General features: G+C 24.2%; 71 protein-coding genes, 6 tRNA genes, 2 rRNA genes, 1 other RNA gene and 1 pseudogene (2 of these 81 only partly in view). 23 read left to right on the forward strand and 58 right to left on the reverse strand.

Annotated elements, in window-relative coordinates:
- Positions 1–383, forward strand: the 3' portion of a protein-coding gene (locus RJI84_RS01585) for an ABC transporter transmembrane domain-containing protein (protein WP_343189007.1). It extends 1378 nt beyond the left edge of the window; 383 of the gene's 1761 nt are visible here — the last part of the coding sequence; the start codon falls outside the window, past its left edge; the stop codon is at positions 381–383.
- 9 nt (positions 384–392) lie between these two features.
- Here the strand turns inward: RJI84_RS01585 and ffs are convergent.
- Positions 393–492, reverse strand: an RNA gene (gene ffs, locus RJI84_RS01590) — signal recognition particle sRNA small type.
- A 122-nt stretch (positions 493–614) separates the two neighbouring features.
- Between ffs and dnaX the strand changes: the two genes are divergently transcribed.
- The 4 genes and pseudogenes from dnaX to RJI84_RS01610 all read left to right on the forward strand — a co-directional run bounded on the left by dnaX (position 615) and on the right by RJI84_RS01610 (position 4750).
- The gene (gene dnaX / locus RJI84_RS01595; RefSeq protein ID WP_343189008.1) at positions 615–1706 is read left to right on the forward strand and encodes a DNA polymerase III subunit gamma/tau; all 1092 of its coding nucleotides are present in this window, start codon (positions 615–617) and stop codon (positions 1704–1706) included.
- 42 nt (positions 1707–1748) lie between these two features.
- Entirely contained in the window at positions 1749–2078 is a 330-nt protein-coding gene (locus RJI84_RS01600) for a YbaB/EbfC family nucleoid-associated protein (protein ID WP_343189009.1), read from the forward strand.
- 120 nt (positions 2079–2198) lie between these two features.
- On the forward strand, positions 2199–4070 hold the full coding sequence (gene htpG, locus RJI84_RS01605) for a molecular chaperone HtpG (protein WP_343189010.1): 1872 nt from the start codon (positions 2199–2201) through the stop codon (positions 4068–4070).
- Between the two features lie 27 nt (positions 4071–4097).
- Positions 4098–4750: pseudogene (locus RJI84_RS01610) on the forward strand (adenylate kinase family protein).
- An 11-nt stretch (positions 4751–4761) separates the two neighbouring features.
- On the opposite strand, the gene RJI84_RS01615 reads toward RJI84_RS01610, so the two are convergent.
- Positions 4762–4835: transfer RNA gene (locus tag RJI84_RS01615), tRNA-Arg, on the reverse strand.
- A gap of 104 nt (positions 4836–4939) precedes the next feature.
- Between RJI84_RS01615 and folD the strand changes: the two genes are divergently transcribed.
- The gene (gene folD, locus RJI84_RS01620; protein ID WP_343189011.1) at positions 4940–5797 is read left to right on the forward strand and encodes a bifunctional methylenetetrahydrofolate dehydrogenase/methenyltetrahydrofolate cyclohydrolase FolD; all 858 of its coding nucleotides are present in this window, start codon (positions 4940–4942) and stop codon (positions 5795–5797) included.
- Positions 5798–5811: 14 nt separating this feature from the next.
- Here folD and cysS read toward each other — a convergent pair whose 3' ends face one another.
- The 6 genes from cysS to RJI84_RS01650 form a co-directional block, all read right to left on the reverse strand.
- Positions 5812–7233, reverse strand: coding sequence for a cysteine--tRNA ligase (gene cysS, locus RJI84_RS01625; protein WP_343189012.1), 1422 nt, complete (start codon positions 7231–7233; stop codon positions 5812–5814).
- Positions 7234–7280: 47 nt separating this feature from the next.
- Positions 7281–7395, reverse strand: a 5S ribosomal RNA gene (gene rrf, locus RJI84_RS01630).
- A gap of 90 nt (positions 7396–7485) precedes the next feature.
- Positions 7486–10460, reverse strand: a 23S ribosomal RNA gene (locus tag RJI84_RS01635).
- 164 nt (positions 10461–10624) lie between these two features.
- Positions 10625–10697 (reverse strand) — tRNA-Glu (locus tag RJI84_RS01640).
- 118 nt (positions 10698–10815) lie between these two features.
- Positions 10816–11655, reverse strand: coding sequence for a shikimate dehydrogenase (gene aroE / locus RJI84_RS01645; RefSeq protein WP_343189013.1), 840 nt, complete (start codon positions 11653–11655; stop codon positions 10816–10818).
- A complete protein-coding gene (locus tag RJI84_RS01650) occupies positions 11648–12217 on the reverse strand; it encodes an L-threonylcarbamoyladenylate synthase (RefSeq protein WP_343189014.1) in 570 nt (189 codons plus the stop codon). Before RJI84_RS01650 ends, aroE begins: the two co-directional genes overlap by 8 nt.
- 162 nt (positions 12218–12379) lie before the next feature.
- Here RJI84_RS01650 and def point away from each other — a divergent pair, with 162 nt between their 5' ends.
- Both def and fmt read left to right on the forward strand, forming a co-directional pair.
- A complete protein-coding gene (def, locus tag RJI84_RS01655) occupies positions 12380–12904 on the forward strand; it encodes a peptide deformylase (protein WP_343189015.1) in 525 nt (174 codons plus the stop codon).
- On the forward strand, positions 12877–13827 hold the full coding sequence (fmt, locus tag RJI84_RS01660) for a methionyl-tRNA formyltransferase (protein ID WP_343189016.1): 951 nt from the start codon (positions 12877–12879) through the stop codon (positions 13825–13827). Before def ends, fmt begins: the two co-directional genes overlap by 28 nt.
- A gap of 81 nt (positions 13828–13908) precedes the next feature.
- Here the strand turns inward: fmt and rplQ are convergent, their stop codons facing one another.
- From rplQ to aroK, 39 genes are all read right to left on the reverse strand, one after another.
- Positions 13909–14292 carry a 50S ribosomal protein L17 gene (rplQ, locus tag RJI84_RS01665; protein ID WP_343189017.1) on the reverse strand — a complete coding sequence of 128 codons (384 nt, stop codon included), beginning with the start codon at positions 14290–14292 and terminating at the stop codon, positions 13909–13911.
- A gap of 49 nt (positions 14293–14341) precedes the next feature.
- Positions 14342–15337, reverse strand: coding sequence for a DNA-directed RNA polymerase subunit alpha (locus tag RJI84_RS01670; RefSeq protein ID WP_343189018.1), 996 nt, complete (start codon positions 15335–15337; stop codon positions 14342–14344).
- Positions 15338–15364: 27 nt separating this feature from the next.
- On the reverse strand, positions 15365–15985 hold the full coding sequence (gene rpsD / locus RJI84_RS01675) for a 30S ribosomal protein S4 (protein WP_343189019.1): 621 nt from the start codon (positions 15983–15985) through the stop codon (positions 15365–15367).
- Positions 15986–16012: 27 nt separating this feature from the next.
- Positions 16013–16405, reverse strand: coding sequence for a 30S ribosomal protein S11 (gene rpsK, locus RJI84_RS01680; protein ID WP_343189020.1), 393 nt, complete (start codon positions 16403–16405; stop codon positions 16013–16015).
- A gap of 27 nt (positions 16406–16432) precedes the next feature.
- Entirely contained in the window at positions 16433–16789 is a 357-nt protein-coding gene (gene rpsM / locus RJI84_RS01685; protein WP_343189021.1) for a 30S ribosomal protein S13, read from the reverse strand.
- Positions 16790–16824: 35 nt separating this feature from the next.
- Positions 16825–16941, reverse strand: coding sequence for a 50S ribosomal protein L36 (rpmJ, locus tag RJI84_RS01690; RefSeq protein WP_343189022.1), 117 nt, complete (start codon positions 16939–16941; stop codon positions 16825–16827).
- A 34-nt stretch (positions 16942–16975) separates the two neighbouring features.
- Positions 16976–18310: a preprotein translocase subunit SecY gene (secY, locus tag RJI84_RS01695; protein WP_343189023.1), complete on the reverse strand. Its 1335-nt coding sequence runs from the start codon at positions 18308–18310 to the stop codon at positions 16976–16978.
- A gap of 12 nt (positions 18311–18322) precedes the next feature.
- Positions 18323–18763: a 50S ribosomal protein L15 gene (gene rplO, locus RJI84_RS01700; RefSeq protein WP_343189024.1), complete on the reverse strand. Its 441-nt coding sequence runs from the start codon at positions 18761–18763 to the stop codon at positions 18323–18325.
- Positions 18764–18769: 6 nt separating this feature from the next.
- Positions 18770–18955 carry a 50S ribosomal protein L30 gene (gene rpmD / locus RJI84_RS01705; RefSeq protein WP_343189025.1) on the reverse strand — a complete coding sequence of 62 codons (186 nt, stop codon included), beginning with the start codon at positions 18953–18955 and terminating at the stop codon, positions 18770–18772.
- Between the two features lie 14 nt (positions 18956–18969).
- Positions 18970–19470, reverse strand: coding sequence for a 30S ribosomal protein S5 (gene rpsE / locus RJI84_RS01710; RefSeq protein ID WP_343189026.1), 501 nt, complete (start codon positions 19468–19470; stop codon positions 18970–18972).
- Positions 19471–19486: 16 nt separating this feature from the next.
- On the reverse strand, positions 19487–19846 hold the full coding sequence (gene rplR, locus RJI84_RS01715; protein ID WP_343189027.1) for a 50S ribosomal protein L18: 360 nt from the start codon (positions 19844–19846) through the stop codon (positions 19487–19489).
- 1 nt (position 19847) lies between these two features.
- Entirely contained in the window at positions 19848–20381 is a 534-nt protein-coding gene (gene rplF, locus RJI84_RS01720) for a 50S ribosomal protein L6 (protein WP_343189028.1), read from the reverse strand.
- A 47-nt stretch (positions 20382–20428) separates the two neighbouring features.
- Positions 20429–20809, reverse strand: a complete 381-nt coding sequence (gene rpsH / locus RJI84_RS01725; RefSeq protein ID WP_343189271.1) for a 30S ribosomal protein S8 — start codon at positions 20807–20809, stop codon at positions 20429–20431.
- Positions 20810–20853: 44 nt separating this feature from the next.
- Positions 20854–21159, reverse strand: coding sequence for a 30S ribosomal protein S14 (rpsN, locus tag RJI84_RS01730; RefSeq protein ID WP_343189029.1), 306 nt, complete (start codon positions 21157–21159; stop codon positions 20854–20856).
- A 20-nt stretch (positions 21160–21179) separates the two neighbouring features.
- The gene (gene rplE / locus RJI84_RS01735; RefSeq protein ID WP_343189030.1) at positions 21180–21719 is read right to left on the reverse strand and encodes a 50S ribosomal protein L5; all 540 of its coding nucleotides are present in this window, start codon (positions 21717–21719) and stop codon (positions 21180–21182) included.
- 27 nt (positions 21720–21746) lie between these two features.
- Positions 21747–22076, reverse strand: a complete 330-nt coding sequence (gene rplX / locus RJI84_RS01740) for a 50S ribosomal protein L24 (protein WP_343189031.1) — start codon at positions 22074–22076, stop codon at positions 21747–21749.
- A 15-nt stretch (positions 22077–22091) separates the two neighbouring features.
- A complete protein-coding gene (gene rplN, locus RJI84_RS01745) occupies positions 22092–22463 on the reverse strand; it encodes a 50S ribosomal protein L14 (protein WP_343189032.1) in 372 nt (123 codons plus the stop codon).
- 38 nt (positions 22464–22501) lie between these two features.
- Positions 22502–22747, reverse strand: a complete 246-nt coding sequence (gene rpsQ / locus RJI84_RS01750; RefSeq protein WP_343189033.1) for a 30S ribosomal protein S17 — start codon at positions 22745–22747, stop codon at positions 22502–22504.
- The gene (gene rpmC / locus RJI84_RS01755) at positions 22740–22934 is read right to left on the reverse strand and encodes a 50S ribosomal protein L29 (RefSeq protein ID WP_343189034.1); all 195 of its coding nucleotides are present in this window, start codon (positions 22932–22934) and stop codon (positions 22740–22742) included. The genes rpsQ and rpmC overlap by 8 nt, the downstream gene beginning before the upstream one ends.
- A gap of 9 nt (positions 22935–22943) precedes the next feature.
- Positions 22944–23357 carry a 50S ribosomal protein L16 gene (gene rplP / locus RJI84_RS01760; protein WP_343189035.1) on the reverse strand — a complete coding sequence of 138 codons (414 nt, stop codon included), beginning with the start codon at positions 23355–23357 and terminating at the stop codon, positions 22944–22946.
- Between the two features lie 16 nt (positions 23358–23373).
- Positions 23374–24078, reverse strand: a complete 705-nt coding sequence (gene rpsC / locus RJI84_RS01765; RefSeq protein WP_343189036.1) for a 30S ribosomal protein S3 — start codon at positions 24076–24078, stop codon at positions 23374–23376.
- A 24-nt stretch (positions 24079–24102) separates the two neighbouring features.
- Entirely contained in the window at positions 24103–24432 is a 330-nt protein-coding gene (gene rplV / locus RJI84_RS01770; protein ID WP_343189037.1) for a 50S ribosomal protein L22, read from the reverse strand.
- 15 nt (positions 24433–24447) lie between these two features.
- The gene (gene rpsS, locus RJI84_RS01775) at positions 24448–24753 is read right to left on the reverse strand and encodes a 30S ribosomal protein S19 (protein WP_343189038.1); all 306 of its coding nucleotides are present in this window, start codon (positions 24751–24753) and stop codon (positions 24448–24450) included.
- A 19-nt stretch (positions 24754–24772) separates the two neighbouring features.
- Positions 24773–25591, reverse strand: coding sequence for a 50S ribosomal protein L2 (rplB, locus tag RJI84_RS01780; protein ID WP_343189039.1), 819 nt, complete (start codon positions 25589–25591; stop codon positions 24773–24775).
- A 27-nt stretch (positions 25592–25618) separates the two neighbouring features.
- Positions 25619–25918, reverse strand: coding sequence for a 50S ribosomal protein L23 (locus tag RJI84_RS01785; RefSeq protein WP_343189040.1), 300 nt, complete (start codon positions 25916–25918; stop codon positions 25619–25621).
- The gene (gene rplD, locus RJI84_RS01790; RefSeq protein WP_343189041.1) at positions 25908–26522 is read right to left on the reverse strand and encodes a 50S ribosomal protein L4; all 615 of its coding nucleotides are present in this window, start codon (positions 26520–26522) and stop codon (positions 25908–25910) included. The genes RJI84_RS01785 and rplD overlap by 11 nt, the downstream gene beginning before the upstream one ends.
- A 1-nt stretch (position 26523) precedes the next feature.
- The gene (gene rplC / locus RJI84_RS01795) at positions 26524–27168 is read right to left on the reverse strand and encodes a 50S ribosomal protein L3 (RefSeq protein ID WP_343189042.1); all 645 of its coding nucleotides are present in this window, start codon (positions 27166–27168) and stop codon (positions 26524–26526) included.
- A 47-nt stretch (positions 27169–27215) separates the two neighbouring features.
- On the reverse strand, positions 27216–27527 hold the full coding sequence (gene rpsJ, locus RJI84_RS01800) for a 30S ribosomal protein S10 (protein WP_343189043.1): 312 nt from the start codon (positions 27525–27527) through the stop codon (positions 27216–27218).
- Positions 27528–27742: 215 nt separating this feature from the next.
- A complete protein-coding gene (gene tuf, locus RJI84_RS01805) occupies positions 27743–28927 on the reverse strand; it encodes an elongation factor Tu (protein ID WP_343189044.1) in 1185 nt (394 codons plus the stop codon).
- Between the two features lie 60 nt (positions 28928–28987).
- A complete protein-coding gene (fusA, locus tag RJI84_RS01810; protein ID WP_343189045.1) occupies positions 28988–31102 on the reverse strand; it encodes an elongation factor G in 2115 nt (704 codons plus the stop codon).
- Between the two features lie 92 nt (positions 31103–31194).
- Complete coding sequence (gene rpsG / locus RJI84_RS01815) at positions 31195–31665, reverse strand: 30S ribosomal protein S7 (RefSeq protein ID WP_343189046.1); 471 nt, start codon at positions 31663–31665, stop codon at positions 31195–31197.
- 35 nt (positions 31666–31700) lie between these two features.
- Complete coding sequence (gene rpsL, locus RJI84_RS01820) at positions 31701–32075, reverse strand: 30S ribosomal protein S12 (protein ID WP_343189047.1); 375 nt, start codon at positions 32073–32075, stop codon at positions 31701–31703.
- Between the two features lie 82 nt (positions 32076–32157).
- A complete protein-coding gene (gene tusB / locus RJI84_RS01825) occupies positions 32158–32445 on the reverse strand; it encodes a sulfurtransferase complex subunit TusB (RefSeq protein ID WP_343189048.1) in 288 nt (95 codons plus the stop codon).
- A 13-nt stretch (positions 32446–32458) separates the two neighbouring features.
- The gene (tusC, locus tag RJI84_RS01830; protein ID WP_343189049.1) at positions 32459–32818 is read right to left on the reverse strand and encodes a sulfurtransferase complex subunit TusC; all 360 of its coding nucleotides are present in this window, start codon (positions 32816–32818) and stop codon (positions 32459–32461) included.
- Positions 32819–32857: 39 nt separating this feature from the next.
- Positions 32858–33244, reverse strand: a complete 387-nt coding sequence (gene tusD, locus RJI84_RS01835; protein WP_343189050.1) for a sulfurtransferase complex subunit TusD — start codon at positions 33242–33244, stop codon at positions 32858–32860.
- A 229-nt stretch (positions 33245–33473) separates the two neighbouring features.
- On the reverse strand, positions 33474–34478 hold the full coding sequence (gene trpS, locus RJI84_RS01840; protein ID WP_343189051.1) for a tryptophan--tRNA ligase: 1005 nt from the start codon (positions 34476–34478) through the stop codon (positions 33474–33476).
- Between the two features lie 61 nt (positions 34479–34539).
- Positions 34540–35214, reverse strand: a complete 675-nt coding sequence (gene rpe, locus RJI84_RS01845; RefSeq protein WP_343189052.1) for a ribulose-phosphate 3-epimerase — start codon at positions 35212–35214, stop codon at positions 34540–34542.
- 12 nt (positions 35215–35226) lie between these two features.
- A complete protein-coding gene (gene aroB / locus RJI84_RS01850; RefSeq protein ID WP_343189053.1) occupies positions 35227–36339 on the reverse strand; it encodes a 3-dehydroquinate synthase in 1113 nt (370 codons plus the stop codon).
- Between the two features lie 31 nt (positions 36340–36370).
- Positions 36371–36904, reverse strand: coding sequence for a shikimate kinase AroK (gene aroK / locus RJI84_RS01855; protein ID WP_343189054.1), 534 nt, complete (start codon positions 36902–36904; stop codon positions 36371–36373).
- A gap of 263 nt (positions 36905–37167) precedes the next feature.
- Between aroK and RJI84_RS01860 the strand changes: the two genes are divergently transcribed.
- Positions 37168–37256 (forward strand) — tRNA-Ser (locus RJI84_RS01860).
- A gap of 57 nt (positions 37257–37313) precedes the next feature.
- Here RJI84_RS01860 and RJI84_RS01865 read toward each other — a convergent pair.
- Both RJI84_RS01865 and ssb read right to left on the reverse strand, forming a co-directional pair.
- Positions 37314–37652: a NifU family protein gene (locus tag RJI84_RS01865; RefSeq protein WP_343189055.1), complete on the reverse strand. Its 339-nt coding sequence runs from the start codon at positions 37650–37652 to the stop codon at positions 37314–37316.
- Positions 37653–38556: 904 nt separating this feature from the next.
- The gene (gene ssb / locus RJI84_RS01870; RefSeq protein ID WP_343189056.1) at positions 38557–39081 is read right to left on the reverse strand and encodes a single-stranded DNA-binding protein; all 525 of its coding nucleotides are present in this window, start codon (positions 39079–39081) and stop codon (positions 38557–38559) included.
- A gap of 162 nt (positions 39082–39243) precedes the next feature.
- On the opposite strand from ssb, the gene dusA reads away from it, so the two are divergent.
- The 6 genes from dusA (at position 39244) to hemW (ending at position 45019) form a co-directional block, all read left to right on the forward strand.
- Positions 39244–40251, forward strand: coding sequence for a tRNA dihydrouridine(20/20a) synthase DusA (dusA, locus tag RJI84_RS01875; protein ID WP_343189057.1), 1008 nt, complete (start codon positions 39244–39246; stop codon positions 40249–40251).
- A gap of 125 nt (positions 40252–40376) precedes the next feature.
- The gene (gene dnaB / locus RJI84_RS01880; RefSeq protein WP_343189058.1) at positions 40377–41771 is read left to right on the forward strand and encodes a replicative DNA helicase; all 1395 of its coding nucleotides are present in this window, start codon (positions 40377–40379) and stop codon (positions 41769–41771) included.
- A 115-nt stretch (positions 41772–41886) separates the two neighbouring features.
- On the forward strand, positions 41887–42843 hold the full coding sequence (gshB, locus tag RJI84_RS01885; protein ID WP_343189059.1) for a glutathione synthase: 957 nt from the start codon (positions 41887–41889) through the stop codon (positions 42841–42843).
- Between the two features lie 37 nt (positions 42844–42880).
- Entirely contained in the window at positions 42881–43447 is a 567-nt protein-coding gene (locus tag RJI84_RS01890) for a YqgE/AlgH family protein (RefSeq protein ID WP_428994302.1), read from the forward strand.
- A gap of 3 nt (positions 43448–43450) precedes the next feature.
- Positions 43451–43864: a Holliday junction resolvase RuvX gene (gene ruvX / locus RJI84_RS01895; RefSeq protein ID WP_343189060.1), complete on the forward strand. Its 414-nt coding sequence runs from the start codon at positions 43451–43453 to the stop codon at positions 43862–43864.
- 18 nt (positions 43865–43882) lie between these two features.
- On the forward strand, positions 43883–45019 hold the full coding sequence (gene hemW, locus RJI84_RS01900) for a radical SAM family heme chaperone HemW (RefSeq protein ID WP_343189061.1): 1137 nt from the start codon (positions 43883–43885) through the stop codon (positions 45017–45019).
- 1 nt (position 45020) lies between these two features.
- On the opposite strand, the gene trmB is transcribed toward hemW, so the two are convergent.
- Positions 45021–45758, reverse strand: a complete 738-nt coding sequence (trmB, locus tag RJI84_RS01905) for a tRNA (guanosine(46)-N7)-methyltransferase TrmB (RefSeq protein ID WP_343189062.1) — start codon at positions 45756–45758, stop codon at positions 45021–45023.
- A 123-nt stretch (positions 45759–45881) separates the two neighbouring features.
- On the opposite strand from trmB, the gene RJI84_RS01910 reads away from it, so the two are divergent.
- A complete protein-coding gene (locus RJI84_RS01910; RefSeq protein WP_343189063.1) occupies positions 45882–46118 on the forward strand; it encodes an oxidative damage protection protein in 237 nt (78 codons plus the stop codon).
- On the opposite strand, the gene sbcB is transcribed toward RJI84_RS01910, so the two are convergent.
- Entirely contained in the window at positions 46115–47545 is a 1431-nt protein-coding gene (gene sbcB / locus RJI84_RS01915; RefSeq protein WP_343189064.1) for an exodeoxyribonuclease I, read from the reverse strand. The two genes, RJI84_RS01910 and sbcB, sit on opposite strands and share 4 nt — an antisense overlap.
- Positions 47546–47590: 45 nt before the next feature.
- Positions 47591–47663: transfer RNA gene (locus tag RJI84_RS01920), tRNA-Asn, on the reverse strand.
- A gap of 118 nt (positions 47664–47781) precedes the next feature.
- Here RJI84_RS01920 and RJI84_RS01925 point away from each other — a divergent pair.
- Together RJI84_RS01925 and rph are read left to right on the forward strand one after the other, a co-directional pair.
- A tRNA-Ile gene (locus tag RJI84_RS01925) sits at positions 47782–47854 on the forward strand.
- A gap of 55 nt (positions 47855–47909) precedes the next feature.
- Positions 47910–48638: a ribonuclease PH gene (gene rph / locus RJI84_RS01930; protein WP_343189065.1), complete on the forward strand. Its 729-nt coding sequence runs from the start codon at positions 47910–47912 to the stop codon at positions 48636–48638.
- A 117-nt stretch (positions 48639–48755) separates the two neighbouring features.
- Here rph and rplI read toward each other — a convergent pair whose 3' ends face one another.
- From rplI to pgi, 5 genes are all read right to left on the reverse strand, one after another.
- Positions 48756–49205, reverse strand: a complete 450-nt coding sequence (gene rplI, locus RJI84_RS01935; RefSeq protein WP_343189066.1) for a 50S ribosomal protein L9 — start codon at positions 49203–49205, stop codon at positions 48756–48758.
- A 39-nt stretch (positions 49206–49244) separates the two neighbouring features.
- Positions 49245–49472 carry a 30S ribosomal protein S18 gene (gene rpsR / locus RJI84_RS01940; RefSeq protein WP_343189067.1) on the reverse strand — a complete coding sequence of 76 codons (228 nt, stop codon included), beginning with the start codon at positions 49470–49472 and terminating at the stop codon, positions 49245–49247.
- Positions 49473–49545: 73 nt separating this feature from the next.
- Positions 49546–49893 (reverse strand): 30S ribosomal protein S6, encoded by a 348-nt coding sequence (gene rpsF, locus RJI84_RS01945; RefSeq protein ID WP_343189068.1) that lies wholly within the window; start codon positions 49891–49893, stop codon positions 49546–49548.
- Between the two features lie 53 nt (positions 49894–49946).
- Positions 49947–50882, reverse strand: coding sequence for a tRNA (adenosine(37)-N6)-dimethylallyltransferase MiaA (gene miaA / locus RJI84_RS01950; RefSeq protein WP_343189069.1), 936 nt, complete (start codon positions 50880–50882; stop codon positions 49947–49949).
- Positions 50883–51022: 140 nt separating this feature from the next.
- Entirely contained in the window at positions 51023–52660 is a 1638-nt protein-coding gene (gene pgi / locus RJI84_RS01955; protein WP_343189070.1) for a glucose-6-phosphate isomerase, read from the reverse strand.
- A 119-nt stretch (positions 52661–52779) separates the two neighbouring features.
- On the opposite strand from pgi, the gene orn reads away from it, so the two are divergent.
- Both orn and RJI84_RS01965 read left to right on the forward strand, forming a co-directional pair.
- Positions 52780–53322: an oligoribonuclease gene (gene orn / locus RJI84_RS01960; protein ID WP_343189071.1), complete on the forward strand. Its 543-nt coding sequence runs from the start codon at positions 52780–52782 to the stop codon at positions 53320–53322.
- 65 nt (positions 53323–53387) lie between these two features.
- Positions 53388–53461: transfer RNA gene (locus RJI84_RS01965), tRNA-Gly, on the forward strand.
- 108 nt (positions 53462–53569) lie between these two features.
- Here the strand turns inward: RJI84_RS01965 and rpmE are convergent.
- A complete protein-coding gene (gene rpmE, locus RJI84_RS01970) occupies positions 53570–53776 on the reverse strand; it encodes a 50S ribosomal protein L31 (RefSeq protein ID WP_343189072.1) in 207 nt (68 codons plus the stop codon).
- Between the two features lie 315 nt (positions 53777–54091).
- Between rpmE and hslV the strand changes: the two genes are divergently transcribed.
- The 3 genes from hslV to RJI84_RS01985 form a co-directional block, all read left to right on the forward strand.
- Positions 54092–54622: an ATP-dependent protease subunit HslV gene (gene hslV / locus RJI84_RS01975; protein WP_343189073.1), complete on the forward strand. Its 531-nt coding sequence runs from the start codon at positions 54092–54094 to the stop codon at positions 54620–54622.
- Between the two features lie 10 nt (positions 54623–54632).
- Positions 54633–55967: an HslU--HslV peptidase ATPase subunit gene (gene hslU, locus RJI84_RS01980; RefSeq protein WP_343189074.1), complete on the forward strand. Its 1335-nt coding sequence runs from the start codon at positions 54633–54635 to the stop codon at positions 55965–55967.
- A gap of 212 nt (positions 55968–56179) precedes the next feature.
- A protein-coding gene (locus RJI84_RS01985; RefSeq protein ID WP_343189075.1) for an FAD-binding oxidoreductase crosses the window boundary here: on the forward strand, positions 56180–56684 show its 5' portion. The gene runs 245 nt beyond the window's last position; the window shows 505 of its 750 coding nt (coding positions 1–505); it begins with the start codon at positions 56180–56182; the stop codon falls past the right edge of the window.

The raw sequence follows: 56684 nt of genomic DNA on the forward strand, positions 1-56684 counted from the left end.
TAGTAAAAAAAAATGAAAAAGGAATTTATATGAAAATAAAAGAAAAAGGAAGTAATATTTCTCAAGGTCAAAAACAATTAATATCTATTGCTAGAGTATTAGTAACTAAACCAAAAATTTTAATATTAGACGAATCAACATCTAATATAGACTCAAAAACTGAAAAAAAAATTCAAGAAGTATTATTAAAAATAAAAAATAATATAACATTAATAATAATAGCACATAGACTATCTACTATAGTGCGTGCAGATGAAATAATTGTTTTTAACAAAGGTAAAATAATAGAAAAAGGAAATCATGAAGAGTTAATGAAAAAAAGAAATTTTTACTGGAAAATGTATATGTTACAAATTCATAGTACTAAAATATTCAAAAAATAAAAACCTATCTCCTGCCAGCTATTACTTAAGTACCTATTTTAATTTAAACTGGCTGCTTTTTTCCAAACCTGACCAAATATCTAAATTTTATAGAACATAAGGACTGACAGAAGATTAAATTAATTATACATTATAACATTAAATAATACAATTATGATTATAACAAAAATAATAATGTAAAAAAATTTTAATATTACAATTTTTAAAAAAATAATATATAATAATAGAATTATGAAATATGAAATATTAGCTAGAAAATATAGACCAAAATGCTTTAAAGAAATTATTGGACAAAAGTATATAGTAAAATCAATACATAATAGCTTAGAGACAAATAAAATACATCAATCATGGATATTTTCTGGAAATAGTGGAATAGGAAAAACTACTATATCAAGACTTTTGGCAAAAAGTTTAAGTTGTGAAAAAGGAATAACATATTTTTCTTGTTTAAAATGTAAAAATTGTATAGAAATATTAAAGGGATGTTTTATAGATTTAATAGAAATAGATGCTGCTTCCAAAACTAAAGTAGAAGAAATAAAAAAAATTTTAGAAAATGTGAAATATCTTCCAGTTAAAGGAAGATTTAAAATTTATATTATAGACGAAGTACATATGTTATCTAAACATAGTTTTAATGCTCTATTAAAAATATTAGAAGAACCTCCTATACATGTAAAATTTATATTAGCAACAACAAATATAAATAAGATACCAGAAACCATAATTTCTAGATGCATATGTTTTTATTTAAATCACATTACTGAAAAACAAATTTATAAATATTTAAAAAACATATTAAAAAAAGAAAAAATAAAAATAGAAAAAAATATAATAAACATTATATACGAAGCATCTAAAGGTAACGTAAGAAGTGCATTAAATATAATAGAACAGTCTATTTTATTAAACCAACATAAAATTACAGAAAAAAACGTAATTAATATTCTTGGAATTATAGAACAAAAAAAAATATTACTACTAACAAAATATTTAATAAAAAAAGAATTAAATAAAACTTTTCACATACTAAAAAAAATAAATATATCTGAATATCAATGGCATACTATATTTGACAATATTTTAAAATTGTTACATCATATTGCGATTTTAAAAAAATTTGGTTTTTCTATAGAAAAACATGAATATATGAAAAATTATAGAAATAATATTATTAAAATTGTAAAAAACACAAAATTTTCTGAAATACAAAGATGTTATCATATTATAATAAAAGGAAAAAGAGAAATAGAAATTTCACCAAATTCTAAAATATGTGCAGAAATGACATTTCTAAGAATTTTAGAAAAAGATAATTAAAAAAAATAATATACAAAAACAATTTAAAAAACAAGGTAAAAAATGTTTACAAATGAAAAATTAGGAAATTTAATGAAACAAGCACAACAAATGCAAGAAAAAATGACCAAAATGCAAGAAGAAATGGCTAAAATAGAAGTAACAGGAGAGGCAGGAGCAGGATTAGTAAAAGTAACAATAAATGGAATACACAACTGCAGAAAAGTTGAAATTGATCCTACTCTGTTAGAAGATGATAAAGAAATTTTAGAAGATTTAGCTACAGCAGCTTTTAATGATGCATGCAGAAGAGTATCTGAAGCTCAAAAAAAAAAGATGTCTAATATTTCTAATAATACTCAATTACCAAGTGGATTTAATTTTCCATTTTAATTGAAATATAACAAATATAATAATATATAAAATAAATTTTTATAAAAGTAAAATTTATTTTACAAAATCTATCAGATTAATAAATGAAATATTAGATAAAAATCTAAATTAGGAAATAAAATGAAAAAAGAAAAATACTCATTTAAATCAGAATCTAAACAACTATTAAACTTAATGATACACTCGCTATATTCTAATAAAGAAATATTTCTCAGAGAACTAATTTCTAATGCATCTGATGCAATAGAAAAATCTAAATTTATATCAATGTCTCAAAAAAAATTTTTTTCATATGAAAAAAAATATGAAATAAAAATATATTTAGATAAAAAAGACAAAAAAATAACTATAAAAGACAATGGAATAGGAATGAGAAAAGAAGAAGTAATAAAAAATTTAGGTACTATTGCAAAATCTGGTACCAAAGATTTTATAAAATCCATTGAAAAAAATAAAAATAATGATTTTATAGGAAAGTTCGGTGTCGGTTTTTATTCAGCTTTTATAGTAGCAAAAAAAGTTTATGTAAATACATTATCAATGTACGAAAAAACAACTCACAATAGCGTTATGTGGAAATCTTATGGGGATGGAAAATATTCTATAGAAAAATCAAAAAAAAATGATGTCGGTACAGATGTAATACTATTTTTGAAAGATTCAGAAAAAAATATATTAAATAACACTATAATAAAAGACATCATAAAAAAATATTCAGATCATATAAATATACCAATAAAAATACAAGAATATAATGAAAAAGAAAAAATATATGAATGGAAAAAAATAAATTCAGCAGAATCTTTATGGACGTTAGATAAAAAAAAAATTTCCACAGACAAATACATAAATTTTTATAAATATATTACAAAAGACAACAATGAGCCTATAACATGGTCCCATAATAAAGTAGAAGGAAAAATTGAATATACAATTTTATTGTACATACCATCAAAATCTCCATGGGATATATGGAACCGAGAAAAGAAAACTGGATTAAAACTTTATATAAATAAAGTATATATAATGGATAATGTTGAACAATTTTTACCAAACTATTTAAGATTTGTCAAAGGCATCATTGACACTAAAGATTTACCATTAAACGTATCCAGAGAAATATTACAAGAACATTCAGATATACAAACTATTAAAAAAACTATTACAAAAAAAATATTATATGTCATTAAAAATATAGAAAAAAGTAAATATATAAATTTTTGGAAAGAATTTGGTTCTATAATAAAAGAAGGAATAGCTGAAGATATAACAAATAAAAATTTAATTTCTGAATTATTATTATTTTCTTCTATAAAAACTAATAATGAAAATGTATATTTATCTCTACATGAATATTTAAATAATATGGAAAAATCCCAAAAAAATATATATTTTATAACTTCAGATAGTTATGAATCAGCAAAAAATAATCCTCATTTAGAATTTTTTAAAGAAAAAAAAATAGATGTATTAATATTGCATGAAAGAATAGACGAATGGATGATGAATTATCTAACAGAATTTAAAGGAATAAAATTTAAATCTGTAAATAAATTTGATGAATCATTACATGATACTACAAATAAAAAAAACAAGAAAATACTAGAAACAACAAAAAAAACAAAAAAAATAATAAAAAAGATAGAAAAAATATTAAAAAATAAAATAAAAAAAGTACATTTAACACAAAAATTCTCAAAAACTCCTGCAGCATTAACAACTGACGTAAATGATATGAGTACTCAGATGGCTAAATTGTTTTCTGCAGCAGGACAAAAAGTTCCAGAAATAAAATACATTTTAGAAATAAATCCAGAACATGAATTAATAAAAAATATATTTAAAATATCTGATGAAAAAAATTTTGCTAAATGGATAAAAGTAATATTTGATCAAGCTATTTTAAACGAAAAAGGATCATTACCAATACCAAGCAAGTTTATTAAAAGAATAAACTCTCTATTAATAAATAGCTTTTTAAAAATTAAATAATACACTTAAAAAATAAACAAAACAAATATGAAAATAATTATTTTAGGTCCTCCAGGCAGCGGGAAAGGTACTCAAGCAAACTTACTATCTAAAAAATATAATATTAAAAAAATATCTTTAGGAGAGATGTTTAGAAATAGTATAAAAAAAAAAATAAATTAGGGAATTTTATAAAAAGTAAAATAGAAAATGGACAGTTAGTAAAAGATGAAATATCTATTATGTTAATAAAGAATAGAATAAGAAAAAAAGATTGTAAAAGAGGATATATATTGGATGGATTTCCTAGAACAATGAAACAAGTTAAAAATATATTAGAAATAAATTTTGAAGTAAATTATATAATAGAAATATTAACTGATTATAATACAATTAAAGAAAGAATATCTGGAAGACTAGTACACGAAAGCTCAGGAAGAACATATCACGAAAAATTTTTTCCTCCTATAACAAAAAACAGGGACAATATCACCGGAGAAAAACTAAAAAAAAGAAAAGATGACAATATAAAAACATTACAAAATAGAATTAAAAATTATGAAAAAGAAATAAATGAAATAAGAGAATATTTTAACAAAATAGAAAAAAACAATATAAAAAAATACTATCAAATAGATGGAAACTTGAAAAAAGAAGAAATATATAACAAAATACTTAATATAATAAAGATAAAAAAATAAAGTTTTTTTTGTGCACTCTACAAGATTCGAACTTGTGACCCACGGCTTAGAAGGCCGTTGCTCTATCCAACTGAGCTAAGAGTGCATTTTATCATTATGTATTAAGATATAAGAATGCATTTTTTTTGCAAAATTTGCAAGCATTTTTTAAAAAGTTAAACAATAAATCTTTAAATTCAGAGAAAAAACATGTTAAACAAAATTATAAATGGTAACAAGATTGCTAATCTTTTAAAAAAAAAAATAAAAAAAAGAGTTATAAAAATATTAAAAAAAGGAAACAGACCACCGGGTTTAGCTGTAATACTAGTAGGAAATGATAACTCTTCTAAAATATATGTAAAAAAGAAAAAGATTGCATGTAAAAAAGTAGGTTACATATTTAAATGTTGGAAACTTATAAAAACTATAAAAGAATCAGAAATATTAAAATTAATAAAAAAATTAAACCAAGATAAAACAATAGATGGAATATTGGTTCAGCTTCCTCTTCCAAATCATATAAATACAAATAATATATTATATTCCATTTCATATAAAAAAGATGTAGATGGATTACATCCATATCATGCTGGAAGAATACTACAGAACAATCCAATAATTAGATCATGTGCCCCTAAAGGTATTATGACTATAATAGAAAAATATAACATACAAACACATGGATTAAATGCAGTTATAATAGGATCTTCTAATATAGTAGGTAGACCTATGAGTATGGAACTATTAGCATCAGGTTGTACTATTACAATAACTAATAAATATACAAAAAATTTAATATACTATACAAAACATGCAGATATATTAATTGTCGCAATTGGGAAACCAAACTTTATAAATAAGTCTTGGATAAAAAACAAAGCTGTAATATTTGATGTTGGAATTAATAAACTTTTGAATGGAAAAATAACAGGAGATGTAAATTTAAACTCAGTATATAAAAAAATATCTTATATTACACCTGTCCCGGGTGGCGTCGGGCCTATGACAGTAGTATCATTATTAGATAATATACTAATTGCATACAAAAAATATCATAATAATTGACACAAAAAATATTATTATTTTACTTTCCAAAAAGTATTATTATTATTATCTTCTAACATTATTCCAATAAAATTAATTCTTTTTCTAATAATATCAGACTTATTCCAATTTTTATTATACCTACACAAATTTCTTATTTGTATTAAAGATTCAATTTTATAAACGGATATTTTGTTTAAAAAAAATTTTAAATTATATTTTTTAAAAAAAATATTAGGAGATATATAAAAAAAACCTAAAATCCTTCCTAAATAGATTAATTTTGTAGATAAAATATCAGCCTTTTTTATATTAATTTTTTTTTCTAAATTTATTCTTTTTGACATATTAAATAAAATAGAAATAGCTCTTGGAGTATTAAAATCATCATTCATAGCTTTTATAAAACTATTTTCAAAAAAAGTAGATTCTTTTATAGAATCATCACAATATTTTGTATTTAATATAGAATAGTATAATCTTTCCATAGCTAGTCTAGATTTCATGAAACTATTTTCATTGTAAAATATAGATTTCCTATAACAAGAAGACAAAAAAAAATGTCGTATAGTATCAGAATCATAATTTAATAATGCTTGCTTTAAACTATAATTATTATTTGAAGACTTTGACATTTTTTTTTTATTAAAATATAATATTCCTGAATGGACCCAATAACTCACATGTTCTTTTTTATTTAACATGCAAGAAGATTGTGATCTTTCATTTTCATGATGAGGAAAAAGAAGATCTAGTCCGCCACCATGTATATCAAAAAATTTTCCAAAATATTTATAACTTAAAGCAGAACATTCAATGTGCCAACCAGGTCTTCCTTTACCCCACGGAGAATTCCAAAATACTACTTTTTCGTCTGCTATTTCATCTAAACTTTTTCTAATAACTTTCCATAACACAAAATCTTCTGCATTTCTTTTATTGTAAAAATTAATATTATTGTTTTTTTTTAAATTTGATAATGTTTGATTAGAAAGTTGACCATAAAACTCATAACTAGATACAGAAAACATAACATCTCCGTTATTAGATATATATGCATTTCCTAAAACTAACAATTTTTTTATAAACTTTATTATATCATTTATATTTTTAGTAACTGTAGGTTCTATATCTGGTGTTAGAATGTTCAAATTAGAAAAATCTTTTTGCAAACTTTTAAAAATTCTATTTACTAAAGAAAAAACTTGTTCTTTATTCTCTATAGATTTATTAATTATTTTATCATCTATGTCAGTGATGTTTCTAACATATTTTACATTATAACCAATGTGTTTTAAATACCTTACTATCATATCAAAAACAATAAAAGTTCTTCCATGTCCTAAATGACAAATATCATATAAAGTAACTCCACATACATAAATTAAAACTTTTTTAAAAAACAAAGTTTTAAATATTTCTTTTTTTCTTTTCAAAGTATTAAAAATTTTTAACATAAAATAACTCTATAAAAATGTAAAAATATTTTATAAAAAGTACAAAATCCTGGCAATTACCTACTCTCACACAAGGAGACCTTGTACTACCATCGGTGTTGAAATGTTTCACTTCTGAGTTCGGTATGGATTCAGGTGGTACCATAACACTATATCGCCAGGATTTTAAAACGTAATTCAAAAAAAATTATGCATAAAATTTTCTATAAAATAACAGAAAAAACAAAACTAATAAAACATTTCTGGTGTTGTAAGGTTAAGCCTCTCAGGTAATTAGTACTAGTTAGCTTAACATGTCACCATGCTTATACACCTAGCCTATCAACGTTGTAGTCTACAACAACCTTTAAGTAAACTAAATATAATTTTAGTTTAGGGAAGACTAATCTTAGGGCAAGTTTCGTGTTTAGATGCTTTCAGCACTTATCTTTTCCGTATTTAGCTACCGGGCAATGCCATTGGCATGACAACCCGAACACCAGTGATACGTCCACTTCGGTCCTCTCGTACTAGAAGTAGCTCCCTTCAATCTTCCTACGCCCACGACAGATAGGGACCGAACTGTCTCACGACGTTCTAAACCCAGCTCGCGTACCACTTTAAATGGCGAACAGCCATACCCTTGGGACCTGCTTCAGCCCCAGGATGTGATGAGCCGACATCGAGGTGCCAAACACCGCCGTCGATATGAACTCTTGGGCGGTATTAGCCTGTTATCCCCGGAGTACCTTTTATTTGTTGAGCGATGGCCTTTCCATACAGAACCACCGGATCACTAAGACCTGCTTTCGCATCTGTTTGCACTATCATGCTCACAGTTAAACTGGCTTATGCCTTTACACTAAACTTACGATTTCCGACCGTAATTAGCCAATCTTTGTACTCCTCCGTTACTCTTTGGGAGGAGACCGCCCCAGTCAAACTACCCACCAGACACTGTCTCTATACCGGATTACGGATATTAGGTTAGAACAATAATTTTTAAAGGGTGGTATTTCAATTTATGACTCCGCTTAACCTGACGATTAAACTTCAAAGTCTCCCACCTATGCTACACATCAAAAGCTATTATTCAATATCAAGCTATAGTAAAGGTTCACGGGGTCTTTCCGTCTTGCCGCGGGTATACTGCATCTTCACAGCAATTTCAATTTCACTGAGTCTCGGGTGGAGACAGTCTAGCCATCATTACGCCATTCGTGCAGGTCGGAACTTACCCGACAAGGAATTTCGCTACCTTAGGACCGTTATAGTTACGGCCGCCGTTTACCGGGGCTTCAATCCAGAGCTTCAGAAAAAAATCTTAACACCTTTTATTAACCTTCCGGCACCGGGCAGGCGTCACACCGTATACTTCCATTTTCATGTTTGCACAGTGCTATGTTTTTAATAAACAGTTGCAGCTAGCTTTTATCTTAGACTAGTTTCAGCTATAAAAGTAAATTTTTCACCTAATACTAGCGTGCCTTATCCCGAAGTTACGGCACCATTTTGCCTAGTTCCTTCACCCGAGTTCTCTCAAGCGCTTTAGTATTCTCTACCCAACTACCTGTGTTGGTTTAGGGTACGATTTTAATTTATATAAAGTTTAGAGGCTTTTCTTGGAAGCATGGTATTGATCACTTTGTTACTTGCGTAACTAGTCATCACGCCTTAGATTAAAAAATAATCGGATTTACCTAATTATTAACTCCTACACGATTAAACCAGGATATCCATTCACCTGGCTGATCTAACCTTCTCCGTCCCCACATCACAATAAAATAAAGAACAGGAATATTAACCTGTAATCCATCGATTACGCTTTTCAGCCTCACCTTAGGTGTCGCCTTACCCTGCCCCGATTAACGTTGGACAGGAACCCTTAGTTTTTCAGCGAGCAAGTTTTTCACTTGCTTTATCGTTACTTATGTCAGCATTCGCACTTCTGATACCTCCAGTATATTTCACAATATACCTTCTACAGCCTACAGAACGCTCCCCTACCCAATAAAAAAAATTTATAAAAAACATATAAATAATTAAATATTGCCGTAGCTTCGGTGTATAATTTAGCCCCGTTAAATCTTCCGCGCAAGACGACTTGACTAGTGAGCTGTTACGCTTTCTTTAAATGATGGCTGCTTCTAAGCCAACATCCTAGCTGTTTATGCCTTCTCACATCGTTTACCACTTAACTATAACTTAGGGACCTTAGCTGACGGTCTGGGTTGTTTCCCTTTCCACAACGAACGTTAGCACCCGCTGTGTGTCTCCCATGATAACATTCTACGGTATTCGGAGTTTGCATCGGTTTGGTAGGCCGGGGTGGCCCCTAGCCGAAACAGTGCTCTACCCCCGTAGATGAATTTCATGAGGCGCTACCTAAATAGCTTTCGGGGAGAACCAGCTATCTCCCGGTTTGATTGGCCTTTCACCCCTAACCACAGATCATCCGCTAATTTTTCAACATTAGTCGGTTCGGTCCTCCAGTTAGTTTTACCTAACCTTCAACCTGTCCATGGCTAGATCACCGGGTTTCGGGTCTGTATCCTGAAACTAAATCGCCATATTTAAGACTCGGTTTCCCTACGGCTCCCTTATACAAGTTAACCTCGCTACAGAATACAAGTCGCTGACCCATTATACAAAAGGTACGCAGTCACCTTACATAAAAAAAATAAAAAAAAATTAATATTATTAAGGCTTCTACTGCTTGTACGTATACGGTTTCAGGATCTATTTCACTCCCCTCACCGGGGTTCTTTTCGCCTTTCCCTTACGGTACTTTGTTCACTATCGGTCAGTCAGGAGTATTTAGCCTTAGAGGATGGTCCCCCTATCTTCAAACAAGATTTCACGTGTCTCGTCCTACTTTAAAGAGTATATATAAATTTTAGTCTTCGTATACTGGGTTATCACCAATTATCACCAATTTTTCCAAATTGTTCTACTGACTAAAATTAATATTTTTTTAACTCTGGCTGTTCCCATTTCGCTCGCCGCTACTTAGGGAATCTCAATTGATTTCTTTTCCTCAAGGTACTAAGATGTTTCAATTCCCTTGGTTTGCTTTTTTAATCTATATATTCAATTAAAAATGATGATTTTATTCATCGGGTTTCCCCATTCGGAAATCGCCGGTTAAAACGTTTCTTATCAACTCACCGACACTTTTCGCAGATTAGCACGTCCTTCATCGCCTCTGACTGCCAAGGCATTCACCATATACGCTTTGTCGCTTAACCTTACAACCCACAAATGTTTTATTTTACATTATAATAAAAAAATGCAATTTAAAATTTTATTTAATTCTGATTTTTTAAAGAGCGTTATTATTAATTTAACTATATGAAATTAAATTAACAATAACATGAAAAAATAAAATAGTATATAGTAAAATTAATTTTTCTGTCCCCTAGGGGATTTGAACCCCTGTTGCCGCCGTGAAAGGGCAGTGTCCTAAACCACTAGACGAAGGGGACTAAAAGATATAAATAAATACTTTTAAGTATAAAACTTAATATACTATAAATACTAATACTACATAATGATATAAAAGAGTCAAGAAGTTTATCAAATTATTTTTTATATTAAACAAATTTAAATTTTTATACTATTTTTCAAACTTTTTAAAGAATTTTCTATATTTGGTAGTTTTTTGTTCCATAATAAACAAGAATATGCTGCTTGACTAACTAACATGCCTATACCATCTTGTACATGTAAAGATCCATGTTTTTTACACCACTGTAAAAAAGGAGTATATCCTATTTTTTTAAAATATAAATCATAACAATAGACATTTTCTGAAATTATTGAACTAGATATATCAGGAATTTGTCCATATATGCCACTAGAAGTAGCATTTATAATCAAATTAAAATTATAATTTTTTAATTCATTTTTCTTTAAGCAAAATATTTCACCAACATTACTAAATTTCTTTACTAACAAATATGATTTATAATGTGTTCTATTATAAACATAAACTTTATTCATATTATACATTAAGTAAGGAATTATACCATATGATGCTCCACCAGCTCCAATCACTAATATATTAAAATTTTTTTTTAAAAAATTTAATCGTTTTAAATCATATAAAATACCTATTCCATCAGTATTATCACCTACTAAAAATTTTTTATCAATTTTTTTTAATGTGTTAATAGACTCAGAAATTTTAGCTCTATCACTTAAAAAATCTACATATTTTATTACACTTTTTTTAAATGGCAAAGTAACATTTGCACCAACATTGTTTTCTTGTGAAAAAAACTTCTTTAAAAAAAAACTTAAAGACTTTTTTGGAGTTAAAATAGTGCTATAAAAATATTTTATATTAATTTGCTTAGAAAAAATTTTATGAATAACAGGAGACAAAGAATGACTAACTGGGTTTCCAAAAAGGCAAAAACAACGATTTTGTAAATTACTCATGTCTAATATATTCTCCATTAACTATATTAATTATAGTAGAAGTATTTTTACTTAATCCAACACATCCATGCAATATATGAACCCTATTTCCAAATTGTCTAAAAATTTCTTTAACATTAATACAAGGTTTTAAACCGTGTAAATTAGCGCTTGTAGAAATTATTGCTTTCCCAAAATTTTTACATAAACTCTTTACATATACGTTATTAGTAATTCTAACAGCAACTAACTTAGAAAATCCTGTTATCCATATAGGTACAGTGTTTTTTGCCGGATGTAACAAAGTAAAATTTCCAGGCCAAAATTTATAAAATTTTTTAATATTTTTTTCTGAAACTTCTTTAGTATATACATATTTTTTTAAATATGCATAATTTGAAGATATAATAATAAGACCTTTATCTATACTTCTTTTCTTAATTTTTAATAATTTCATTACTGCATCTTTATTATCAGGATCACAACCTAATCCAAATACTGATTCAGTAGGATATGCTATTACATTCCCATCTTTAAGTGCTCTAACACATTTTTTAAGATTATTTTTATATATTATAGACATAAACCACTATTTTAAAAATATTAATAAATTATAATAGTATATAAAAAATTTAGTTTATTTATTTTACAAAATTTAAAATAATATATATTATAGATAAAAAATAATATGATACAATAAAAATGTTAAAAAATAGAATATAATTTTATTAACATAATAAATATTATGAAATTATTAAAAATATTACAATATCCTAATAAAAATTTAAGAAAAAATTCAAAACCAGTAAAAGAAGTGAATAAATATATACAAAATATAGTAGATCAAATGTTTTATACTATGATTTCAGAAAATGGTATAGGTTTATCTGGAATACAAGTAAACATACCATTACAAATAATTACTATATTAGATACTAAAAAATTTAATAAAAAAATTACTATAATAAATCCAAAAATAATAAAGAAAAAAAAAAAAATATTAAAAATAGAGGGATGCCTATCATTTCCAAATCAACAAGCTATTGTGCCTAGATATAAATATTTAGAAATAGAAGCTCTAAATTATTTTGGAAAAAATATAAAAATATATGCTAAATCTTTATTATCAATATGTATACAACATGAAATAGATCATTTATCAGGAAAATTATTTATAGATCATCTTTCTACACTTAAAAAAAACATCATTAAAAAAAAGATAGAAAAAATAAATAAAAAAATATGCAAACAAAAGTTAATAAACAATTAAAAATAGTTTTTGCAGGAACTACAGATTTTGCAGAAAAATATTTGTCAGCGTTAGTAAAATCAAAACATAAAATAGTATATGTTATGACAAAAAAAATCTCTATTAAAAACAAATATATTTCTAAATTAATAAACAATTGTTTAAAAAATTCTATTCCCATGATTTTAGAAAAAAATTTAAACAATAATAAAATCGTAAAAAAAATTCAAAAAAAAAAACCAGATATAATGATAATAGTAGCATATGGAATTAAAATACCACAAAATATAATAAAAATATTTCCTATGAAAGCTTTAAATATACATCCTTCTATATTACCTAAATGGCGTGGACCTGCACCTATACAACGAGCAATATTAAATGGAGATAGAAAAACTGGAGTAAGTATTATCTCTATAAATCAAAAATTTGATTCAGGAAACATTTTAAATATAAAAACATGTAAAATATACAAAAATGATACATTTTTAAGCTTATCTAAAAAATTGTGCAATATCGGTATTAAATCTATGTTTATTTCTTTAATTAACATTTTTAAAAGAAAAAAAACATTAAAACAAAAAACAGATAAAACAAAATATTTTTATGCACATAAAATTTCTAGACATGAAACAAAAATCAATTGGAATAATACTGCAAAATATTTAGAAAGATCTATAAGAGCATTCTATCCAAGCCCAGGAAGTTATTTTTTTTTTAAAAAAAAAAGAATAAAAGTGTTTCAATCTGAAGTTTTTATAAATAGCAAAGAATATTCATGTGGAAAAATAATAAAAATTTTAAAAGATGGAATATATATAAGTACAAAAAAAAATTGTTTAATAATAAAAAAAATACAATTCGAAGGGAAAAAAATGATAAATTCTATAGATATATATAATGGATATAAAAATTTTTTTCAAATCGGAGAAACTATTTTATAAAAAGAAATTAAAATAGTTTCTATAAATAATAATTGTATATCAAAACTACTATTTTATAACATTTAAAAAAAAAATTACATATTATTTATTTTTTAAAAATTTTTTTTTATTTCTATCTACTAATTCTATGTATGACATTAAAGAACAATCTCCTTTTCTAAAACCGCATTTTAAAATTCTTGTATATCCCCCTGGTCTATTTAAAAAAAAAGGAGATATATCTGAAAACAGTTTTTTTACTAATACCATATCTCTTATTCTAGAAAAAATTGTCCTTCTATTATGCAAGGAATCAATTTTTGCTATTGTAATTATTTTTTCTGAAAACCTTCTTAGCTCTTTAGCCTTCGATAAAGTAGTTTTAATTCTTTCATATTTAAATAAAGAACATATCATATTTCTCATCATAGACTTAAAATGACTTCTTGTGCGATTAAACTTCTTGCCAGACTTTTTATGTCTCATAAAAAAATCTCCAAAAAAAAATTTAAAAATTTATAAAAAACACATGTTTTTATTCTAACAAATCTTTAGGAGGCCAATTTTTCAACTGTGTTCCTAAAAATAAATTTCTTGCAGCTAAAATATCTTTTATTTCAGTAAGAGATTTTTTTCCTAAATTTGGAGTTTTTAGCAATTCTACTTCTGTTTTTTGTATCAAATCACCAATATAATGAATAGATTCTGCTTTTAAACAATTAGCAGATCTAACAGTCAATTCTAAATCGTCTACAGGTCTTAACAAAGCTGGATCAAATTTAGGTTTTTCTTCTATTATTTTATCTTTCTTTAAATCTCTTAAATATATAAAAGATTCTAATTGTTCAGATAAGATGGTAGATGCATATCTTATAGCACTTTCTGGATCAATTGTTCCATTAGTTTCTATAAAAATTACTAACTTGTCTAAATCAGTTCTTTGTTGTACTCTAGCTGACTCTACATTATAAGAGATATGATTAATTGGGCTATACCAGGCATCTAATAACAATCTTCCTATAGCACAATCTTTACTCTTTTCATTAGTATTTACTCTAGACGAAGCAGGAGAGTATCCTATTCCTTTCTCTACTTTAATTCTCATACTAATGTCAGACTTTTTTGTAGTTAAACTACAAATAAAATGATTTAATTTAGTAATCTCAACGTCTCCATTATGAGAAATATCAGAAGCTAAAACAGAACCCTCTCCTTTCTTTTCTAGTTTCATAATAGCCATATCTTTACTGTGAATTTTTATAGGAAGTTCTTTTAAATTTAATAAAATGTCTATTATATCTTCTTTAACGTCATCTTTAATACTGTATTCATGTAATATTCCATCTATAAAAACTTCTGTTACAGCACATCCAGGAATTGAAGATAATAATATTCTTCTTAAAGCATTTCCTAAAGTATGCCCAAAACCTCTTTCTAGAGGCTCTAAAACAATTTTAGACTTATTTGTACCAATTTTTTTTATATCGACTAATTTCGGTTTTAAGAGAGTAGAGATAAAACTATGGTACATAGACACCTCCATTTTGTTAAATTAATACTATTTGGAGTAAAATTCAACTATAAGATGTTCATTTATATCTGAAGACAAATCGCTTCTTTCAGGAATTTGTTTAAAAATACCTTTCATTTCAGCAACGTCAACATCTATCCACAAGAACTTTTCATATTGCTTAGAAATTTCTAAAGATGCTTTTATTCTAGATTGTGATTTACAAGAACTTTTTATGTTTATTACATCATTTATATTTACTTGCAATGATGGAATGTTTACTATTTTTCCATTTACTAATATAGATTTGTGATTTACTAATTGTCTAGATTCTAATCTAGTACTTCCAAATCCCATTCTATATACTACATTGTCTAATCTTCTCTCTAAGAATTTTAACAAATTTTCTCCAGTATGACCTTTCATATTTGAAGCTTTTTTATAATAATTTCTAAATTGTTTTTCCAAAATTCCGTACAATCTTTTTACTTTTTGTTTTTCTCTAAATTGAACACCATAATCTGATATTCTAGTCTTTTTAGCTCCATGTTGACCTGGAAGATTAGAAATTTTACATTTAGTTTCTATAGGTCTTAACCCTGACTTTAAAAACAAATCTACTCCTTCTCTTCTACTTAATTTCAACTTCGGCCCTAAATATTTTGCCATTTTAAATTATTCCTTACAATATAATTTTTATACTCTTCTTTTTTTTGGAGGTCTGCAACCGTTATGAGGTATTGGTGTAACGTCAGTAATGTTAGTTATTTTAAAACCAATTGCATTTAAAGATCTTATTGCTGACTCTCTTCCTGGACCTGGTCCTTTAACCATTACTTCTAAGTTCTTAATGTTATAAGATTTAACTGTTTCCGCGCATTTTTCTGCAGCAATTTGTGCTGCAAATGGAGTCGACTTTCTTGAACCTCTAAAACCCGACCCGCCGGAAGTTGCCCAACCTAATGTATTTCCCTTTTTATCTGTTATAGTTACAATTGTATTATTAAAAGAAGCATGAATATGTACAATACCATCTGTTATATGCTTTCTTTTCACGCTTTTTTTAGATTTAGATATAGTTTTTTTCATTTTAATATTTTTTATTTAACCATAAAATTATTTTTTTAATATTTTTCTAGGACCTTTTCTAGTTCTAGCATTTGTTTTAGTTCTTTGCCCTCTTACAGGCAAACCTCTTCTATGTCTTAATCCTCTATAACAACCTAAGTCCATGAGTCTTTTGATAGATAATTTTTTTTCTCTTCGTAAATCTCCTTCTACAATAAACTTAGAAACTTCTTCTCTTAATATCTCTAGTTTTTTATCATCTAAAGATCCTATTTTTAATAAATGCGAAATATTTAAATTTTTACAAATATAATTAGCTCTAGATTTTCCAATACCATATACCATACTCAAAGCTATATTAACGTGTTTTTTTTCATCTATATTAATACCTTGAATACGAATCATATTTTCTAAAACTCCTAAATTTTTATTAAACTATATTATCCTTGCCTTTGCTTATGTTTTTTGTCATTACTACAAGTGACTAATACTACACTTTTTCTTCTAACTATTTTGCAAAATTTGCATAATTTTTTTACAGAAGTTCTCACTTTCATATTTTTATAAACTCACTATATTAACTTAACTATATTAAAATCTTCTATTAGATCTATGTAAATTTTTATAATACATGTTTGAAACAACAATATTTTGTATTTGACTAATACAATCTATAATAACTACTACAACTATTAATAAAGAAGTTCCACCAAAATAAAAACTAGAACTCCAGAAGTGACTTACAAATTCAGGTATCATACAAACAAAGGATATATATAAAGATCCTATGAAAGTTAATTTAGTAACAATTGTTTTTATATATTTGGCAGTATGATTTCCAGGTCTAATACCACTAATAAAAGCTCCAGATTTTTTTAAATTTTCTGAAGTATCCGTAGAATTAAAAGTTAAATTTGTATAAAAAAAACAAAAAAATATTATTAAAAATATATAACTAAATGTATGAAAAAAACTATTTGGATGCAAGCATTTTAGTAAGACAATTAAAAAATTATTACTATAAAAGTTTACTAACCAAGAAATAATTGTATATGGCAACAACACTATACTAGATGCGAATATTGCTGGTATAACACCTACTATATTTACCTTTAATGGTAAATAACTGTTTCTAGAAACAGATATTTTTTTTATTTGATTAATATTCGCATATTGAACGTTTATTTTATAAAAACTTCTTTCTATAAATGTAACAAAAAAAATTACAGAAAATACAAAAAAAATGAGTAAAGCAAATGTAGAATAATTAATATTACCTAACTTTACTTTTTTTATAATACTTACAATAGAATTAGGAATGCCAGAAATTATTCCTAAAAATATTATTAAAGACACTCCATTTCCAATACCATATTTTGTAATTAATTCGCCTAACCATATCAAAAACATTGTTCCTGTAACTAAACTTAAGGAACATAAAATATAAAATCTCATTCCTGGATTCATAACTAAGTCTTTAAATATATAAATTTTAGGAAGGCTAAAAGATATACAAACAGATTGAATCACAGAAATTATAAAAGATAGATACTTAATATATCTGTTTATTTTTTTCTTACCTTCTTCACCGCTTTTTTTTATATTCTTGAAACGTCTATTTACTAAAGTAAGACACTGAACTATAATAGAGGCAGATATATAAGGCATTATACCTAAAGAAAATATAGATGCCGTTTTTATAGCACCACCAGAAAAAATATTTATCATATTCAATACATTGCCATAATTGTGATGTATTATTTCAGACAATATTTCAATATTTATTCCAGGTACAGTTATTAAAGATCCAATTCTAAATATTACTATTGCAAAGATGACAAAAAAGATTCTACTTTTTAATTCGTTGTTATTAACATTAACATTGTTATTTAAATTATTAATATTTACTTTATTTTTTTTTAACATAATATATATTATTTAATATTTTATTTCGCCACCCATTTTTATTATCATGTTAGATAATTTCTTAGTAACTTGTATACCATGTAATGTTATAGTGTTCTTAATTTTACCTTTACCTATTATCTTAACGCTTTTTATATTTTTTTTAACAATTTTATTAGTTTTCAATAAATTTAGATTTAAAAATTCATATTTTTTTAATAGATTACTAATTTTATTAAATTTTATTTCTTTAAAAAAAATTTTTTTTCTTGAAGTAAAACCAAATTTAGGAGATCTTCTATATATTGGAGTTTGACCACCTTCAAATCCTCTTCTTATTGAAGAACCTTTTCTAGACTTTTGACCCTTATGACCTCTACCAGAAGTTTTTCCAAGACCAGACCCAATACCCCTTCCACATCTCTTTTTTCTTTTAGATCTTTTTCCTACTAGCAAAACACTTTTTAATAACATAAAAAATTATGATTCCTCTATTCTTAAAATATAACTTATTTTATTTATCATGCCCATAATAGAGCTATTTATTTCAAGTTTTTTAAAACTACCTATTCCCTTTAATCCTAAACCTAATAAAGTTAATTTATGTTTAGGCAATATACCTATTGAACTCTTTATTTGTATAATTTTTACGAACCTTTTTTTCATGCTGTATAATTTACCTATGTAAAATCATTAATATTTTTGTTTCTTTTTTTTGCTACTACATTTGGAGATTGAATACTTTTCAATCCGTTTATAGTAGCTCTTACTACATTTATAGGATTAGTAGAACCATAAGTTTTGGCGAATACATTAAAAACCCCAGAAACTTCAAAAACAGCTCTCATAGCACCTCCCGCAATTATACCTGTGCCATCTAAAGCTGGTTTCATAAAAATTGTAGATCCAGTAAAACTTCTTTTTATTGCATATTGTAAAGTATTATTTTTTAAAAAAAATGTTATCATATTTTTTCTAGCTCTTTCCATAGCTTTCTGTATAGCAAAAGGAACTTCTTTAGCCTTCCCATATCCAAATCCTACTTTACCATTTCTATTTCCAACCACAGTTAAAGCTGTAAAAGAAAATACTCTTCCACCTTTTACAGTTTTAGATACTCTGTTTACTGCAATAAGCTTTTCCTGAAGCTCGTTAGATTTTTTGTTATCTATATTTTTCATTTAAACTATCATCCTATTAAAATCTCAAACCATGTTTTCTAGCAGAATCAGCTAGTTCTTTTATTCTACCATGATATTTAAATCCTGATCTATCAAAAGAAACATTCTTTATACCCTTTTTTAAAGCTCTTATTGCTATTTCTTTTCCAACTAATGTAGATGAAACTTTATTTCCTGTATAAAGTAATTTACTTCTAATATTTTTTTCTAAAGTAGAAGCAGATACTATAACAAAATTATCTACAGAAATTACTTGAGCATACATATTTCTAGAAGTTCTATGAACAACTAATCTAATACTTTGTAGCCTCTTGAAATTATTTCTACTTTTTGAATATCTTCTCATCCTAGCTAGTTTTTTTTTAAAAACACTCATATTATTTTTTCTTAGTCTCCTTTCTAATAACTGTTTCATCTTTATAACAAATACCTTTGCCTTTATAAGGCTCAGGAGATCTATATGCACGTAAGTTTGCAGCTGCCTGGAAGACTAATTGTTTATTTATTCCACTCAAAACTATTTTTGTCAATGAATCGCAAACCGCATCAACTCCATCTGGCAAGCAATGTTCTATTTTATGTGAAAATCCTAAATATAAACTTAAAATATTTTTGTTTAAAGACACTCTATACCCTACTCCAGATAATAAAAGTGTTTTAAAAAACTTATTTTGCACGCCATATATCATAGAATTAACTAAAGATCTACAAGTACCTGCATGCATCCAGGACCTATAGTAATTGCTATTACCACAAAAAGTTAATAAATTTTTTTCATATTTCACAGTTACAAACTTACTTATTATATGTTCTAAACTGCCATATGTTCCCTTTATAAAAATCTTATTAGATTTAAGTTTAATATATACATTATCAGGAATAAAAATTGGTTTTTTAGCTATTCTAGACATATTATCCCCATATAATTTAATTTATTGAAAAAAAATATTTAAACAAACTAATATACTGTACATAATATTTCTCCACCAATCCCTAATTTTCTAGCATCAAAATCAGTTATAACCCCTCTTGATGTTGATATTATAGAAATTCCTAAACCAGAAATAACTTTTTGTATATTTTTTTTATTTTTATATATTCTTAAACTAGGTTTGCTTATTTTTTTAATATTTTCTATAACTGGTTTCCCATTAAAATATTTTAAAAATATTTTTATATTATTTTCTATGATATAATTACTTATATATCCTTCTTTTTTTAAAACTTTCAGTATAGATTTTTTAAAATTAGAAAACTTAACAATTACATATACTTTTCTTGAAAATTGACCATTTCTTATTTTTGTAAACATATCACTAATAGAATCTTGCATGCTCATGTTTAAAAATTGTCCTATAATGTTTTTATTGCATAAATTTAATTTTACCAACTCGATTTTTTCAATCCTGGTATTTCTCCTTTCATAGCTACCTCTCTAAACTTAATTCTACTTAAACCAAACTTTCTTAAATATGCATGAGGTCTACCTGTAATATAACATCTATTCCTTATTCTACATACACTAGAATCTCTAGGAAGTTTCTGTAATTTAAATATTGTTTTCAATTTGTCTCTATCAGAAGTATTTACATCAAAAATAATCTTTTTCAACTTCTTTCTTAGATTAAAAAATTTTTTACTAAGTTTTTTTCTTTTAAACTCTCTAGCTTTTATTGATTCTTTAGCCATTTTAATACTCCTTATAAAATCTATTTCTTAAATGGAAAACTTAAAGACTTTAACAACTCTAAAGAATATAAATCTATATTTGTATTAGTTGTAATGGTAATATTTAAACCTCTAGTTTTATCTACTTTTTCGTAATTTATTTCTGGAAAAATAATTTGTTCCTTAATACCTATGCTATAGTTTCCCATTCCATCAAATGACTTTTTATTAAATCCTCTAAAATCTCTTATTCTAGGTACAACAATATATATAAATCTATTTATAAAATCCCACATCCTATTCTTACGTAATGTGACCTTACATCCTACTGGATATCCTTGTCTTATTTTAAATCCAGATATAGATTTTTTAGCATTAGTAACAATAGGTTTTTGTCCTGAAATCATAGTAATATCGGAAACTATATTATTTAAATTTTTTTTATTACCATTACAATCCCCATCTCCAATATTTAAAGTAATTTTTACAACTTTAGGAACTTGCATGACAGATGTAAAATTTAACTTTTTCATTAGATAATTTGTTATCTTATTCTTATAAACATTTCTAAGATCTAACACTATAAATCTCCAAATTTTTTATTTAAATTATAATAATTTATTTTTTTTTATAATCTTATTATTAGATTTAAAAAATCTAACTTTTTTACCATCTAAAAATTTAAATCCTACTCTGTCTGGCTTGCCTGTGATATGATTAAAAATTTTTAAGTTAGATACTTGAATATAAGATTCTTTCTTAACTATTCCTCCCATTACGTTCTTTTCTGGTATAGATTTTTGGTGTTTTTTAATAATATTTATTCCACTAACAATAACTTTATTTGAAGAAAGAAATTTTTTTACTATGCCTTTTTTACCTTTATATTTTCCTGTAATAACAATTACATTATCATTTTTTCTAATTTTTTTTGACATAAATATTACATACCTCTAAAGTACTTCAGGAGCTAAAGATATAATTTTCATAAATTTATCTGTTCTTAATTCTCTAGTCACTGGCCCAAAAATTCTACTTCCTACAAGGGTTTCACCTGTATTGTTTAATAATACACAAGAATTTTTGTCAAATCTAATATATGAGCCATCTAATCTAGATATACCTTTTTTAGTTCTAATTACAACTGCTTTTAAAACTTCGCCCTTCTTAACTTTGCCATGTGAAGAAGCTTCTTGTATGGCAACTTTAATTATGTCTCCAATATTTGCATATCTTTTTTTAGAGCCTCCTAATACTTTAATACACATGGCCAGTTTAGCACCTGAGTTGTCTGAAACACTTAAAATTGTTTGTTCTTGAATCATTTTATAACTACCTTTTATATCCTATATAAAACATTATATTATTTTCTTACTAACTTTACAAACTTCCAAAACTTAGTTTTAGAAATAGGTTTACACTCAGAAATCTCAATAACATCACCTAATTTACATACATTATGTTCATCATGTACTTTAAACTTTATGTTTCTTTTAATAAACTTACCATAAACCTTGTGTTTGACAAAACGCTCTATTAAAATAGTACATGTTTTATCCATTTTATTACTAATAACTAGACCCTTTAATACTTTAATGTTTTTAGTCACTTGTTTTAACCTTATTAAAATTCATTAAAAACTTTATTTTAGATATTTTTTTTCTACAAGATTTCAACAAATGAGTCTTTTTTAACTTTCCTGAAAACAATTGAAGTTTTAAATTAAATTCTTCCCTTAATGTAGACATTAATTGTTCATATAAATGTATATTAATACTATTAATTTGTTTTTTCATAATTTATTTTTACCAAATTATTTCTCTGCTTACAAAAACAGTCTTTACAGACAATTTAGAAGATGCTAAAGAAAAAGCTTTTCTAGAAATTTCTTCTGAAACACCATCAACTTCATATAAAACTTTTCCTGGTTTTACTAAAAAAACCCAATATTCAACATTTCCTTTTCCTTTACCCATTCTAACTTCTAATGGTTTTTTAGTAATAGGTTTGTCAGGAAAAATTCTTATCCACATTTTACCATCTTTTTTAATTAATCTACTAATTACTTTTCTAGCAGATTCAATTTGTCTAGCCGTTAGTCTTCCTCTAGTAATAGCTTTTAATCCAAATTTTCCAAAACACACATTACTATCTATAGATAATCCTCTGTTTTTTCCTTTATGCATCTTTCTAAATTTAGTCTTTTTAGGTTGTAACATAATATAACAAACTCCTTCATCTATTTCTTCTATTCCTATATTGTTTTCTAAACCTCACTATAGGTTTTTCTAATTTTAACATTACATCCATTTTACCTAGAATTTCTCCTTTAAATATCCATACTTTTACACCAATAATGCCATATGTAGTATGAGCTTCAGAAGCACTATATTCAATATCAGCTCTTAAAGTGTGCAAAGGAACTCTACCTTCTCGATACCATTCTCTTCTTGCTATTTCCGCGCCTCCAAGTCTTCCACTAATTTCCACTTTTATTCCTTTAGCACCTTGCCTCATAGCATTTTGTACTGACCTTTTCATAACCCTTCTAAACATCACTCTTCTTTCTAATTGTAAACTTATATTATTAGCAACAAGTTTTGCATCTAATTCGGGTTTTTTAACTTCTGATATGTTAATTTGAACTGGTGTTTTTATAAGATCAACTATTTTTAATCTAATTTTTTCTATATCTTCACCCTTTTTTCCTATTACTATACCAGGTCTAGAAGTAAATATAGTTATTTTAACACTTTTAGACGGCCTTTCAATAACTACTTTAGACACAGAAGCTCTTATCAATTTTTTAAAAATAAATTCTCTTACTTTAAAGTCATTTTGTAAATTCTTAGCAAAATTTTTTTTATTAGCAAACCAAATGGAATTCCAATGTTTTATAATTCCTAATCTCATTCCATTAGGATTAACTTTTTGACCCATTTTAAAAACCTCATGTTTAAAATTTTATTCAGACACTACTATTTTTATATGACTAGTTCTTTTAAATATTCTATCAGCTCTACCTTTAGCTCTCGGCATCATACGTTTCATCATTGGGCCTTCATCTATATTTATTCTAATAATCTTTAATTTATCAACATCTAATCCGTAATTATGTTCTGCATTAGCAATCACAGAATTTAATACTTTAATTATCAAATTGGAAGCTTTTTTTTTATTAAATTCTAATATGTTCATAGCTAAAGAAACTTTTTTACCTAATATTAAATTCGATATTATCCTCACTTTCTGTGCAGAAGAATTAGCTTTTTTATGTATAGCATAAACTTCCATTAAATTTTCTCCAATTTAAACTTTTTGTTTAGGATCTTCAGAAACATTTTTCTTAACTTTTTTATCTATATTATGTCCTCTATAAGTTCGAGTTATAGAAAATTCTCCTAACTTATGCCCAACCATTTCTTCAGTTATAAAAATAGGTATATGTTTTTTACCATTGTGTACTAAAATAGTTAACCCTACCATATTAGGGAAAATAGTAGAACGTCTAGACCAAGTTTTTATTGGTTTTCTATCTTTTAATTTTACTGCTTTTTTTACCTTTTTAAATAAACTTTCATCTATAAAAGGACCTTTTCTTAAAGATCTTGGCATAAAAAATTATCCTTAAAAATTAATTTTTGTTATGTATAATAAATTTCTGTGTTCTTTTATTTTTTCTAGTTTTTTTACCTTTTGTCTGCTTACCCCAGGGACTAACAGGATGTTTACCAAAATTTCTACCTTCTCCACCTCCATGAGGATGATCAACTGGATTCATAGCAGTACCTCTAACAGTAGGACGCACTCCAGCCCACCTTTTAGCACCGGCCTTACCAAGTTTTTTTAACATATGTATAGTATTTCCTACTTCACCTATAGTAGCTCTACAACGAGAATATATTTTACGCAGTTCACCAGATCGTAATCTAATTGATACATATTTTTTTTCTTTTGATATAATCTGCGCGTGATTACCAGCAGATCTAGAAATTTGAGCTCCTTTGCCCGGTCTAAGTTCTATATTATGTATATATTCTCCAGTAGGTATATTTTTTATGCTTAGGCAATTACCAATTCTAATCTCTACATTATCTCCAGATATTACAGTATCACCTACTTTAATATTTTTAGGTTCTAATATATAACTTTTAGTCCCATCTTTATATAAAATTAATGCAATGTTAGAAGATCTGTTGGGGTCATACTCAATTCGTTTTACAATAGCTAATATATTATCTTTTCTTCTTTTAAAATCTATCTTTCTATATTTTTTTTTATGCCCACCTCCTATATGCCTTGTAGTAATCCTACCTGAGTTATTTCTACCCCCTGTTTTAACATTTTTAAATAACAAACGTTTTATAGGCCTTTTCTTACATAAATTAGAACTATCTACTTTGATTAGATGCCTTCTGCCCGGAGAAGTGGGCCTTACCTTTTTTAATATCATACAAAATCCTAAGTTTTAAAAATATATTTAAAAATTTATAATGTCACCTTTTTTTAAAGTTACATATGCTTTTTTCCAATCTTTTCTAAAATTTATTTTACTAATACTGCTTTTTCTATTATTCTTTTTTTTACCTTTTACAATTAAAGTGTTAACTTTTAAAACATTTACCTTAAAAAATTTTTCTAATGTTGTCTTAATTTCTTTTTTAGTAGAATTTTTTAAAACTTTTATTACAAAAATATTGTTTTTTTTAGATACTGCAGAGGATTTTTCAGATACATGAATTCCTCTGAAAATTTTAAAAATACGCTCTTCAAATTTCATTAAAATTATTCTCTATTTTTTTAAATGTATCAACCGTTGTAACTATAAGATCATAAGATAATAAAACTAATGGGTTCATAAACCTAACTTCTATAACCATAATTCTATCAATATTTCTAGATGCTAAAAATAAATTTTTATCAAAACTATTTAGTATTACCAAAGTTTTTTTGTTTTCAGTAAATTTTAATTTTTCCATTAATAATTTAGTTTTTGGATAAGTAATACAGAATTTCTTAAAAATTATTATCTTATTTTTTATTATTAATTCAGAAAAAATACTTTTCATAGCTCCATTGTACATTTTTTTATTTATCTTTACACAACTCTTTTTAGGTTCAGCTGCAAAAGTTACACCCCCTGATCTCCATATAGGGCTTCTTATAGATCCAACTCTTGCTCTTCCAGTACCTTTTTGTTTCCATGGTTTTTTACCAGAACCAGATACGTTAGATCTAGACTTTTGTGCTTTGGTTCCTTTTTTACTAAGAGCAATGTATGATAGCAATACTTGATGTATAAGTTTTTTATTAAAAGACCTATTTAATATAAAATTAGATACATCCACGTAATCACTAATACAATCTTTCAGCAATAATTTCATATTAACTAATTTTTTTACCTCTTGTTTTTATAGATGGTCTTACAATAACATCTCCATTAGAGGGGCCTGGAACAGTGCCTTTCACAAACAAAAAATTATTATTATCAATAGAAACTATTTTTAAATTTTGTATAGTTACTCTATTATTACCTAAATGTCCAGACATTTTTTTTCCTTTAAAAACTCGTCCTGGCGTTTGATTCTGTCCTATTGAACCAGGGGCTCTATGAGATAATGAATTCCCATGACTACTATCTTGAGATTTAAAATTCCATCGTTTTATTGTTCCTGAAAAACCTTTACCTTTAGAAAAACCAGTTACGTCTACCATACTAATATTTTTAAAAATATTTATACTTATAGATTGACCTACAGAAAAATTTTTTGTGTCTGGTACTCTAAACTCCCATAAGCCTCTACCAGCTAAAACATTATGTTTAATAAAATGACCAGCTGTAGGTTTATTAATTTTATTTATATTTCTTTCACCTGTAGTAACCTGTATAGCAGAATAAAAATCATTCTTTAAATTTTTTATTTGCACTATTCTATTTTTAGTAATTTTTATCACAGTTACAGGCACCAAATCTCCATTTTCTAAAAAAATCATAGAAGCACCTACTTTTTTACCAACCAATCCTACCATATAAAATTACCTATAATAAATTTTGTTATTTTGTATAAAATTTTAAATTAATCTAATACTATTTGTACATCCACTCCAGCAGCCAAATCTAATCTCATTAACGCGTCTACAGTTTTTTCTGTAGGCTCTACAATATCTATCAATCTTTTATGCGTACATATTTCATATTGATCACGAGCATCTTTGTTAACATGAGGTGACACTAATATAGTAAACTTTTCTTTTCTAGTAGGCAGTGGAATAGGACCTCTAACTTGTGCTCCTGTCCTTTTAGCAGTATCTACTATTTCTTCTGTAGATTGATCTATTAATCTATGATCAAAAGCTTTCAACCTAATTCTAATTCTTTGACTATTCATAATAACCTACATTCGTTTCTAAAAAAGTTGTTTATACACTAATATAACATCTAATGTATAAAAGAAAAAAATATAAATTTTTAAAAATAATTTTTTTTCAATAAAAAGTTATATAAAAAATAAATTGTATCAAATATAAAAATTAAAAACTAGTATAAACTATAAACATAGAAAAAGAGGTATCTAAAAAAATCCTCTTTTTCTAAAAAAGATATTTATTCAATAATTTTTGAAACTACACCAGCTCCTACAGTTTTTCCTCCTTCCCTTATAGCAAACCTTAATCCTTCTGTCATAGCAACTGGATATATTAATGTAACTGTAAGATCAATATTATCTCCAGGCATTACCATCTCTAAAGAATCAGGTAATTCTATAAGACCTGTCACATCAGTAGTTCTAAAATAAAATTGAGGTTTATATCCCTTAAAAAAAGCAGTATGTCTTCCTCCTTCTTCCTTAGATAAAACATACACTTTTGACTGAAACTTTTTATGAGGAGTTATAGTTCCAGGCTTAGATAGAACTTGACCTCTTTCTATATCATCTCTTTTAGTACCTCTTAACAATATTCCTACGTTTTCACCCGCCCTTCCTTCATCTAAAAGTTTTCTAAACATTTCTACACCAGTACATATAGTCTTTGATGTGGGTTTTATTCCTACTATCTCTACTTCTTCACCTACTTTTATAATACCTTTTTCAACTCTTCCGGTAACTACTGTTCCTCTTCCAGATATAGAGAAAACATCTTCAATAGGAAGTAGAAATGGCTCATTAATATGTCTTTTAGGATCTGGAATATACTTATCTAAAAAATTAGATAATTCTATAATCTTATTTTCCCATTTTTCAACACCTTCTATAGCTTTTAAAGCAGATCCTCTTATTATAGGTGTTTTATCACCAGGAAAGTCATATTCTGTTAATAAATCTCTTACTTCCATTTCTACTAATTCTAATAGTTCTTCATCTTCAACCATATCACATTTATTTAAAAATACTATTATATAAGGCACCCCAACTTGCCTTCCTAATAATATGTGTTCTCTAGTCTGAGGCATAGGACCATCAGTAGCCGCAACAACTAATATAGCTCCATCCATCTGTGCGGCTCCTGTAATCATGTTTTTTATATAATCAGCATGACCAGGGCAATCTACATGTGCATAGTGCCTGTTTAAAGTATCATATTCTACATGGGATGTATTTATAGTTATTCCTCTAGATTTCTCTTCTGGAGCATTGTCTATTTGTTCAAATGTTTTAGCAGACCCACCATATTTTTTTGATAGTACTGTTGTAATCGCTGAAGTTAACGTCGTCTTACCATGATCTACATGACCTATTGTGCCAACATTTACATGAGGTTTAATACGCTCAAATTTTTTTTTAGACATTTTATATACTCTAGTTTTATTAATATATTAAAATTAATATTAATTAAAATAAAAAACAAATTATTTTTTATTTTCTAAAATCTTAGTAGTGATATTTTCAGAAATTTCTGAATATTTCAAAAATTCCATAGAATATATAGCTCTACCTTGAGTTTTTGATCTAAGATCAGTAGCATATCCAAACATTTCTGACAATGGAACTTTAGAAACAATTATTTTATTATTTAAGTTGTTATCCAGCTTTTCTATAATTCCTCTCCTTCTATTGAGATCTCCAATTACATCACCCATATATTTTTCTGGAGTATCTATTTCTACTTTCATAATAGGTTCTAACAATATTGGATTAGCTAATTTAAAAGCTCTTTTGAAAGCAATAGAAGCAGCAAATTTAAATGCTAATTCTGAAGAATCTACATCATGATAAGAGCCAAAATGCAATCTAACTCCGATATTAACCACAGGATACCCTGCTAAAGGACCGGAATTTAGTTGTTCCTTTATTCCTTTATCTATTGCAGAAATATATTCTGATGGTATTACTCCTCCTTTTATATTATTAATAAATTTATAATTTTCTGAATTTATTTCTATAGGAAATACATCTATAACTACATGTCCATACTGCCCCCTCCCTCCGGATTGTTTTATATACTTGCCCTCAATATTTTCTACTTTATTTTTAATAGTTTCTCTATATGCAACTCTAGGCTTACCTACATTAGCGCATACATTAAATTCTCTCCTCATTCTATCTACAATTATTTCTAAATGAAGCTCCCCCATTCCAGCTATTATAGTTTGATTAGATTCATGATCTATAAACATTTTAAATGACGGATCTTCTTTAGCTAATCTAGTTAAAGCAATCCCCATCTTTTCTTGGTCCGCTTTCGTATCAGGCTCTATTGCTATAGAAATTACTGGATCAGGAAACTCCATTTTTTCTAAAATTATTTCTTTTTTAGGATCACACAAAGTATCTCCAGTAGTTACATTTTTTAACCCTATAGCTGCAGCAATGTCTCCAGATCTAACTTCTTTAATTTCTTCTCTTCTATTAGCATGCATTTGCACCAATCTTCCCAATCTTTCTTTTTGAGACTTAGTAGAGTTCAGTACTACATCTCCAGACCTAATAATGCCTGAATATACTCTAAAAAAAGTTAAACTTCCAACAAAAGGATCAGTAGAGATTTTAAATGCTAAAGCGGAAAAATGCTCTGTATCATCATATTTTCTAATTTTATAAGATCCTTCAACAGCATTTTTTTTTAAAATATCTGCTTTTGTACATGATGCATCTAAAGGAGAAGGTAAAAAGTCTATTATAGAATCTAACAAAGGTTGTACACCTTTATTCTTAAAAGACGAGCCACAAGTTACTATTAATATTTTGTTTTTAAGAGCAAGTTCTCTCAAACCAAATTTTAATTGATTTTCAGAAAACTTTTTACCAGACAAATATATTTTCATAAACTTATCATTTAATTCAGCGACCGATTCTACTAAATGTTTTCTCCACTTTTTAGAAATTTTGGTTAAGTCATCTGAAATAGGAAAAGATTTAAATTCAATGCCTCTATCTTTATCATCCCAAATGACAGATTGCATCTTTATTAAATCTATTACTCCTACGAAATTATCTTCTGAACCAATAGGAATTTGTATAGGAACTATGTTTATATTAAATCTTTCTTTTATTTGAAAAATTACATTAAAATAATTTGCTCCTATTCTATCCATTTTATTAATGAAAGCAATTCTAGGGACTTTATATTTATTAGATTGTCTCCATACAGTTTCTGACTGAGGTTGAACTCCCCCCACAGCGCAATATATCATTACTACACCATCTAATATTCGCATAGACCTTTCAACTTCTATTGTAAAGTCTACATGCCCAGGAGTATCTATTATATTAATTCTATGTGGTTCAAACTGTTTATACATTCCAGACCAAAACGTAGTTGTAGCAGCTGAAGTAATAGTGATGCCTCTTTCTTGTTCTTGTTCCATCCAGTCCATTGTAGCTTTACCATCATGAACTTCTCCAATTTTATGATTGACACCAGTATAAAATAAAATTCTTTCTGTAGTAGTTGTTTTTCCAGCATCAATATGAGCACTAATGCCTATATTTCTATAATGTGAAATTTTAGTTTTTCGAGACATGTAATTTTATAATCTTATTATATTTTCAAAATATAAAAATAAATTTAACAAAATATGTTTTTAGAATGTTATATATTAATAAAAAGACATAGTTACCATCTATAATGAGCAAAAGCCTTATTAGATTCAGCTATTCTATGTACTTCCTCTTTCTTCTTTACAGCTTCTCCTTTTTTATTAATAGCATCATATAATTCGTTATAAAGTTTTAAGTACATATGTTTATCTTTTCTCTTTCTAGCTGAAATTATTATCCATCTCATAGCTAAAGTATTTCTTCTAGCCGGTCTAACTTCTACAGGAACTTGATAAGTAGAGCCTCCTACTCTTCTAGACTTCACTTCAACTATAGGTTTTACATTTTTTAAAGCAGTTTCAAAAGAATCTATTTCATTTTTCTTAGTGCTATTAGACAAAATTTTTAATGCTTTATACACAATATTTTCAGCTATAGACTTTTTTCCATCTATCATAATAATGTTTATAAACTTAGCTAAAATTTCAGACAAAAATTTAGTATCAGGTAAAATGCTTCTACTTCCAATAATTCTTCTTCTTGGCATATTAAATCCTACAATTTTAAAAAATATTTTTTATACTATGACTTTAATTTTTTAGTACCATATTTAGATCTACTTTTTTTTCTGTCTTTAACACCGGCACAATCTAAAGACCCCCTAACTACATGATATCTAACACCAGGTAAATCTTTTACTCTTCCACCTCTTATTAAAATCACTGAATGTTCTTGCAAATTATGCCCCTCTCCTCCTATATACGCTGTTACTTCAAATCCGTTAGTAAGCTTTACTCTACATACTTTTCTAAGAGCAGAATTAGGTTTTTTAGGAGTAGTAGTATATACTTTTGTGCATACTCCTCGTTTTTGAGGGCATTTTGACAATGCAGGAACATTACTTTTATAAATCTTTTTTCTTCTTGGATTTCTTACTAATTGATTTATAGTAGACATAAAATATTATATTCTCATAGTTTTTAATCAATAAAAAATAAACAGTATAAATGTTATTTTTTAGAACATCTTATAATTTGTATTACCATCTTATTTGTGATTTATTTTTTACAGTTAAGTTTACAAAATCTGAATAATTAACTATAGAAAAATTTTTAGAAATTTTTGTAACTAAACCTCTAGCATCTAAATCTTCCTTTAATACATACAAATTTTTAGAAAAACTTATTATCTTTCTTAAAAAAATATTATTTTTTAAAGAAATAATAACACCATCTTGTATAGCTATTATATCATCCTCCTTATTTATTAAGTTGCATAAACTATTAATGTCAACGTTAAATGGAGAATTAATAAAAATATGTAACATATATAAATCCTATTTAGAAATTAATAATAAGATCAAACAAATTTAACTTTTTTCTAAAAAATTTATTTGTTAAAATATTAACATTAACTAAAAATTTTTGATTAAACTTAATACCTCTATCTTTCAAAGAATCTTTACATAAATATAAACTACTATTTTGACTTCTTAGAAGAGAAGAAAAAGACTTAAAAAAATTGTGTAAAAAAATCTTTTCAGGGTGTTGTTTATCTAATATTTGAAACACTCCATCTCCTAAAAAAAAAACACCAGTTTGTTTTATTGCTAAAGAAATTGACATATACAAATCTAACATTTCTTTAGAATCTATTTTCCCATAGGGCGATCTACAAAATAAAAAAGCTACATTTTTCATATATAGAAACTCAACTATATTTATAAAATAAATACAATTTTAAAATTGAACTACACGATCAGACAAAATAATATCTTTTGATAACTCTAACAGCCCCATAGATTTAAAATTTTCATCTACGTTGCGTGTTAAAATTCCTTTTTTCTTAACTAAATTTTTTATAATGAGTCCTCTTTTTATAGAAGATCCAATACATAATTTTAGTATTATATTATTTTCAATAGATATTTTTTTCCAGAATTTTAATAAATCTATTTCATTATAATTAGGACTACTCATAATATTAGCATTGTAAACACCATCTGCATAAAAAAATATACTTCTAACAATGTGTTTTTTTTTTATTAAACTTTTAACAAATAAAAAAGAACTAATAGAATTTTGTGTTCCATAAATAGGTCCAGTAACTAATATAGTATATTGCATAAAATTAAAATAATATAATAAAAAATTTTAGAGTTGTGAAATATTTTAAAAAATAAAAAATAAAAAAAAATTATGTGCAAATATTAAAATACGATATCTTATATAATTATAAAAATTATAAAAAAATAATTTTAATAAAATATTTTTGTTCAATCTCTCAATATAAAAAATATATAAATATTTTTATAATCAAAATATTAAAATATATTCTTATAAACGAAATTACAATTTAAAAAAAAAATTGTTTTTCTACAAGTTTTAGTGTTTTTTTTGCTATAATAGATGCCTGCTTTGCACCAATACATAATATATCTAACAAATCTTTCTCATTTTTTCTAAAATAAAAATATCTGTCTTGTAACTTGCATAACTCATTACAAACAATATCTGATAACTTTTTTTTAAAACTATAATAATCATAATCAAAAAATAGTTTTTCTGATTCTAAAATAGTATTATTAGTTAGTATAGAAAAAATATTCAATAAATTAGAAACACCTGGTTTATTTTTTTTATCATAAAATATTTTTGAAGGGTTGTCTGAATCTGTAATAGCACATTTTATTTTCTCACTAATATTTTTTCTACTATCTAACAAAAAAATACTGTTTTTTTCATTGCTGTCGGACTTAGACATTTTTTTAACAGGATCACACAAAGACATAATTCTAGACCCTCTATCAAAAACTATATTTTTAGGAATAGAAAAAACTTTTCCATATAAATTATTAAATCTTTTCGCAACTACTTTAGTAAGTTCTAAATGTTGTTTTTGATCATCTCCAATAGATACATAATTACTATTATATAATAATATATCTGACATCATCAAAATAGGATAATTTAAAAGACCCATATTAACGTTTTTATTTTTCTTAGATTTATCTTTAAATTGAGTCATCCTAGTTAATTCACCAAAATAAGAAAAACAATTTAAAATCCAATTCATTTTACAGTGTTCATTAATATCTGATTGTATAAAAATTATACTTTTGCTAGGATTCACACCACAAGCCAAATAAAACGCTAAAGTATCTAAAATATTTTTTTTAATATTAATGCTAGTGTTTAAATTTGTTAAAGAATGTAAATTAGCAATGCAAAAAATACAACTATACTTATTTTGAAAATCTTTCCAATGTTTCAATACTCCTAAATAATTTGCTAATGTTAAAAATCCCGTTGGTTGCACCGCACTAAATAAAATTTTTTTTTTACACTTCACATTTTTCATAGAATATAAGTACACATATGTTAATTAAAAATATAAAACTTTTTGTTAAAAAAACCAATTTTTATTTTAAAAACTTGTTTATAATATTCTTTATTTTTAAAATAGTACTTTTACAATTTTTAGAACAAAAAATTTCAGACCCAATAACAAAAGAATTTGCGCCGGCATTTAATAAATTTAGTATATTATCTTTTTTTATTCCTCCATCAACTTGTAAAACAATATTATTATTATATGAGTCTATTAATTTTCTAACTTTTTCAATTTTTTTTAAAATATATGTTAAAAACTTTTGTTTTCCAAAACCAGGATTAACAGACATAATAAGAATTAAATCTAATTTATCGATAGTATATTCTAAACAAGATAAAGAAGTAGCAGGATTAATAGCTATCCCAGCTTTACATCCAAAACTTTTTATTAAAGATATAGTACTATCTATATGAAAAGTAGACTCAGGATGAAAAGTTATAAAACTTACTTTCTGCTTCGCAAAAATTGGAATTAAATTATCTACTTTATGTGTCATTAAATGTATATCTGCATTAAATTCAACACCATTTTTTTTCAAAGACTGTAATACAACAGGACCGAAAGTTAAATTATTTACATAATGATTATCCATAATATCGAAATGAATTAAGTCAGCACCGTATTTTATTACACTCTTTATATCATGTCCTAAATTAGAAAAATTAGCTGACAAAATTGAAGGTACAATGAAAAATTGTTTCATAAAAGTTTTGTATTATATTTTTTTATACTTTAAAACATCATTTAAAAAGTTATTGTCAATAATTTTAGTTAACAAATTTATATCTACATTATCTAACAAAACACACTTTCCGATCTTATTTGGAACTATTATTCTAATTTTTTTATTAGAAAAATTTTTTTTGTCTCTAATCATGTATCTAAAATAATCTTTAGATTTCATATTTTTAGGACCTGTAACTGGAAGACCTATTAAATTAAACAAATCTATTATTTCTTGTACTTGCTCTAAAGAAATTTTACATAAATAATTAGAAAATATAGAAGATATAACAATGCCTATAGAAACAGCCTCTCCATGTAATAAAGTATATTTTGTAAAAGATTCTATAGCATGGCCAAAAGTATGTCCTAAATTTAACAACATTCTTATATTTTTTTCTTTTTCATCTTGACATATTATATCAATTTTAAACTTACAAGATCTACAAATACAATCATACAATACTTTATTATCTAAAAAAAGTATACTATCTAAATTAGACTTTATCCAATAAAAAAAAGTTTTATCAAATAAAATTGCATATTTTACTACTTCAGACAATCCAGAAATAAATTCTCTTCTCGGCAATGTTTTTAAAAACATAGTATCAATTATAACACATTTGGGGTGATAAAATGTTCCAATAACATTTTTTGAAAGTGAGTTATTAACTCCAGTTTTACCTCCTATAGAAGCATCAACTTGAGAGAGTAAAGTAGTAGGTATATTTATATACTTTACTCCTCTTTTATAAATAGAAGCCGCAAAACCAGTTATATCACTAATTACACCGCCCCCAAATGACATCAATGTAATATCTCTTCCATAATTTAATTTAATAAGATTGTTTACAATAATTTTTATTGAGTTGAATGTTTTATATATCTCACCATCATTTAGTATTATTATGTTATTAATAACTTTAAATTGTCGTAAAGAAAATATTATAGTTTTTTTATAAATATTATATAATGTAACATTAGTTATTAAAACAATATTATTATAAACTTTTAAATAAGAAATCATATTTTTGTTACTAAAAATATTATATCCTATATTTATTTGACAATTTTTTCCATTTAATTTAACATTTATTATTTTCAAAATATTGTCCTAAAATTTTAACATAAACGTATTATAATAAATTATTTGATTTAAATTTTTTTAAAATGTACAATGCTATGGATTTAGCACTTTTATTATCTGTATCTACAGTAAAGTCAGAAATATTTTTATATAAATGATTTCTTTCTTTTGCTAAACTTTCCAGTATATCACGATTAGAAATATTTTTATTATTTAATAAAGGTCTATTTTTATCTCTATTAGTCCTAATTAGCTGTTTTTCTATAGTTGTATTTAAAAACACGACAGTTCCTCTAGAAGATAATATGTTTCTAATACTTTCAGAGACTATAGAACCTCCTCCAGTAGCTAAAACTATACCATTTTTTTTAGTTATCTCATTTATTATTTTTTTTTCTCTTATTCTAAACCCTTGTTCTCCTTCAACATCAAAAACCCATGCTATATCTGCTCCAGTTCTACTTTCTATTTCCTGATCAGAGTCATAAAAATCCATATGTAACTTTTTAGCTAACTGTTTTCCTATAGTGCTTTTTCCTGCTCCCATTGGACCAACCAAAAAAATATTTCTCTTTTCTGCCATAATTTTATTTTATAAAAAAAAAATTAATTTAATAATAATATTAAAAAATTAAAAATACCAATTAATATATAACAAGTCAGTATTATTAAACAAAATAATAGAATAATTTTAATTATATTATAATTACAAAAATTAAACTATTTTTTTTTTAAAATTTTTATATATTAAAAACTTATTAGAAAATAAATTTAATTAATAACTTTTTTTTATAAGTTTATTATATTATAATATAATTATATAAAATAAATATAACATATTATATTGGTGAGATGCCTGAGAGGATTAAAGGGCGCGCCTGGAAAGCGTGTATACATATTAATATGTATCAAGGGTTCGAATCCCTTTCTCACCTAAATTTATAGAATTTTATTTTTTCAAAAAAAAATTAAATATTATTTAAATTAAAAAATTAATAATACGAATGAGTACCTTGTATATGATCGGTAATATCTTTAATACCATTTATATTAGGAAATTTTTTTAATATTTTTTTTTCTATAAAACTTCTTAAAGTAAAATTAGACATAGCACATCCATTACATCTTCCAAAAAATTGTAAAAATACATAACCATCTTTATTAATTTTTACAAATTTTATACTTCCTCCATGAACTTCTAAATTAGGATTAATTTTTTCATTTAACCATGATTGTATTCTATCTTTCAAATTAAATTTTTTATAGTTTTTGTGAGAATGTATTTTTGGTACATTTAAAACTAGTTGAGAAGAACAACTATTAATTTGCAAGTCTATACTTGCATTTTTTACATAAATATAATCACTTTTATCAACAAAAACAGAAAACTCATCAAAATTGAAAGTTAAATCGTTTTTAGTAATATTTTTAATATTACAATATATAATTCCAAATCTAACTGTATTAGTTTTTAAACTTTTAGCAAAAACTCTAATTTGTGTATTTTTTTTTTTAATAATAATTTTTTTATATATATTTTAGCATTCTTGGATATAGTAATCATATGTAAGAAATTAAAAAAATTTTTTTATATTATATCTATGTAAAACTAAAATTTCAATAAGTTTATTATATAAAAAAATGTTTAAAATTTTAAAAATAATTTTAAAAAAACATAAAATTGCAATAATTAAAATATCTTAATTTATAGAAAAATTTTATTTACATAAAAAAATTATTATTTAGAAAATTTTCTCTATAAAAATTTTAAAACAAATATTTATATAAAGTATTTAACATAATTATTGTTTACTATATAAATAGTAATAAAAAATAATTATAAAAAATATATATTAATAATACTTTTTAATTATTTACATTTTTTATAAACTGTAAATATATCCATTAATAAAAATTTTTTTTCTTAAACTTATAAAGAGTTTATTAAAAAATTATAAAAAAAATTTAAAAACATATTTTTAAACAAAATATTTAAAATAATTATATTTATGAAGATCAAAAAATATCTAATATAAAAATATTAATATTTTACATATATAGATAATATACAATATTTTATTTTTGAAGAAATATATTATAAACAATTTTAATATATATAAACATACTTACAAATGTAATAAAATTAGTATTTTTCTTTAAAAAACATAAAATTTTCTTAAAAATTAGAAAATTGATTATAAGAATTCTAATTTTTAAGTAGATATAATACAATTTTCAAAAAGGAATTTCATCATCAAATTCTGATTCATTTCTTTCATTTAACAAAATATCTTTTTTAGAATAACTGTCTTTACCATCTTTTTTAATAATATTTAAATTATCTTTATTTTGTTTAGTAAGGTTTGGTGAAGAAATTTCTTCTTTTCTTATATTATTAGATACATTAGAATTTCTATTACCAAGCATATGCATAGTACCACCTATATTAACTACTATTTCAGTTGTGTATCTATCTATATTATTTTGATCTTGCCATTTTCTAGTCTGTAAAGATCCTTCTATATAGACTTGAGCTCCTTTTTTTAAATATTCTCTAGCAATTTCAGCGAGTTTATTAAACAAAACAATTCTATGCCATTCTGTTTTCTCTCTTATTTCTCCAGTGTTTTTGTCTTTCCAAGTTTCAGAAGTTGCTATATTCATATTAGCAACAGCTACTCCATTAGTCATATATCTTACTTCTGGATCTTGCCCCAAATTTCCTATTAATATTACTTTATTAACTCCCCTACTAGCCATAATAATCCTCTATAAAATTTATAAACAAGATTTATATTTATTTTAATGTTAACATAAAATTTAAATTTTAAGAAAAAAAATAAAAGTTATTATGATATTATATAATAAAACCACTATAAAAGTATTATAAAAACATATAAAAATAAAATAAAATATAATACTATGAAATCAATAATTAAAAATAAAAACGATATATATAGATTTTGTGTAGCTCCAATGTTTGGATATACTGATAAATATTGTAGAAAAATATATAGAATAATAAGTAAAAAATCATCATTATTTACAGAAATGATAACCGCACAAAATCTATTTAACAAAAATCATACAAAATTTATTAAGAACAGAAATAAAGACGATCCTATAATTATACAAATTGCTGGATCAGACAAAAAAATAATTTCTAAATATGCTGAAATAGCATATAAAAAGAAATATAATTATATAAATTTAAATATAGGATGCCCATCTATTAGAGCCCAAAAAGGAAATTTTGGTGCTATATTAATGAAACAACCTAATATAATAATAGATATTATAAATAAAATATCAGAAAATACTCCACTTGAAATAAGCATAAAAACAAGAATAGGAATAAACAAATATGATAACTATGAATTTTTAAAAGAGTTTATACACAAAATATCAACTTTGAGCACGTGTAAAGTTTTTATACTTCACGCAAGAAAAGCAATATTAAAAAATTGTAGTACAAGAAAAAATTTAAAAATACCAAAAATAAAACACAATATTGTATATAAAATAAAAAAAGAATTTCCAAAACTTAAAATAATATTAAATGGCGAAATTAAATCTATAGAAGAATCCTTAAAACATTTAAAAAAGGTAGATGGAGTAATGTTAGGAAGAAGTATATATAATAATCCAATGCTTTTAAGACAAGTTGACAATAAAATATATAACACAAACAAAAAAGTAAAATTTAAAAATATTCTAAAAAAAATTTTTAGATATATAGATAAAGAAAAATTAAAACAAAATTCTACTTATAAATTAACTAGACATATACTACACATTTTTAAAAACACTAAAGGCTCATCCATGTGGAAAAAATTAATTTTATCACGCAACTATATTCAGACACATAGTATAAAAAAAATATTTAACAAAATTAAAAAATATAATTCAAATATATTAAATAAAAGTTAACTTTTTTAAAAAATATACAAAAACATAATAACATATTAAAAATATATAGTTAAAAAATATAAAATAAAAAAATAATTTTACTAAATATTATTATTGTAAACAAAAAAAAATAATCAACATAAGAAATGGAAAAAAATAAAAAGTTATTTACAAAATATTATAAAAAAAAAAATAATAGTATAAACATACTTCCTCATTCTATAGAAGCAGAACAATCTATATTAGGTGGTTTAATGTTGAATAACAAAAAATGGGAAGTTGTGTCAGAAATTATATTAGAAGAAGATTTTTACAGCACACAACATAAAATAATATTTGAAGAAATGAAAAATTTATTAAATTTAAATCATCCTATAGATTTAATAACTTTATCAGAATCTTTAGAACAAAAAAATAAGCTAGAATCAGTTGGAAGATTTTCTTATTTAGCAGAATTATCTAAAAATACTCCTAGTACAGCTAATATAAAAGCATATGCTAAAATTGTTAAAGAAAGATCAACAATAAGAAAAATAATATTTGCAGCTAACAAAATTTTACAGGCTGGATATAATACAAACGGAAGAAGTAGTGAAGACATATTAGACTATGCTGAATCTATAGTGTTTAAAATTTCTGAAAATAGATTTAAAAAGAAAACAGGACCTAAAAACATAGTACAAATATTAGATTCAACAATGTCTAATATAGAAAAGCTTATAAAATCTCCAATAGGAGATTTAACTGGAATAAATACAGGATATCAAGACTTAAATAAAAAAACTTCAGGATTACAAAAATCAGAACTCATAATAATAGCAGCTAGACCATCTATGGGTAAAACTACTTTTGCAATGAACATTTGTGAAAACGTCGCAATGATATATGAAAAACCAGTTTTGATATTTAGTTTAGAAATGCCTGTAGAACAAATTATGACTAGAATTTTATCATCGTTATCTAGAGTAAATCAAACTAAAATAAAAACCGGACAACTTCATGATGAAGACTGGTCAAGAATATCTAGTACTATAAATATTTTATTAAAAAAAAAAAATATATATATAGATGATTCGTCCTCTTTAACAACTACAGAAATAAGATCTAGATCTAGAAAAATATATAGAGAAAACAATGGAATTAGTTTAATAATGATAGATTATTTACAACTTATGAAAATACCATCTATAAAAGAAAATAGAACATTAGAAATAGCAGAAATATCTAGAACATTAAAATCTTTAGCAAAAGAGTTAGAAGTTCCTATAATAGCTTTATCACAATTAAACAGATCACTAGAACAACGAGCAGATAAAAGACCGTTAAACTCAGATTTAAGAGAGTCTGGATCTTTAGAACAAGATGCAGATTTAATAATGTTTATCTATAGAGATGAAGTATATCATGAAAATAGTGATTTTAAAGGAATAGCAGAAATAATAATAGGAAAACAAAGAAATGGTCCTATAGGTACAATAAGATTAACTTTTAATGGACATTGGTCTAGATTCGACAATTATTCTGGAGTAAAATATAAATGAAATTTTATTTATAAGAATAAACAATAAAAAAATTTATAATCTTGTTATTGTAAATTTTACAAAAAAAATGTTATTAAATAATCTAATTAAAAAAATATAAGAATTAATAAAAAATATGAAAATAAAATTAGGCGTTGTAATGGATCCTATACAAAGCATTAACATAAAAAAAGACACTACTTTTTCTATTTTGTTAGAAGCACAATATAGAAACTATTCTATATACTATATGGAACTTAAAGATTTATATATATACTTAAACAAGGCATATGCTGATGCTAAAATCATAGAATTAACAAAAAATAAAAAAAAATGGTATAAAATATATAAGAAAGAAACTATATTACTATATGATTTACACATAATATTAATGAGAAAAGATCCTCCTGTTAATATGGAGTTTATTTATTCTACATATATATTAGAAAAAGCAGAAAAAAGTGGAGTTATCATAGTTAACAAGCCTAGCAGCTTGAGAAATTTTAATGAAAAGATATTTAGTACAAAGTTTCCACAGTTTACACCTAATACATTAATTACAAGAAAAAAAAAAAAGATAAAAAAATTTATAAAAAAAAATAAAGAAATCATAGTAAAGCCATTAAACGGAATGGGGGGAAATTCAATATTTAGAATAAAAAGGAGAGATAAAAATTTCTCTGTAATAATAGAAACAATTACAAAAAATGAACTAAAATATTGTGTTGCACAAAAGTATATAAAAGAAATATTAAAAGGAGATAAAAGAATAATAATAATAAACGGAATACCAATAAAATGGTGCATATCTAGAATTCCTAAATTATATGAAAATAGAGGAAACTTAGCTGCTGGAGGGAAAGCTAAACCAGAAATAGTAAGTACACAAAACATGAGTATTGCAAAAATAGTAGGAAATTTTTTAGCTAAAAATGGAATAATATTAGCCGGAATAGATATAATAGGAAAATATTTAATAGAAATTAATATTACTAGTCCAACTTGTATTCGTGAAATAGAAAATTTTTATAAAATTTCTATTTCTTCAATATTATTAAACGTTTTAGAAAAAAAAATATTAAAAAAAATATAATAACATTCTAAATATAAAACTTGAATGAGTATAAAAAATGAAAATAGTATTACAAAACCATTTTTTAATAGCAATGCCAGGTATAGAAGATCCATTTTTTAAAAAATCCGTTGTATATATATGCAAACATGATTCTAATGGAACTATGGGCATAATAATAAATAAACCAATAGAGAATTTAAAAATAAAAGATATATTAATAAAATTAAAAATAAAAGATATAAAAAAAGAAAGTGCAGAAATAAATAAACCAGTAATTTTAGGAGGACCTCAATCAGGAGACAGAGGTTTTATATTACATTCTTCTAAAAAAAAATTTTCTTCTAGCATAGAAGTATCAAAAAATACTTTAATAACAACATCAAAAGATATTCTTGAATCTATAGAAACTTTAGAAAATCCTAATAATATGCTATTAGCTTTAGGTTATTGCTCATGGAAAAAAGATCAATTAGAAAATGAAATATTACAAAATACTTGGATTACAGCACCCGCAAATAGCTACATATTATTTAAAGCACCAATGAAAAACAAATGGTATGAAGCAGCAAAAATCTTAGGAATAGATATAAAAAAAACAATAATAAATTTTGGAAATGCATAAAAAATGAACTACATATCTTTTGACTACGGAACTAAATATATAGGAGTTGCTATAGGACAAAATATTACAAATACAGGCAACATATTACAATCTATAAGATTAAAAAACAAAATAGTAAATTGGAATAAAATAAAAAAAATAATAAAATATTGGAACCCAACATCTATAATAGTAGGATTACCACTAAACATGGATGGAACAGAACAAGAATTTACTATAGAAACAAAAAATTTTGCATATAAAATAAGCAAAAAATTTAAAATAAAAGTGTACATGCATGATGAAAGGTTAAGTACTATAGAAGCTAAACACATATTATTTACAAAAGGTATAAAAAATTTAACAAAAAACAAAATAAATTCTACATCAGCTTTAATAATACTAGAAAGTTGGTTGTTAAAAAACAAAGAAAAATAAAATTAAAATGTAAAAAATATGAAAAAAAAAATCAATTTAAGTTTATATATACATATACCATGGTGTTTAAGAAAATGCCCTTACTGTAATTTTAATGTTAAAGTTTTTAATAAAAAGCACAAAAATAATTCTATAAAATATATGCAAAGTATACAAATAGATTTAAAAAATGATATTAAGTTAATAAACAAAAGAAAAATATGCAGTATATTTATTGGTGGAGGAACACCCACGCTATTATCTAACAAAGAAATAGAAAAAATGTTAAAAAACATTAAAAAAAAAATAAAATTTAAAAAAGACATAGAAATAACAATAGAAATAGATCCAAGCACTATAAAAACACAAAATATAGAATTTTATAAAAAAATAGGAATAAATAGAATATCATTAGGTATACAAAGTTTTAGTAATTATCAATTAATGTTTTTAAAAAGAATGTATAAATATAAAAAAGCAATAAAAATTATAAACTATTGCAATAAAATTAAAGAAATTAAAACTAACATAGACATTATTCATAGCTTACCAAAACAATCATTATACTATGCTTTAACAGACATAAAAATTGCTACTAAATCTAATCCAGATCACATTTCCTGGTACAAACTAAATATAGAAAAAAATACTTCGTTTTATAAAAACAAAATAAAAAATCCTAATAAAAAAATATCACTTAAAATATTAAAATATGGAAACATGATTTTAAAAAAAAAAGGATATAAACAATATGAAATATCATCTTATCATAAAAGATCTAGCAAATCTGTACATAATCTAAACTATTGGAATTTTGGTGACTATTTAGGCATAGGATGTGGAGCACATGGAAAAATTACACAAAAAAATGGAACAATAATAAGAACTATAAAAGAAAAAAATATAGAAAAATATATTTCTAAAAAATATATATATAAAATAAATGCAATAAAAAAAAAAGATAAAATTATAGAATTTTTTATAAATAAATTAAGATTGTACCAACCTATTTTAATAAAAGACTTTTTAAAATTGACTACAATAAACCCATCGGAAATATATAAAAATATAAAATCAGCAGAAAAAGAGGGATATATACAAATAACAAAAAAAAAATGGATACCGACTAAAAAAGGAAAAAACTTTTTAGAAGATCTCTTGTTAATATTTACATAAGTCAATTTTTTATATATATCATATTATATATAAACTTTTTTTTATTTTTTGCTTTTATTTCATATTTAGTATTACAATTAAAAAAAGTTTTTTTACATCTTTTTGTAGTCATCTCTATAAAAAAGAATTTTTTAAAACACTTAATAATACTTATATTCTTAACAATATTTTTATAATACGATCTACAATCAGTTATTATATGTAATATGCCATTCTTCTGTAATTTCATCTTTATTAAAGACAAAAACATTAAATTTATCAATCTTCTCTTATTATGTTTTCTCTTCTTCCATGGGTCAGGAAAAAATATTTGTATTTTAAATATAGAATTGTCTAATAACATATATTTAAAAACATAAAATGCGTCATAACAAATTATTTTAAAATTTTTTATATTGTTTATATAACATCTATTCAAACAATATAAAATTCCTTTTAAAAAAACTTCAATTCCTAAAAAATTTACTCTATAATTTTGAATAGCATCGTACAATATTTTCTTACCATCTCCAAATCCTATATCTATTATAATAGGGTTTTTATTTAAAAAAAAATGTTTAATTTTACGTAAATATATAAAATTTATACAAAACTTTTTCCAATATCTATTTATAATATTATATTGAAACTCACTGATTTTTTTTCTTCTAATTACAAAACTTTTAACATCTCTATGAAAAGAATTTTTTAAAACAAGGTCTATGCAATTATACAAACTATTTTTATTTATAATATTCATGCGAAATCTTTCAACTCAAAAACAATTTTAAAATAAAAAATAAAAATTTTAATATCAATATTAATATAATATAATAAATATTATATAAAAAAAGACATAAACAAAAAAAATATAAAAAAAAGTATGAAAAAAACTATAATGTGTGAATTTTTTAAAAAAAGACTAAAGAAACAAAAATGTCAACAATATCCAGGTAAAATAGGTAAAAAAATATATGAAAAAATATCAGAAAAAGCATGGAAATTATGGACAAAAAAACAAACTAAAATAATCAATGAATACAGATTAAACATGACATGTAAAAATGATATACGAAAAATAGAAAAACATATGATTAAATTCTTATTTAAAAAGAACTAATAATTATTTATTTTATATAATATATACTTTATATATATAAAAACTTTTTTTATTAAAATCACTTTGTCTTTATCAAACCAAAATTTATATAAGTTATACTTTAAATCTTCTACATATTTTACTAAAAATTTTTTGCTAAAAATTTTTATACAATGTCTTTTCCATTTTTTTTTCTCTAACATATTTAATGAACATATAAAATTTCTAGCTTTTAACCTAAAAAACAACTCATTCATTCTATTGTCACAAAATAAAATCTTTAATTTAGAAATCTTTTTTATATCTATACTATGAATAATGTTCATTAATTTTTTATCTTTATAGTTTGTAAACTTTTCATATATTTTTAAATCTACATCTATGCTATTTTTTACAATATTTTTTTTAAATAACATACAGGTTTTAATAAATGAAAATATTTTAAATTTAGATTTTATATATTTTATTTTTGCTTTTTTATTTAAAACATCAATTTTCATTCTACATAAATCCTCCTTTCTTGCTACAGAAAATGGAGCTAAAACTGGCAATCTATTTAAATATACAAATAAAACTCCTAAACGTATTAAAGTTTTAATTTCTAAACTTGTTCTATAACTTTTACAAATATAATGAAAAAGAATTTTTAAATCTTTAGACAAATCTAACATAATAGCTATATTAGAATTATTAGGGTAAAAAAACAAAAAAAACACAGTAGATAAATTAAATTTTGTAACTCCAAATATATTAGAAGAATATAACATGGGTTTTCCAAAATTTCTTTTAATAACATTAATAACATTTTTTTTTAATCTAATTTTAAAAATATAATTGAAAAGTTTTTTATTTTTATTTTTTAAAAATTTTGCTACATAAAGTGTAGCATATACATCATCAATTGCATCATGAGCTTTTTTATGTAAAATATTATTACTCTTAGTAAACTTACTTAATTTAAAACTTACAATATTATATTTTTTAATTACAGGCCAAATTATGTTTTCAGGTCTAAAAGAATAATATGCTCTTAGCATTACTAATATATCTAATCTAGAATTATTATTTTTCCAATGCCAACTATATGGATCAAAAAAATTTCTATAAAATATATTTCTAGTAAATTCATCATCAAACTTAAAATTATTATATCCAGTGATACAGATATTTTTTTTAACAAATATATTATGTATGTTTTTAGTAAAAAAATATTCATTTAAACAATCTTTTTTCAATAAATCTAATGGAGATATTTTAGTAACAAAAATTGATTCTATGTTAGGTAAATAGTCTATAGGAGGCTTACAAAAAAAACAAATGTTTGAACTTATTATATTTAAATTATAATCTGTAATAACACAAGAAAATTGAATAGGTTTATCTAAGGCAGGAATTAAACCAAAAGTTTCATAGTCATAAAATACAAACTTTACCTTTCTTAATTGCATAAAAATAAAATAATAAAAATAAAAATTGTTAAATATAAAATTTATCTCCTCCGACTGGGATCGAACCAGTGACATACGGATTAACAGTCCGCCGTTCTACCAACTGAACTACAGAGGAAAAATATAATTTATATTATAAATATAATACAAAGTATTGTCAAAACATTTAAAAAAAAAAATATATATGTAGAAAAAAAAATATATATATAATATAATTTATAGATAATAAATAAAATGGCCCTTTAGCTCAGAGGTTAGAGCACACGACTCATAATCGTTAGGTCGCTGGTTCAAATCCAGCAAGGGCCAATTTTCTTAAAAACAGTTTTATAAAAAATAAAAAATTATTTTATAATATAAAATTATGAATATTAATAGGTCATTTAATAGATCTATAGAAGAAATGAGACCTGTGATTTTTAAAAAAAATTATACTTCTCATGCAGATGGATCTATTTTAATAAAAATTGGCAATACTAAAGTATTATGCAATGCATCTATACAAGAAAAAGTACCATTTTTTATAAAAGGGCAAAAAATTGGTTGGATTACCGCTGAATATGGAATGATTCCTACTTCAACTCATAAAAGAAATGTAAGAGAAGCTACACAAGGAAAACAAAAAGGACGAACAATAGAAATACAAAGATTAATTTCTAGATCTTTAAGATCTGCGATAGATTTAAAAAAGTTAGGAGAAAGAACTATTCTTTTAGATTGTGATGTTTTAGAAGCAGATGGTGGAACTAGATCAGCATCTATAACTGGAGCATATATAGCTATGGCTCAAGCATGTAAAAAGTTAATGGAAAAAAAAATATTGAAAACAAATCCTATAAGAACTATAATAGCATCTATTTCTGTAGGTATAGTAAATGATGAATACATGTGTGATTTAGATTATAAAGAAGATTCAAAAGCTTACTCTGATATTAATATAGTAATGAATTCAGAAGAAAAAATTGTAGAAATACAAGGAACAGCAGAAGTTAAAACTTTTACAGAAAAAGATTTATATAATCTAATATCAATAGCAAAAAAAAACATTAAAAACCTTATAAAAATACAAAAAAAAATCATAAAAAATATATAAAAAAAATTTTATAAAATAAAAAATTATGTTTACATGCTCTTATATCTATTATAATTATTTATATTAAATTTTCTATATTAAAATAGATATAAGGTTTTATTAATTTCAGAAAGTATGTTATTTAGATAAAATTTCTACATAAATATTTGATTCAATATTTTTATATAATTTTAAATTAACATTATAAATTCCTAACTTTCTAATAAAATTATTTTTTATATATATACTTTTTTTATTCACTTTCACCCCGATCTTTCTTAAATTATATGTAATAATTTTAGCATTTACAGAGCCAAACAATTTACCTTCTTTCCCAGATTTTACAAAAATTTTTAATTTATCTATTTTATCTAATTTTTTTTTAACATTTTTTAAAGTTTCTATCCTGCTTTCTAGCTTTTTTTCCATTAAAACTTTTTTCTCATAAAACTTTTTAATATTTTCTGCATTAGCTAAAACCGCTTTTTTTTTAGGAAACAAAAAATTTCTAGCATATCCTGGCTTTACATTTACAACCTTTCCTTTATCTCCTAACTGCATTACTTTTTCAGAAAGTATAATTTTCATAAAATTAGTTATCTTAATTAAAAAAACATAAAATAATTTTTATTTATGTTTATCGGTATAAGGAAGTAAAGCTAAGTATCTTGCTTTTTTAATAGCTTTAGACAATTTTCTTTGATATTTTGATTTAGTTCCTGTTATTCTACTAGGAACTATTTTACCACTTTCAGTAACGTAATTTCTTAACAAATTTATATCTTTATAATCTATTTCTGTAATTCCCTCTGAAGTAAATCTACAAAATTTCCTTCTTCTGAAATAACGAACCATATTTTATTCCTATTAAATAATATAAAAAATAAGACATTAAAAAAAAATTTAAGTAAAAAAGTATAAAGACCATCTAACCATTTTGCAACTTATTTTCAGACTCTTTAAGTAAAAACACAGGAGACTTAGAACTTATAGCTTTTTTCGTGGATATTATAAGATTTCTCAATATATTTTCATCAAACCTAATTTTATTTTCTAAAATATTTATAGTTTTTTTCAACACCTCTATATTTATTAAAACATAATGACCTTTGTGAATTTTTTTTATAGGATAAGACAGATGTTTCCTTCCCCAATTTTCTATCCTATGTATAATTCCACCATTTTTTCTTATTAGATTTACATATTTATCTATAATTTTAGATACTAAATTACTATTTCCAGGATGGAATATTAAAACTATTTCATAATGATTCATATAAAATAAATACCATATTAGTAACAATTTATAGTAAATTTTAAAAAAAATAGTTAACTATTTTTTTTAAAATTTTTTAAAATCTTAAAAATTTTATCTTTAGATTTCTTGTTATTTTCAAAATACAAAAAATTCAAATTTTTCCAAGATCTTATCCAAGTCATTTGTTTTTTGACTAATTTTTTAGTTAAAAAAAATATCTCATTAAACATTTGATCATATGTAATTTTTTCATTTATAAAATTCCACATTTGAGAATATCCTATACAATTCATAGCTTGAGATTTTACATGTAAAACATTGTTTTTAAATAATTCATAAACTTCTTTTTCAAAACCTAAATTTATCATTTTCTGCAAGCGATAAAATATTCTATTATATAAAAATTTCTTTTCAATAGGAACAATAACAAATTGTAATACTGTATATTTAAACCTTTTTTTCTTAAAAAAACTACTTTTTTTCTTTCCAGAAGTATAATAAACTTCTAATGCTCTAGACAATCTATATATATCATTTATATTTATTTTACTAGCGCTGCAAGGATCTATTTTAGATAATTTTTTATGAAGAAGTATTCTATTATTTTTAGCACATAAAGTAATCCTTTTAGAGAGATTTACATTCTTCTTTGGTAAATTTATTAATCCCTCTAATAATATTTTATAATATAACATAGTGCCACCAACCAATAAAGGCACTTTATTAGATAGAAATGCCTGCTTTATTTCTCTTAACGCATCGGAATAAAAATCTGCTACGGAATAACATTCATTAGGATATTTAATATCTACTAGCTTATGAGGATATTTTTTCAATTCATTTATAGTAGGTTTTGCAGTTCCTATATTCATCTTTTTATAAACTAAAGAAGAATCAACACTAATTATTTGTGAATTTATACTATTATGAATATCCATCGCCAAAGAAGTTTTTCCGCAACATGTAGGGCCCATCAAAAAAATAACTACTTTATTATTCTCTATCATAAAACTATTTTGATGAAACTATATATAAAACATGTAATAAATCTTTCACACTACTTAGAAATGGAAACATATAAAAACTTACCTTTATTTTTTTTTCCTAATATATGTATAACATATTATATAAAATTTTAAAATACTTTTTATTCTTTCCAGCTATTGTAATAATTTAATAAGCCATTTGTAGAACTATCATATTTATAATCTTTATGATTATTCATCTTCAAAACATTATATATATCATTAGATAGTGTTTTACCAAGTTCTACTCCCCATTGATCAAAACTAAATATATTTAAAATTATTCCTTGAACAAAAACTTTATGTTCATACATAGCAACTAGAATTCCTAAACTAATAGGATCTAATTTTTTAAACATAATAGAATTAGAAGGAATATTACCATAAAATTTTTTATAAAATTTATCACAATGTTTTTTTATATTTTCTTTATTTCTGTAAAATGGATCACAATTTCCGAAAAATAATGACTTAGTTTGTGCAAAAAAATTAGATAACAAAATTATATTATGTTTCTCAAATTTTTTATCATAGCCATTCACAAAAGCGACAAAATCACAAGGAACTAATCTGGTACCTTGGTGCAATAGTTGAAAAAAAGAATGCTGACAATTAGTACCAGTACCCCCCCATATTATTTGACTAGTGTTATATGTAATTCTCTTTCCATTTCTATCACAATTTTTGCCATTAGACTCCATATTTAACTGTTGTATGTAACTAGTAAATTTGTTAAGTCTATTACTATATGTCAAAATTACTTCTGTAGCAGAATTAAAAAAGAAATTATACCAAAAACTTATTAATGCCAATATTATAGGTATATTTTTATTAATTTTTTTTTTATAAAAATGATTATCCATTTTATTGGCTCCCTCTAAAAATTTAAAAAAATTCTTATGCCCAATAGACAACATTATTGACAAACCTACTGATGACCATACTGAATATCTTCCTCCTACCCAACTAAAAATTTTAAATATATTTTTTTTACATATACCAAAATTAATAGAATTCTTCACATTATTTGAAATAGCAAAAAAATGCTTATTAATAAAATTTTTATTATTAAATTTTTTTATAAAACATTTTTTTATACTATTAGCATTAACAATAGTTTCAGTAGTAGTAAAAGTTTTAGAAACTATTAAAAATAATGAAGTTTCTAGATTTATTTTATCTAACACATCTTTTAAATTAGTATTATCTATATTAGATATATAATGTATATTTAAATGATTTTTATAATCTTTCAAAGCATTGTTAATCATTTGCGGACCCAATTCCGATCCTCCTATTCCTATATTTACAATATCAGTTATTTTTTTATTAGTGCATCCTTTCCATATACCATTTATTACTTTTATAGAAAAATTTTTCATCTTATCAAAACATTTTTTTATTTCTAACTCTGTATTTTTATCTTTTAAAAAACCATTTTTGTTTTTATAGTTTCGCAAAGATACATGTAAAACAGAATTATTTTCAGTTTCATTTATTTTACTACCAGAAAACATCTTTTTTATTTCTTGTACAATTCCTATTTCTTCAGCTAGTTTGAAAAGAATATTCATAGCTCGACTATCAATAATGTTTTTAGAATAATCAAATATCATCTTATCTAAAAAGTTTATAGAAAATTCTTTAAACCTATTTTTATTAGAAGTAAATAAATTTCTAACATCACAATTTTTTAGTTTTAAAAATCTATTTTGTAAATTTTTCCAACTTTTAACATCTTTAAAATTTTTATATTTCATATATTATATTTATTTTAGTAAAAGAAATAATTATATTATATTTCATATAATATAAGTTTATGAACATATTTTTTAAAAAAATATCATTTAATAAAATGAATAATAATATAGTAAAAGTTATGAACAAAAATAAACTAATATGGATAGATTTAGAAATGACAGGATTAGACCCAGAAAAAGATTTTATATTAGAGATAGGTATAATTATAACAGATAAACAACTAAAAGAAACAAAATCACAAATTTCTATTCCTATATATCAAAAACCTAAAATTTTAAATAAAATGAATGAGTGGAGTAAAAAAATACATAAAAAAAATGGATTAATAAAAAAATCAAAAAACAGCAAATATAATGAAGCGCTAGCAGAAAGAAAAATAATAAAATTTATAAAAAAAACTGTTGAAAAAAAACAGTCACCAATGTGTGGAAGTTCTAATTTCATAGACAAACTGTTTCTAAAAAAATTTATGCCAGATTTGTTAGATTATTTTCACTATAGATCAATAGATGTAAGCTCTATAAAAGAATTATCAAAAATATGGAATAAAAACGTATATAAAAAATTTAAAAAACACAAAAACCATACTGTAATAGAGGATATAAAAAATTCTATAAGAGAACTTATACATTATAAAAAACACTTTTTAAAATGTGATTAAACTTTTGTTAAAAAAAATAAAAACTTGTCTAAAAAAAATTATTAATATATAATCTATATAATAAGGCGGGAATAGCTCAGATGGTTAGAGTGCAACCTTGCCAAGGTTGAGGTCGCGAGTTCAAATCTCGTTTCCCGCTATATAAAAATATAATTTTTTTTGAATAATATTTTTTTAATATAAAATATTATAAGAAATAAATAATAGTCTAAATTAATATTTTAAAAAAATGATATTATTAATTAGTTTAAAAATTTTTAAATTTTTTATTAAATCTTTCTATTCTACCACTAGTATCAACAACACGTTGTTTCCCAGTAAAAAATGGATGACAAACACCACATATGTCCAAATTAATAGATTCTTTATTTATAGTAGAAAAAAAATTAATGATATTACCACATGAACAAGTAGCTACTGTTTTTTTATAATTTGGGTGTATATTTTTTTTCACGTTTGTAAAACCTTTTTTTAAAATAAATAAAACATATTACACAATAAAAAATTAATATATTTTACATATAACTACATATTATAAAATATACTAATATATATTAAACATTACATATAACAATACTATTATAAAAATAATAAATTATAAACAGAAAATTTGTCTTTTTTTTGTTAATAAGATTAAAAAAATTAGTAATACTAGCATATGTAAAATTAATATACAATTAATATTAAAATAATATAAAAAAATAATAATATATTTTATAAAAAAACATAAGAAAATTCTTAACATATTAAAACACATCCAAGGAAGTTTATGACAACTATATTAAGCATTAGATTAAAAAAAAAAGTAGTAATAGGGGGAGATGGGCAAGCTACTTTAGGAAACACAGTAATTAAAAGTAATGTTAAAAAAGTAAGAAATTTATACAATAAAAAAGTGATAGCAGGATTTGCAGGTGGTACAGCTGATGCATTCACATTATTTGACTTATTTGAAAAAAAGTTAGCTGTACATCAAGGTCAATTGCAAAGGTCAGCAATAGAATTAGCTAAAGATTGGAGAACAGATAAAATACTAAGAAAATTAGAAGCATTACTAGCTGTAGCAGACAAAACTACATCATTAATAATAACTGGAAATGGAGATGTAATACAACCAGAAAATGACTTAATTGCTATAGGATCCGGAGGACCATATGCTCAGGCATCAGCTCAAGCTCTGTTAAAACATTCTAATTTAACTGCAAGAGAAATCGTAAAAGAATCTTTAAAAATATCATCAAACATTTGTATTTATACAAATCAAATTTTTACAATAAAAGAACTACTTTCAGAAAAATAAGGATCTAAATATGTCAGAAATGACTCCAAAAGATGTAGTCAATGAATTAAATAAATTTATAATAGGACAAAATAAAGCAAAAAAAGCAGTAGCTATTGCGTTACGAAATAGATGGAGAAGAATGCAACTAGACAAAGAATTAAGACGAGAAATTACACCAAAAAATATACTTATGATAGGTCCAACAGGAGTTGGAAAAACAGAAATTGCCAGAAGACTAGCCAAACTAGCAAAATCTCCATTTATAAAAATCGAAGCTACAAAATTTACTGAAGTAGGATATGTAGGAAAAGAAGTAGATTCTATAATAAGAGATCTAACAGATTCAGCTATGAAAATAGTAAGAATGCAAATAATAGAAAAAAATAAAAAAAAAGTAAGAGAAATAGCAGAAGAAAAAATATTAGCTGTATTAGTACCAACAGTACAAAATAATTGGGGAATACAAGATACTAGTCAAAGACCATTAGCTACAATACAATCATTTAGAAAAAAATTAAGAGAAGGAAAATTAGATGACAAAGAAATAGAAATAAATGTTTCAGTAACTCCACTAGGAGTAGAAATTATGGCGCCTCCGGGAATGGAAGATTTAACAAATCAACTCCAATCAATATTCCAAAATTTAGGTAGCAATAAAAAAAGAGCTAGAAAATTAAAAATAAAAGATGCTATGAAAATATTAATAGAAGAAGAAGCGTCAAAATTAATTAATCCTGAAGAAATAAAAAAAAAAGCTATAAATGCAGTAGAACAAAATGGGATAGTATTTATTGATGAAATAGATAAAATTTGTAAAAGAAGCGGTATGAGTTCAGGGCCTGACATTTCTAGAGAAGGAGTACAAAGAGATCTATTACCACTAGTAGAAGGATGCACAGTATCTACTAAATATGGAACTGTAAAAACAGATCACATATTATTTATTGCATCAGGGGCTTTTCAGGTATCTACTCCTTCAGATTTAATACCAGAATTGCAAGGAAGATTGCCAATAAGAGTAGAACTAAAATCTTTAACAATAGAAGACTTCGAAAGAATATTAACAGAACCTAGTTCTTCTATAACTATACAATATCAAGCTCTAATGCGTACAGAAGGAATAGAAATAAACTTTACTAAAGAAGGGATTAGATGCATTGCTGAGGCAGCATGGAAAGTCAATGAATCTATGGAAAATATAGGCGCAAGAAGATTACACACAGTATTAGAAAAATTAATGGAAGATATTTCGTTTAATGCAAATGATAATAAAAATACTATAATAAAAATCGACAAAAAATATGTGGAAAAACATTTAGATAAATTTATATCTAACGAAGATCTTAGTAAATTTGTATTATAAAGTTTATAAAATATAATTTTTTCTTATCTTAGAAAGAATCTGAGATAAGAAAATTTTTTTTTTAAATAAAAAAACTCTAAAAAAACATGTATAAAGAAAATTACATAAAATATAATATTAATAATATTAAAAAAAATATCACTTCAAATTATAAAAAAAATTTATTATTATATAATAATAAGTTTATACAATAAAATTATACAGAGATAAAAATGACAAAATGGATAGATGCTCGTGTTATTGAAGTAAAAAAATGGAAATATCCATTATTCAGTTTAATTCTACACGCAAAAATATCACCATTTATAGCAGGTCAATTTGCTAAAATAGTAATATTTAAAAACGAAAAAAAAATACAAAGAGCATACTCTTATGTAAATTCACCAAAAGATAAAAATTTAGAATTTTATATAGCATGTATTAAAAATGGAAAAATTACAAATGCATTATATAAACTAATGCCTGGTAATAATATTGTTATAAGTAAAAAATCTTTTGGATTTTTTACATTAAAAGAAGTTCCACAAACAGAAAATTTATGGATGATATCTACAGGAACAGCTATTGGTCCATATTTATCTATGTTACAAGATGGAGGAAAAGAAATAAAAAAATTTAAAAAAATAATATTAATACATGCAGTACGATATATAAATCAATTAAATTATTTAAATGTAATAAATAAGATAAAACTTCAATATGGAAGTAAATTTATAT

Source organism: Buchnera aphidicola (Chaitoregma tattakana) (assembly GCF_039370165.1).
Lineage (GTDB): Bacteria > Pseudomonadota > Gammaproteobacteria > Enterobacterales > Enterobacteriaceae > Buchnera_G > Buchnera_G aphidicola_F.

Excerpts from the sequence above, each read along its gene's own strand:
- dnaX (WP_343189008.1), top strand. The coding sequence starts at position 615 with ATGAAATATGAAATATTAGCTAGAAAATATAGACCAAAATGCTTTAAA.
- RJI84_RS01600 (WP_343189009.1), top strand. The coding sequence starts at position 1,749 with ATGTTTACAAATGAAAAATTAGGAAATTTAATGAAACAAGCACAACAA.
- htpG (WP_343189010.1), top strand. The coding sequence starts at position 2,199 with ATGAAAAAAGAAAAATACTCATTTAAATCAGAATCTAAACAACTATTA.
- folD (WP_343189011.1), top strand. The coding sequence starts at position 4,940 with ATGTTAAACAAAATTATAAATGGTAACAAGATTGCTAATCTTTTAAAA.
- cysS (WP_343189012.1), bottom strand. The coding sequence starts at position 7,233 with ATGTTAAAAATTTTTAATACTTTGAAAAGAAAAAAAGAAATATTTAAA.
- aroE (WP_343189013.1), bottom strand. The coding sequence starts at position 11,655 with ATGAGTAATTTACAAAATCGTTGTTTTTGCCTTTTTGGAAACCCAGTT.
- RJI84_RS01650 (WP_343189014.1), bottom strand. The coding sequence starts at position 12,217 with ATGTCTATAATATATAAAAATAATCTTAAAAAATGTGTTAGAGCACTT.
- def (WP_343189015.1), top strand. The coding sequence starts at position 12,380 with ATGAAATTATTAAAAATATTACAATATCCTAATAAAAATTTAAGAAAA.
- fmt (WP_343189016.1), top strand. The coding sequence starts at position 12,877 with ATGCAAACAAAAGTTAATAAACAATTAAAAATAGTTTTTGCAGGAACT.
- rplQ (WP_343189017.1), bottom strand. The coding sequence starts at position 14,292 with ATGAGACATAAAAAGTCTGGCAAGAAGTTTAATCGCACAAGAAGTCAT.
- RJI84_RS01670 (WP_343189018.1), bottom strand. The coding sequence starts at position 15,337 with ATGTACCATAGTTTTATCTCTACTCTCTTAAAACCGAAATTAGTCGAT.
- rpsD (WP_343189019.1), bottom strand. The coding sequence starts at position 15,985 with ATGGCAAAATATTTAGGGCCGAAGTTGAAATTAAGTAGAAGAGAAGGA.
- rpsK (WP_343189020.1), bottom strand. The coding sequence starts at position 16,405 with ATGAAAAAAACTATATCTAAATCTAAAAAAAGCGTGAAAAGAAAGCAT.
- rpsM (WP_343189021.1), bottom strand. The coding sequence starts at position 16,789 with ATGATTCGTATTCAAGGTATTAATATAGATGAAAAAAAACACGTTAAT.
- rpmJ (WP_343189022.1), bottom strand. The coding sequence starts at position 16,941 with ATGAAAGTGAGAACTTCTGTAAAAAAATTATGCAAATTTTGCAAAATA.
- secY (WP_343189023.1), bottom strand. The coding sequence starts at position 18,310 with ATGTTAAAAAAAAATAAAGTAAATATTAATAATTTAAATAACAATGTT.
- rplO (WP_343189024.1), bottom strand. The coding sequence starts at position 18,763 with ATGTTATTAAAAAGTGTTTTGCTAGTAGGAAAAAGATCTAAAAGAAAA.
- rpmD (WP_343189025.1), bottom strand. The coding sequence starts at position 18,955 with ATGAAAAAAAGGTTCGTAAAAATTATACAAATAAAGAGTTCAATAGGT.
- rpsE (WP_343189026.1), bottom strand. The coding sequence starts at position 19,470 with ATGAAAAATATAGATAACAAAAAATCTAACGAGCTTCAGGAAAAGCTT.
- rplR (WP_343189027.1), bottom strand. The coding sequence starts at position 19,846 with ATGAGTGTTTTTAAAAAAAAACTAGCTAGGATGAGAAGATATTCAAAA.
- rplF (WP_343189028.1), bottom strand. The coding sequence starts at position 20,381 with ATGTCTAGAATAGCTAAAAAACCAATTTTTATTCCTGATAATGTATAT.
- rpsH (WP_343189271.1), bottom strand. The coding sequence starts at position 20,809 with ATGAGCATGCAAGATTCTATTAGTGATATGTTTACAAAAATAAGAAAT.
- rpsN (WP_343189029.1), bottom strand. The coding sequence starts at position 21,159 with ATGGCTAAAGAATCAATAAAAGCTAGAGAGTTTAAAAGAAAAAAACTT.
- rplX (WP_343189031.1), bottom strand. The coding sequence starts at position 22,076 with ATGTCAAAAAAAATTAGAAAAAATGATAATGTAATTGTTATTACAGGA.
- rplN (WP_343189032.1), bottom strand. The coding sequence starts at position 22,463 with ATGATTCAAGAACAAACAATTTTAAGTGTTTCAGACAACTCAGGTGCT.
- rpmC (WP_343189034.1), bottom strand. The coding sequence starts at position 22,934 with ATGAAAAAACAAATTAATAGTATTAATATACATTTATATGAACAATTA.
- rplP (WP_343189035.1), bottom strand. The coding sequence starts at position 23,357 with ATGTTACAACCTAAAAAGACTAAATTTAGAAAGATGCATAAAGGAAAA.
- rpsC (WP_343189036.1), bottom strand. The coding sequence starts at position 24,078 with ATGGGTCAAAAAGTTAATCCTAATGGAATGAGATTAGGAATTATAAAA.
- rplV (WP_343189037.1), bottom strand. The coding sequence starts at position 24,432 with ATGGAAGTTTATGCTATACATAAAAAAGCTAATTCTTCTGCACAGAAA.
- rpsS (WP_343189038.1), bottom strand. The coding sequence starts at position 24,753 with ATGCCAAGATCTTTAAGAAAAGGTCCTTTTATAGATGAAAGTTTATTT.
- rplB (WP_343189039.1), bottom strand. The coding sequence starts at position 25,591 with ATGATATTAAAAAAGGTAAGGCCCACTTCTCCGGGCAGAAGGCATCTA.
- RJI84_RS01785 (WP_343189040.1), bottom strand. The coding sequence starts at position 25,918 with ATGAAATTTGAAGAGCGTATTTTTAAAATTTTCAGAGGAATTCATGTA.
- rplD (WP_343189041.1), bottom strand. The coding sequence starts at position 26,522 with ATGAAATTATTGCTGAAAGATTGTATTAGTGATTACGTGGATGTATCT.
- rplC (WP_343189042.1), bottom strand. The coding sequence starts at position 27,168 with ATGGTAGGATTGGTTGGTAAAAAAGTAGGTGCTTCTATGATTTTTTTA.
- rpsJ (WP_343189043.1), bottom strand. The coding sequence starts at position 27,527 with ATGAATAGTCAAAGAATTAGAATTAGGTTGAAAGCTTTTGATCATAGA.
- tuf (WP_343189044.1), bottom strand. The coding sequence starts at position 28,927 with ATGTCTAAAAAAAAATTTGAGCGTATTAAACCTCATGTAAATGTTGGC.
- fusA (WP_343189045.1), bottom strand. The coding sequence starts at position 31,102 with ATGTCTCGAAAAACTAAAATTTCACATTATAGAAATATAGGCATTAGT.
- rpsG (WP_343189046.1), bottom strand. The coding sequence starts at position 31,665 with ATGCCAAGAAGAAGAATTATTGGAAGTAGAAGCATTTTACCTGATACT.
- rpsL (WP_343189047.1), bottom strand. The coding sequence starts at position 32,075 with ATGTCTACTATAAATCAATTAGTAAGAAATCCAAGAAGAAAAAAGATT.
- tusB (WP_343189048.1), bottom strand. The coding sequence starts at position 32,445 with ATGTTACATATTTTTATTAATTCTCCATTTAACGTTGACATTAATAGT.
- tusC (WP_343189049.1), bottom strand. The coding sequence starts at position 32,818 with ATGAAAAATGTAGCTTTTTTATTTTGTAGATCGCCCTATGGGAAAATA.
- tusD (WP_343189050.1), bottom strand. The coding sequence starts at position 33,244 with ATGCAATATACTATATTAGTTACTGGACCTATTTATGGAACACAAAAT.
- trpS (WP_343189051.1), bottom strand. The coding sequence starts at position 34,478 with ATGAAAAATGTGAAGTGTAAAAAAAAAATTTTATTTAGTGCGGTGCAA.
- rpe (WP_343189052.1), bottom strand. The coding sequence starts at position 35,214 with ATGAAACAATTTTTCATTGTACCTTCAATTTTGTCAGCTAATTTTTCT.
- aroK (WP_343189054.1), bottom strand. The coding sequence starts at position 36,904 with ATGGCAGAAAAGAGAAATATTTTTTTGGTTGGTCCAATGGGAGCAGGA.
- ssb (WP_343189056.1), bottom strand. The coding sequence starts at position 39,081 with ATGGCTAGTAGGGGAGTTAATAAAGTAATATTAATAGGAAATTTGGGG.
- dusA (WP_343189057.1), top strand. The coding sequence starts at position 39,244 with ATGAAATCAATAATTAAAAATAAAAACGATATATATAGATTTTGTGTA.
- dnaB (WP_343189058.1), top strand. The coding sequence starts at position 40,377 with ATGGAAAAAAATAAAAAGTTATTTACAAAATATTATAAAAAAAAAAAT.
- gshB (WP_343189059.1), top strand. The coding sequence starts at position 41,887 with ATGAAAATAAAATTAGGCGTTGTAATGGATCCTATACAAAGCATTAAC.
- RJI84_RS01890 (WP_428994302.1), top strand. The coding sequence starts at position 42,881 with ATGAAAATAGTATTACAAAACCATTTTTTAATAGCAATGCCAGGTATA.
- ruvX (WP_343189060.1), top strand. The coding sequence starts at position 43,451 with ATGAACTACATATCTTTTGACTACGGAACTAAATATATAGGAGTTGCT.
- hemW (WP_343189061.1), top strand. The coding sequence starts at position 43,883 with ATGAAAAAAAAAATCAATTTAAGTTTATATATACATATACCATGGTGT.
- trmB (WP_343189062.1), bottom strand. The coding sequence starts at position 45,758 with ATGAATATTATAAATAAAAATAGTTTGTATAATTGCATAGACCTTGTT.
- RJI84_RS01910 (WP_343189063.1), top strand. The coding sequence starts at position 45,882 with ATGAAAAAAACTATAATGTGTGAATTTTTTAAAAAAAGACTAAAGAAA.
- sbcB (WP_343189064.1), bottom strand. The coding sequence starts at position 47,545 with ATGCAATTAAGAAAGGTAAAGTTTGTATTTTATGACTATGAAACTTTT.
- rph (WP_343189065.1), top strand. The coding sequence starts at position 47,910 with ATGAATATTAATAGGTCATTTAATAGATCTATAGAAGAAATGAGACCT.
- rplI (WP_343189066.1), bottom strand. The coding sequence starts at position 49,205 with ATGAAAATTATACTTTCTGAAAAAGTAATGCAGTTAGGAGATAAAGGA.
- rpsR (WP_343189067.1), bottom strand. The coding sequence starts at position 49,472 with ATGGTTCGTTATTTCAGAAGAAGGAAATTTTGTAGATTTACTTCAGAG.
- rpsF (WP_343189068.1), bottom strand. The coding sequence starts at position 49,893 with ATGAATCATTATGAAATAGTTTTAATATTCCATCCTGGAAATAGTAAT.
- miaA (WP_343189069.1), bottom strand. The coding sequence starts at position 50,882 with ATGATAGAGAATAATAAAGTAGTTATTTTTTTGATGGGCCCTACATGT.
- pgi (WP_343189070.1), bottom strand. The coding sequence starts at position 52,660 with ATGAAATATAAAAATTTTAAAGATGTTAAAAGTTGGAAAAATTTACAA.
- orn (WP_343189071.1), top strand. The coding sequence starts at position 52,780 with ATGAACAAAAATAAACTAATATGGATAGATTTAGAAATGACAGGATTA.
- hslV (WP_343189073.1), top strand. The coding sequence starts at position 54,092 with ATGACAACTATATTAAGCATTAGATTAAAAAAAAAAGTAGTAATAGGG.
- hslU (WP_343189074.1), top strand. The coding sequence starts at position 54,633 with ATGTCAGAAATGACTCCAAAAGATGTAGTCAATGAATTAAATAAATTT.